Origin of the sequence: Aeromicrobium sp. CFBP 8757 (assembly GCF_014841755.1) — a bacterium.
Classification (GTDB): Bacteria; Actinomycetota; Actinomycetes; order Propionibacteriales; family Nocardioidaceae; genus Aeromicrobium.
In genome coordinates this window covers 1-52,585 of record NZ_JACYUM010000011.1, presented here as the reverse complement: position 1 = coordinate 52,585, position 52,585 = coordinate 1, and the positions used below count along the sequence as shown (strand labels likewise).

The window sequence follows — 52,585 nt, the reverse complement described above, 5'->3', positions numbered from 1 at the left end:
CCTCGGGCTTCGCCCTCACGGTCGCTGCGCTCCCTGGCGAACGGGGGCGTGGTCACGGTCGCTGCGCTCCCTGGCGAACGGGGGTGTGGTCACGGTCGCTGCGCTCCCTGCGAACGGAACAGGCGCGGAAGTGAGACCGGACACATAGGCGTCACACGAGTTCGGCAGACTAGGGGCGTGACCCCCCAGACCCGTACGACCGAGCAGATCCTCGCGTCCGACCGTCGCCAGCCCGACGCCGCCTCGTTCGGGGGCGGGCTGTCGTCCGACGCCGAGCACACGGCCCTGCGGGCGTCCGTCCGACAGCTGACGACGCTGCTCGGCGAGGCGCTCACCCGGCACGAGGGCGCCGAGCTGCTCGACCTCGTCGAGAAGGTGCGCGGCCTCGCCCGCCAGCCCGACGACGCCGAGCTGCGCGAGGTGCTCGACGGCATCGACCCGGCCACCGCGGTCGTCCTGGCCCGGGCGTTCACGGCCTACTTCCAGCTCGTCAACACCACCGAGCAGCTGCACCGCTGGCAGGAGCTGACCGCCGAGGGCGAGGGCCCCCTAGCCGGCACGATCGACCGCATCGGTGCCGCCCTCGACGACGGCAGCCTCTCGCGCGAGCTGCTCGAGCAGGTGCTGCAGCGCGTCGAGTACCGCCCCGTCTTCACGGCCCACCCCACCGAGGCCAGCCGTCGCAGCGTCCTGCGCCTGCTGCGCAAGGTCGCCGAGACCGTCCGGACGATGGAGGACCCGCGTCGTCCCGCGTCGCAGAAGCAGGCCGACGAGCGACGTCTGGCCGAGCTGGTCGACCTGCTCTGGCAGACCGACGAGCTGCGCGTCGTCCGCCCCGAGCCCAAGGACGAGGCGCGCACCGCGGTCTACTACCTGCGCTCGATCGCCGACGAGGTCGTCCCCGACCTGCTGGCCGAGCTCGACCGCCAGCTCGCCCGCGTCGACGTCACGCTGCCCGCGACGGCCCGCCCGCTGCGCTTCGGCACGTGGGCCGGCGGCGACCGCGACGGCAACCCCAACGTGACGCCCGCCGTGACGCTCGAGATCCTGCACCTGCAGCACACGTCCGGCATCTCGCAGCTGATCGACGCCGTCGACGAGGTGCTCACCGAGATGACGGCCTCGACCCGCATCGTCGACGCGACCGACGCCCTGCGCGACAGCCTCGCCGCCGACGCGGAGGCGCTGCCCATCACGTGGGAGTCGATCCGACGACTGAACGCCGACGAGCCCTACCGGCTCAAGCTCAGCTTCGTCCGCGTACGCCTGCTGCGCACGCGCGACCGGCTCGTCGACGGCACGGCGCACGAGCCGGGCCGCGACTACCTGTCGTTCGACGACCTCGTGCACGACCTGTCGCTGGTGCGCGACTCGATGCTCGCCGCGGGCGACCACCTGACGGGTGACGGCGCGATCCTGCGGCTCATCCGCACCGCCGTCACCTTCGGAGCGGGCCTGGCCACGATGGACGTCCGCGAGCACAGCGCCAAGCACCACGCGGCGCTCGCCGAGCTGTACGCGCGCATCGGCGAGACCGAATACGCCTCGCTCGAGCGTCCTGAGCGCATCGAGCGGCTGGCCCGCGAGATGGCGTCGCCGCGTCCCCTGACCGGCGCCGGGGTGACGGACGTCGGCGAGGCCGCGTCGGCGTCGCTCGGGCTGCTCGAGGTGATCCGCGAGGCGCTCGACACGTACGGTCCCGAGGTCATCGAGACCTACATCGTCTCGATGACGCACGACGTCGACGACCTCTTCGCCGTCGTGGTCCTGGCCCGCGAGGTCGGGCTGGTCGACCTGGCCGGCACGGACGTCGTGGCGCGCATCGGCTTCGCGCCGCTGTTCGAGACCGTCGCCGAGCTCGAGGCCGCCGGCCCGCTGCTCGAGGCCCTGCTGAGCGACCCCACGTACCGCAGGATCGTCGCGGCCCGCGGCGACGTGCAGGAGATCATGCTCGGCTACTCCGACTCGTCCAAGGACGCCGGCATCGCGGCTTCGCAGTGGCAGGTGCACCGGGCCCAGCGCGGCCTGCGCGACATCGCCCGCGAGCACGGCGTCGTCCTGCGGCTGTTCCACGGTCGCGGCGGCTCGACCGGACGCGGCGGCGGTCCCACGGCCGAGGCGATCATGTCGCAGCCGTACGGCAGCCTCGACGGGCCCATCAAGATCACCGAGCAGGGCGAGGTCATCTCCGACAAGTACTCGCTGCCGGGTCTCGGACGTCAGAACCTCGAGGGAGCGCTCGCCGCGGTGCTCGAGGCGTCGGTGCTGCACCGCACGTCGCTGCTGCCCGCCGACCTGCTGGGCGGCTGGAACGCCACGATGGACCTCGTCGCCGCCAAGGGCAAGGACGCCTACCGCGCCCTGGTGCGCGACGACGCGCTCGTGCCGTTCTTCGTCGCGGCCACGCCGGTCGACGAGCTCGGCAAGATGAACATCGGCTCACGGCCCGCCAAGCGCCCCGGCGGCGAGGGAGGTCTCGACGACCTCCGCGCCATCCCGTGGGTGTTCGGGTGGACGCAGTCGCGCATCATCCTGCCCGGCTGGTTCGGCGTCGGCTCGGGCCTCAAGGCGGCCTTCGACGACGGCCGCGGCGAGACGCTGCAGGAGATGTACGGCTCGTGGGCGTTCTTCCGCACGTTCGTCTCGAACGTCCAGATGACGCTGACCAAGACCGATCTCGACATCGCGGCCGAGTACGTGCAGGCCCTCGTGCCGGACGACTCGCGCGCGATCTTCGACGTCATCCGCCGCGAGCACGAGCTGACGCTCGAGCAGGTGCTGCGGGTGACGGGCGAGCAGGCGCTGCTCGAGTCGGCGCCGATCCTGCGCCGCACGCTCGCGCTGCGCGACTCCTACCTCGCGCCGCTGCACGCCCTGCAGGTGTCGCTGCTGCGCTCGGTGCGCGACGTCGCCGAGGGTGACGAGCCCGACGACGACCTGCAGCGGGCCCTGCTGCTGACGATCAACGGCATCTCCGCGGGCCTGCGCAACACCGGATAGGCGTCAGCGTGTCGGGTGCGCGTCTCGTTGCACGGACGCGCGACGCGCGGCGATGCCCGCGTCGGAGCAGAAGCCGGACGCGCTGGACTTGAGGCACAGCAGCCCCAGCAGCAGGCCGTGCTCGTCGACGACGGCTCGGCGACGCTCACCCGCCCGTGCCATCGAGTCGTGCAGGGGCCCCAGCGGTTGGTGCGGCAGGGCGAGCCGTCCGACCAGGCGAGCGTGTGTCAGGGCAGGGGCCGTGTCGTCGGCCGCGTCCGTCAGGTCGTCGCGGGCGACGGTGCCGAGCAGGCGACGACCCGACACGATCAGCAGCAGGTGGCGGTGCGGGTCGTCGAGGGCGACACGGGCCTCGGCGACGGTCAGGGACGCCGGGTGCACGACGGGGTGACGCACCACGGCCTCGGCCACCGTCGTCGGGCGATGGTTCGCGGTCATGGCTCACCCCCTGGCAGGACCTGTCGGACGTACGTCTCCCTCCACGGTAAGCGGCCGGGCCGTGAACCGCTCACGGCGGGCGTCGCTGCCTCAGACGTCGATCGTGCCGACCCAGCGCTCGCCCTCGTCGCCGCCCCACGCGTCCCAGGCGACGCGGCCGGGGGACGGGAAGCCGTCCGAGCCGTGCGTGAACCCCTCGGCGTCCTTGTCGACGGAGTGCCGCTTGAAGTAGGCCTTCATCTTCTTGACCTCCTCGTCCGACAGCGCCTCGCCGTTCGCGAGCTGGTGGGCGCGGTGGTCGCCGGTGTCGGTGAAGCCCTGACCGGCCTTGCCGTCCTCGATCCAGCGGACGGCCCGCTGGCCGACCTCCTGCACGCCCTTGGGCGGTGTGTGTCCGTTGGTCATGACTCCATCGTGGGCGCGGTGGCACGACCCTGCACGTCGGCGTCCCAGCTGGCGACCAAGGGTAGGGCGCGGGCGGTGGGGGAGTCGGGCTGCACGGTGTAGACGATCAGGTGCTGGTCGGGCAGGTTCGCCATCGTGACGAGCTCGATGTCGAACGAGAGCGGGCCGGCGACCGGGTGGTCGATCTGCTTGGGCACCGATGCGTAGTCGCGGACGCCCTGGTCGTCCCACCACCGCGCGACGTCGGGGTCGGCCTCGCGCAGCTCGGCGACGAGACGTTGCAGCTGCGCGTCGTCGGGATGCAGCCCCATCTCGCGCCTCAGCGCGCCGACCGACGCCTGGGCGAAGCTCTCCCAGTTGACGATCCGCTCGCGTGCGTCGGGGTCGAGGAACAGGTAGCGCATCAGCGAGCTGCCGGGCTCGAAGGTTCGGCCCAGCACGCAGCGGAGCAGGTGGTTGGTCGCCAGGATCGTGCCGCTGCGACCGAGCACCATCGCCGGGACGTGGTCGAGCGTCGTCATGAGCCGCAGCAGGCCGGGATCGGCCTGCTGCTGCGTGGCCGTGGGCCGCGACGTGCGACGTCGCGGCGGGGCGGCGAGGGTGTGCAGGTGCGCGCGCTCGGTGTCGTCGAGACGCAGGGCCCGCGCGAGCGCGTCCAGCACCTCGGTCGAGACGGTGGGCTGGCGGCCCTGCTCGACCCGGCTGTAGTAGTCGGGGCTGAGGCCGGCCAGCACCGCGAGCTCCTCGCGCCGCAGGCCCGGCACGCGGCGGGCACCAGGGAACGCGGTGATGCCGGCCTGCGCGGGGGTCAGCCGGTCGCGGCGGCTGCGCAGGAACGCTCCGAGGGCGCTGCGGTCGGCGGGCATCCATCCACTGTACGAGCGCGGACGCCGGCGAGCCTGGTCACGTCATGCCCAGGTTCGACGCGGTCTGGTTGATCGCCGCGGACGTCCGTAGACAGGACGCATGACCTCACACGACACGACCCAGACCATCTCCCGTCCGGCGCGGCTCACCTCGCGCACGGCCCTCGTCACCGGATCGACCAGCGGCATCGGCGCCGCGACCGCACGGCTGCTCGCCGCCGAGGGCGCGCACGTGCTCGTCAGCGGGCGCGACGCCGCGCGTGGGAAGGCGGTCGTCGACGACATCGTCCAGGCAGGCGGCCGCGCCGACTTCGTGGCCGTCGACCTGGGTGGCTCGTACGCCGACCTGCGCGCCTTCGCGGCCGAGGCGACCGACGTGCTCGGCGGACGCGTCGACGTCCTGGTGAACAACGCCGGCATCTACCCGGCGACGCCGACCGTCGACCTCGCCGATGCCGACCTCGACGCGATGCTGGCGGTCAACGTCCGCGCCCCGCACGTGCTGGTGGCCGCGCTCGCGCCGGCGATGGCCGAGCGCGGCACGGGTGCGATCGTCACGATCGGCTCGTGGATGGCGCAGACCGGCATGCCGTTCGGTGCGATGTACTCGGCCACCAAGGCCGCGGACGAGCAGCTGACCCGTTCGTGGGCCGCCGAGTTCGGCTCTCGCGGCGTGCGCGTCAACGCTCTCGCGCCCGGTGCGACCCTGACGCCCGGCACCGAGCACAGCAGCGACGTCCTCGACGCCATGACGGCCGGGACGCCCGCCGGCACGGTCGTCTCGCCCGACGACATCGCCCGCGGCGTCGTGTTCCTCGTGTCGGACGACGCGCGGATGGTGCACGGCACGACGCTGTACGTCGACGGAGGCATCTCGGCCACCCACCAGGTGGGCTGAGGGGCGGCGGTCACGCCGCGTGCACGAGGCAACCCGTAGGCTCGGCCCAAATTGTCAACAGTTTGTCGCCGAGGAGTGCTTGTGCGGATCATGACCCAGAACGTGTTCGGCGGACCGGACGTCCTCGAGATGGTCGACCGGCCCGTCCCCGAGCCGGACGACGGCGAGGTGCGCGTGGCGGTCACGGCGATCGGCGTCAATCCGCTCGACGTCGCGGTGCGCGAGGGCTGGTACCCCATGATCGGCGAGCCGCCGTTCAGCCTGGGGTGGGACGTCGCCGGGGTCGTCGACGCCGTCGGCGAGGGCGTCACCGACTTCATGGTCGGCGACCGCGTCTTCGGGATGCCGCGCCTTCCGGGGGCCGGCAACACGTACGCCGAGCAGGTAGTCGTCCCGGCCGCGGAGCTGCTGGCCATCCCCGACGCGCTCGACGACGTGCAGGCCGCGGCGCTGTCTCTCGTCGCGCTGACGGCCCACCGATCGATCGTCGAGGTCGCCGACCTGCGGCCGGGCCAGCGGGTGCTGGTGCAGGCGGCCGGCGGGGGAGTCGGTCACGTCGCGGTGCAGATGGCGAAGGCGCTAGGGGCCGAGGTCGTCGCGACGGCCAGCGCCGGCAAGGTCGACTTCGTCCGCGGGCTCGGTGCCGACCGGGTCATCGACTATCGCGAGGTCGACTTCGTCGACGAGCTCTCGGGCCTCGACCTGGTGATCGACCCGTTCGGCGGCGAGAGCGTCGCGCGCTCGCTCGCCGTCGTGCGAGACGGGGGAGTCGTGGCGTCGCTGCTCGACGTCCGCGACGAGGACGTCGTCGCTGCCCGCGAACGCGGCATCGTGCTCGACCGCATCCGCATCGTCCCGAGCCGGTCGGCGCTGCAGACCGTCGTCGACCTGATCGAGGCCGGGCACCTGACGGTGCACGTCGCCGCGACCTACCCGCTCGAGCAGGCCGCCGTCGCCCACGAGGAGCTGGGCCGGGGGGTGACGGGCAAGCTGGTCCTGATCCCCTGAGACCCGCCTGCGCGAGCACCGCGCCCGGTCGGTCAGTCGTCGGTGCCCGGGCCGGCGTCACTCGGCACCAGGACGACCCGGGCGATCTCGCCCGGCCGGGCCACCTCGTCACCGAAGACCCGCCCGTGGGCCGGGGAGAGGACCGCACGAGTCATGGCCGCGCGCGCATCGAACGACAGCGCCCCGAACCAGAAGGTCCGGGGCGCCGTGGTGGGAAGCGAAGGTCAGAGACCCAGGCGGGCCTTCAGGCCGTCGAGCTCGGTCCAGAGGACGGCCGGCAGGGTGTCGCCGAACTTCTCGAACCACTCGTTGATCTGCGGCAGCTCGGCCGCCCACTCGTCGGTGTCGACAGCGAGCGCCTTGGCCAGCTGCTCGTCGGTGACGTCGAGGCCGTCGGTGTCGATCGACGACGTCGGCGGGACGAGCCCGATCGGCGTCTCGTGGGCCTCGACCTTGCCCTCGACGCGATCGATGACGTACTTCAGGATGCGGCTGTTCTCGCCGAAGCCGGGCCACAGGAAGCCGCCGTCCTCGTCGCGACGGAACCAGTTGACGTAGAAGATCTTCGGGAACTTCGACTCGTCGTTGTTCTTGGCCATGCTGATCCAGTGGCCGAAGTAGTCACCCGCGTCGTAGCCGATGAACGGCAGCATCGCCATGGGGTCGCGGCGGACGACACCGACGGCTCCGGTGGCGGCGGCGGTCGTCTCGGACGACAGCGTCGCACCCATGAACGTGCCGTGGGTCCAGTCGCGGGCCTCGGTCACGAGGGGGATCGTCGTCTTGCGGCGGCCGCCGAACAGGATCGCGTCGAGCGGGACGCCGTTGGGGTCGTCGTACTCGTCGGCCAGCGTCGGGCACTGCTTGATCGGGGTGCAGAAGCGGCTGTTGGCGTGGCTCGAGAGCTGGTCGCTCTCCGGCGTCCAGTCGTTCCCCTTCCAGTCGGTCAGGTGGGCCGGCGCCTCGTCGGTCATGCCCTCCCACCACACGTCGCCGTCGTCGGTGAGGGCGACGTTGGTGAACACCGAGTTGCCCTGCTCGATCGTGCGCATCGCGTTGGAGTTGGTGTCCCAGCCGGTGCCCGGCGCGACGCCGAACAGGCCGAACTCGGGGTTGACGGCGTACAGGCGGCCGTCGGCACCGACGCGGATCCACGCGATGTCGTCGCCGATCGTCTCGACCTTCCAGCCCGGGATCGTCGGCTCGACCATCGCGAGGTTGGTCTTGCCGCACGCGCTCGGGAAGCCCGCGGCGACGTACTTGACGACGCCCTCGGGGTTCGTGAGCTTGAGGATCAGCATGTGCTCGGCCATCCAGCCCTCGTCGCGGCCCATGACCGAGGCGATGCGCAGCGCGTAGCACTTCTTGCCCAGCAGGGCGTTGCCGCCGTAGCTCGAGCCGTACGACCAGATCGTCCGCTCCTCGGGGAACTGCACGATGTACTTCGTGTCGTTGCACGGCCACGGGACGTCGGTCGCGCCGTCGACCAGGGGCGCGCCGAACGAGTGCAGCGCGGGGACGTAGTCGGCCTCGGTCGCCTCGATCTTGTCGAGCACCTCGCGGCCGATGCGGGCCATGACCGTCATCGACGCGACGACGTAGGCCGAGTCGGTGATCTCGACGCCGAACATCGGGTGGTCGGAGTCGAGGTGACCCATCACGAACGGGATGACGTACATCGTGCGGCCCTGCATGCAGCCGTCGTAGAGCCCCCGCATGAGCTCCTTCATCTCGTCGGGAGCCATCCAGTTGTTGGTGGGCCCGGCGTCCTTCTCGTCGACCGAGCAGATGAAGGTGCGGTCCTCGACGCGGGCGACGTCGTTGGGGTCGGACGCGCAGTAGAAGGAGTTGGGCTTCTTCTCGGCGTTGAGGCGCTTGAACGTGCCGGCCTCGACGAGCCTGTCGGTGATGCTGACCCACTCTTCGGGGGTTCCCTCGCACCAGTGGATGTCGGACGGCTGGGTGAGGGCGGCTACCTCGTCGACCCAGCTCTGGAGCTTGGCGTACGACGACCGGTAGGTGGACTGGACGGTGGTGTCTGCAGACATGTGAACTTTTCCTTCTCGCGCATCGCGGGCCAAGCGCATTGACTCGCACCTCCCGGCCCATCGGGGACCGGGACAGCTGATGTGTGACGAAAATCGTCACCGACGGGCGATGACGATTCGTGTCACGTTACGGGCCATCCGCGGGCGGTGGATATGGATGCACGGGTGGAGTTGGTCACATGAGTAGGACTATGTCAGGTGGGTATGGCGGGTCCCGGATGCGCGAGAGGGAGGCACCGTCCGGTGCCTCCCTCTCGTCGGTGCGCGTGCGGTCTAGCGGCGGAAGGTGACCCGCACCTTCAGCGAGCCGTCGACGACGCTCGTCGCCCGCACGGTGCGCTCGGACTCGAGCTTGCCGCCGCCGTTCTTGTAGGAGAACGTGCCGACCAGGTCGTCCTGACGCGGCACCGAGCCGAGCGCCTCGATCAGCTGGGTGAGGTTCTTCGGGGGCTCGGCCTCGTCGTCGAGCAGCTCCTTGAGCATGTCCTCGTCGGCGAAGAAGAGCTCCTCGAGGTCGTCGAAGCTGAACGTCTGGTGCCCGGTGAGGACGATCTTGCCCGTGCCGCGCGCGCTCTTGGAGACGCGGTACTTCACGCCGCGCGTGAACGACGGGCGGGCCGTCGAGTCGGAGTCGGCGGCGCTGAGACGTGCCCGCAGGACGATCGTCGAGCCGCGCTTGGCCTTGACGCCGTGGCGCCCGACCCAGCGCCACTTGCCCCGCGTGTACTGCTGGGCGCGAGCGGGCTTGACGGCCTTCGAGGTGGGCTGGAACGCCGACGAGACGTCGACGGCCGAGACCGTGACCTTCTCGAAGCCGTTGTCGATGAGCGACTCGACGTCGCTGGCGACGTCGTACGAGACGGTCTCGGCCAGGCTCGAGGTCGTCGCGTACCGCTGCGTCCGCTTGAACGTCTTGACACCGGCCGAGCGGGCCCGCGTGTACCTGATGGTCCACGACATCAGGGCGTCGCCGGCGGCGTTCTGGTTGAGCGTCGTGATGGCGTCGCTCGCGACCTGGCTGGCCACGGTGTAGGGCAGGGCGGCCGGGTCGCTGACCGTCGTGCGCGACGTCTTGGGGGCGGCGAGGCGGGGGGCCGTCGACGTCGTGGTGACCTGGGCGACCTGGGTCGGGGCCTGGCCGAGCGTGCCGACGACGCCCTGCAGGCGGTCCTGCGTGATGACGCCCTTGACGCGCCCGATGTTGGCGATCTTGAACGACGGGCTCATGACGCCGTCCTCCTGGATCATCACGGTCTGGGCGCCGTTGAACGTCGCGGTCGATGCGCCGGTGAAGTTGCCCGGGTGGCCGAAGGCGTAGACCTGGTCGCCGCACACCGCGGTGACGGTGCCGACGAGGCCCGTCGTGACGGTGCCCGTGCCGGCCGTCACCGCGATGCTGCCACCGGGGACGATCGGGTAGTCGACGTCGCTGCCGCCACCGCCGCCGCCGGCGCGGAAGCCACCGGCCAGGGCGGGCGACTTCTGCAGCAGGCGTGACTTCTTGGCGAGCTTGTTGGCGACCGTCGCGTTGACGCCGCTGACCTGCTTGGTGGGCTCGAGGACCCGGCCCACGCCGAGCGCACCGGGACGGTCGCTGGCGCGCTGGATCGCCGCGGCCTCCTTGGGGGACGCCTTGACGGTGGAGCGAGCGGTGGCCGAGGCCGAGTAGCCCGGCGCCGACAGGTCGTACAGGTACGTCGCGGGGGTGACGCCGGCGCGCGGTGACAGCGCGGACGTGAACCCGTACGACACGCTGCCCACGAGGTCGCCCGTCGCGTCGTCGTAGATCGGCGAGCCGGAGATGCCGGCCCAGTTGCCGGCCGCGACGCTGCCGTCGGCGTTGGTCAGGCGCGGGCCCTTGAGGTCGAAGACCAGCATGTCGAGGCCGTCGGCGATGCCGTTGTCGATCGTGCCGACGTACGTGCCGGTGAACTGGACGGGCGCTCCGCTGTCGACCGAGGTCAGGCCCGTGACGGACTGGCCGGGGGTCAGGTTCGAGACGGTGCTGCCGTTGTCGACCTTCGTCAGGGGGTAGGCGGGGGCGCACGGCGCGAAGCTGGGCGCTGCCTGGGCCGGGACGGAGGCGACGGCGAGACCGGCCCCGACCATGGCGACGGTGGACGTGAAGGTGGCCGCGATGCGCAGCCGGCGTGATGCCATGGGGGTGCTCCCGAGAGAAGTGACGAGTCGTGCCGCGTCAGCCTAGGTGAGCGCGGGCTCCCGCATGGTCGGTTACGTACAACTGGGGGCGGATTTTCACCCAGAGCCACGGCAGGCTAGGATTGCCAAGGCCCTCCGGGGTGGTTGCGCCCGTAGCTCAACGGATAGAGCATCTGACTACGGATCAGAAGGTTAGGGGTTCGAATCCCTTCGGGCGCGCACGGCAGTGACGCAAGGCCCTCGATCCCCACCGGGATCGGGGGCCTTCGTCGTGCAGCGCGTCGAGGGTCAGTGCACGTACGTCACGCGATAGGCCGGGCCGAGCTCGTCCTGGACGCGCACCGCGAGAGCTTCGCCGGTGCGACGCATGTCCTCGTACTCAGCCTCAGCCGCTCGCTCTCGCGCCGGGTGCAGCAGTCGGCCCAGCGAATACTTCGCTCTCACGAGGGTCTGCATCACCGGGACGCCATCCCATCGATCGTCGGTGACCTCCGGGTCGATCGCCGCGTCCCACCGATCGGCGAACGCCATCAGGTCGGCGCGCAGATCGTCGCTGAGGTCGAGATCGTCGACGTCGTCGTCGATGTCGTCAGGCCACAGCGGCAGTCCGCCGCCGTACTCGTTCATCACACGGATGTGGATCAGGTCGCCTGAGGGATTCGACTCGCCGTTCACGAGGCCAGTCTCCCTGCTGTGGGGGCCACGTTGCTCGTCGGCTTCATCAGTCTTCGACTCTTCTGGTCGTGGACGCACCAATCCGATGGAGGACACCGAGCAGCGAGCGGCCTTTTCTGTCGGTGGCTTCCGGAACAATCACGACGAAGCCCACCCCGCGTTGATCGGGGTGGGCTTCGCAGCGGCGCTGGTTGCTCAACGCCACACCATGTCTCCTACCCCGAGGCCCCGTGCTCAATCGTCGGACGCGATCACCAGGGGGTGATTCGAACCTCGTCGACGGGGCATGAAGGCTCCATGACCGAACCCCAGACCATCACGATCGACCACGTCCACGCCCTCCTGCAGCAGCCGTCCGACGACGCCGTCCTCGGCCTCGTCGAGGGCCGGGTCGAGGCGATCGACCCCGACCAGCTGGCCACCGACGACTACCGCGGCGCCCTCGAGGTCATCTCGCGCCGCGACCTGGCCGAGCGTCTCGGGTCCGACCCGACCGACGAGGCCCTCGCCGAGCAGGCCGGTGCCCTGACGGCGTCGGTGCAGCAGCTCGGCGGCTGACCCGTTCGGCGTCACCAGACGAACAGCTCGCCGGTCGGCGACCAGGCGCTGACGACGAGCCGCCCGTCACGGGTCAGCACGGCCTGGGTCGCGCGCCAGCGGCCCGTGGTCTCGGCCGCGCACGCGACGTCCGGCGCGAGCGGGGGGACCTCGGGCCTCACGGTCGGCGCATCGGCGTGCCGACCGAGGACGTCGAGCAGATCGGCGCAGTCGACGCCGGAGGCGTCCCAGGCCCGGGCGACGAGGTGGTACTCGATGGTCGGGGTGTACGCCCGCTCCTCGGGCGTCGCCGATCGGGCGGTCCCGTCGCCAGGGAACGCGTCGACCCACGAGCCGTGGCGTCCGTCAGCGGTCTGGGCGACGGCGAGGAGCGCACCGGCGGGGACGGTCGTCGCGAGGACGACCCCGCACAGCACCTTCGTCACGACTGGCCGACGCGGCATCAGCAGGGACGACAGCAGCGCCAGCCCGCACGCCGCCAGCGCCATCAACGAGAGGGTGGCGATCCAGCGCCCGGCCTCCTCGGACGAGCCGTACCTGACCCAGAACCCCACGGCCCCCAGGACGACGGGCACCACGACGCTCGAGAGGGCCATCGCGATCGGCGGGACGGACCGCCGCCGCGCGAGCGAGATCGCGACCGCGGCGAGCGCGGTCGACACCGCCCCGACCGCGACCGCGCCGAAGACGGCCCACGGGCCGTCCGCGCGCGTGAGCACCAGCACGGCCAGTGCCGGGACGGCGAAGGACGCCGCCAGGGCGTTCCTGCGTCGACGCGACATGGCCAGACCCTAGGACGGCCCGGGGTCACCGAGACGTCACGGAGCGCCCGGCTCGAACCGCACCGACGGCACGCCGCCGGGTCCCTCGGACGTCACGACGGCCCGGACGCGGTAGACGTCCGCGATCAATCTCGGCGTCAGGACGTCCGACGGGGTGCCGGCCGCGACCACCGCACCGTCCTTCAGGACGACGAGGCGGTCGCAGAACATCGCCGCGAGGTTGAGGTCGTGCAGCGCCACGACCGACGTCATCCGCAACCGGCGGACGAGCCCCAGCAGGTCGAGCTGGTGGTGGACGTCGAGGTGGTTGGTCGGCTCGTCGAGCAGCAGCTCCTGAGGTTGCTGGGCAAGCGCCCGCGCGATGTGGACGCGCTGGCGCTCGCCGCCCGACAGGGTGTGCCACGAGCGTCCGGCCATCGACGTCAGCTCGACCCGCTCGAGGGCCTCGGCGACGGCGGCGCGGTCGGTGTCGCTCTCGGGCGACCACGTGCTGCGGTGCGGGATGCGCCCCAGCCTCACGACGTCCGAGACCACGAGGTCGAGCTCGGTCTGCGCGTGCTGCTCGACCACCGCGACACGACGCGCGACGTCTCGGCGGCGCAGACGTGCGAGGTCGACGCCGTCGAGCAGCACCTGCCCGTCGCTGGGCGCCCGCGTGCCGGCCAGCAGGCGCAGCAGCGACGACTTGCCCGAGCCGTTCGGGCCGAGCAGGCCCACGACGGTGCCGGGCGAGACGTCGAGGGTGACGCCGTCGACGATGCGACGTCCGCCGACCGACCACGTGACGTCGCGCGTCGACAGGCTCATGCGGGACCCCTCCGGCGGTAGAGGATCACCGCGAACGCGGGTACGCCGACCAGGGCCGTGACGACGCCGACAGGCAGCTCCTGCGGGCTGAAGACCGTCCGCGCGACGGTGTCGACCCACACCAGGAAGATCGCCCCGATCAGCGCGGTCGCGGGCAGCAGCAGCCGGTGCCCCGGCCCGACGACGGCGCGGGCGGCGTGCGGCAGCACCAGCCCGACGAAGCCGATCGCGCCGGCGGCGCTCACGAGCGTCGCGGTGATGAGCGCCGTCACGACCAGGAGCACGAGGCGCACCCAGCGCACCGAGATGCCGAGCGACGACGCGGCGTCCTCGCCGAACGCGAACGCGTCGAGCGCCGGTGCGAGCGTGATGCACACGACCAGCCCGACCAGGCAGACTGCACCGCACGTCACGACGTCGACCCAGCCCGCGCCGCTCAACGAGCCGAGCAGCCAGAACAGCACGCCGCGGGTCTGCTCGGCGTCGGCCGACGACGTCACGATGAACGACGTCAGCGCCGAGAACAGCTGCGTCGCCGCCACGCCCGCCAGGACGACGCGGTCGGGGGTGCCGCCTGCGCCCGCGGCCAGCAGCAGCACCATCGCGAAGGCGACGACCGCGCCGATGAACGCGCCCGTCGACAGCGTGATGATGCCGCCGCCGACGCCGAGGATCACCACCATCACCGCACCCGTCGACGCTCCCGACGAGATGCCCAGCACGAACGGGTCGGCGAGCGGGTTGCGCAGCAGCGACTGCATGATCGCGCCGCAGATCGCCAGGCCCGCCCCACACACCGCGGCCAGGAGAGTGCGCGGCAGGCGCAGCTCCCACACGATGCCGTCGCGGATGCGCGACACACCGGCGTCGCCGAGCCCCAGGTGCTGGCCGACGACCGCGAACACGTCGTGCACCGACAGGTCGGCGGGGCCGATCGTGATCGCGACGGCGATCGACAGCACCAGCGCGACCAGGCCGGCGGCCCACAGCGCCCAGCGGGTGCCGGTGGCCGCCACGGCGGCCACCGCCCCGTCGCTCAACCCGTCAGCCCGAGGTCGACGAGCGCCTTCGCGAGCTTCTCGGTGCCGTCGACCGTCCGGATCGACGGGTTCATGTCGGCGCCGTTCAGCACGACGTAGCGCTTCTCGCGGACGGCGGTGAGCTGCTTCGTGACGGGGTTGGTCTCGAGGAACCGGATCTTGTCCTCGAGCTTGTCGCCGGTCTCCTGGTCGCGCGCCAGGTCGCCCAGGGCGATGACGTCGGGGTCGCGGTCGAGCACGCTCTCCCAGCTGATCTGCGGCCACTCGACGTCGGTGTCGGCGAAGACGTTGTCGACGCCGACCGTGCGGGACATGACGCCGGGGGAGCCGTTGGCGCCGGCCATGTAGGGCAGCTCGGTGTTGGCGAACCAGTAGGCGATCGAGACGTCCCTGCCGGGCGCCGACTCGGCGGCGTCCGCCATGCGCTGCTTCAGCTCGGCGACCAGGGCCTCGCCGCGCGACGGGACGTCGAAGATCTCCGCGAGCTGCGTGATCTCCTCGTAGATCACGTCCATCTCGAGCGGGTGGTCGCGCGGGCCGTCGCCGCTCGCATCGGTGCGGCCGTCGCAGTGGGACGGCGCGAGGTACGTCGGGACGCCGAGCCTCGCGTACTGCGCGCGTCGGTCGGGGTCGTCGCCGTCGAGGGCGTAGGCGAACGAGGCGGTGACGAGGTCGGGCTCCTCCTTCAGCACACGCTCGTACGAGACGGCGTCGTCGCCGAGCCGCGGCACCTCCGCGTTGGCCGCGGCGAGGTTCGGCCGGACCGCGTCGGTCCACGTCGCGGTGCCGACCATGCGGTCCTGCAGGCCCAGCGACAGCAGGATCTCGGTCGAGCCCTGGTTGACCGACACGGCTCTCTCGGGGGCCTTCTCGATCGTGACGTCGACGCCGCAGTTGTCCGTGATCGTCAGCGGGTAGTCGGTCCGGCCCTCGGTGCCGGCGAGGGTCGCCTCGGAGGCGGTTCCCGTCATCGAGCCCGACCCGCAGGCGGCGAGGAGGGAGGCGGTCAGCGCGACCACGGTGAGCAGGGGGGTACGACGGTGCACAGGGGTGTCCTCTGATCTGAGGCTCGAGCGCGGAGCCTGGTGGGTGATCCGGCCGACGTCGTGTCGACCGCGAACCAGCAGGTCTTCGGACTCGGGTTCATGCGGACGGTGACGCCTTCCCGGATCTCGCGATCCAGTGGCCGATGCCACCTCCGTCCCCCTCACCGCTGCGCGTCAGCTCCGGATTCTCACCGGATTCCCTGACCCAAACGAATGGGTACGACTGGTTCGCCCGCAGCCTAACTGACCAGCTGTCGCGGACGTCCGCGAGTGGTGCGTTTCGGACGTTCTGGGACGGCGTGTCTGTCCACACCGCAGCACTCGGGACCCGGAACGCACCACTCGCGCTGCGGGGGGCGCTACTTCACCTCGGCTCGCATCAGGACCCGGATGCCGACGGCGAGGGGGAGCACCAGCCACACGGCGGTCGTCACGGCGAGGTGGGCCCACTGCGCCGAGGTCAGGTTGCCGTCGAACAGTGCCGCCTGTGCGTAGTTGACGTCGACCCAGGGCCTCAGGTCGCCGAACCAGTCCTGCGACTGGGCCAGCAGCTCGGTGAGGCCCGACAGCACGAAGGAGTAGACGAAGTAGGCCACGATTGCGCCGGCCGAGTTCCGGATGACGGCGGCCAGCATGAAGCCGATCAGCATCCCGAGGGTCTGTGCCAGACCGATGCTCGCGATGTCGCCGGGCGTCATGTCCCAGACCTGGTCGACGCCGGCGATCGCCGAGCCGATCACCGTCCCGACCGCGCCGATCGCGAAGGCCAGCACGGTCGAGGCGACGGCGATGCCGATCGTGACGGCGGCCTTGGCCCCAATGACGCGGGCGCGGTGCGGCACGAGCGTGAACGTCGTCAGGCCGCTGCGCTGGCTCCACTCGCCCGTCACCAGCAGGATCGCGATCATCGGCAGCAGCACCGTCATCGGGAAGCCGACTGCCCCGGAGAACGTCGAGTACGTCAGCTGGGAGTCGGGGGACCACAGCAGCACCGCGACCGTGGCGAGCAGGCCGACGATGCCGACCGAGGCCAGGAGCCAGAATCCGGCCCGGGTGTCGACGCTCTTGCGGAGCTCGACCGACACCAGCCGGCCGAACGGGATGGGGGCGGGGACGGGGCGGGGCTCCCGGTCGGCTGCTGCGGGGGACGGGACGGGGGTGGCGATCGTGCTCATGCTGCGGCTCCTTCTCGGACGGTGGTCTCGCGCTGGTCGTCGGCGGTCAGCTCGAGGAACATCTCCTCGAGCCCGGCGCCCTCGGCCGGACGCAGCTCGAGCAGCGGGACGCGCGCCTCGAGGGCGATCGAGCCGACCAGAGCGGGCTCGGCCTCGACCCGCAGGGCGTCCGCCCCGCCGACCGCGGCGCTGGGGGCGCAGGTGACGCCGGACGCCGTCAGGGCCGTGGCGAGCGCGGCGACGTCCGGGGTGCGCACCAGCGTCCCGGCCGACGCCAACAGCTCGGCCTTCGTGCCCTGCGCGACGATGCGGCCGTTGCCGATCACGACCAGGTCGTCGGCGACGACCTCGATCTCGTGCAACAGGTGCGAAGACAGCAGCACGGTGGCGCCGAGGTCGGCGTAGCCGCGCAGCAGGTCGCGCATCCAGCGGATGCCGGCCGGGTCGAGGCCGTTGGCCGGCTCGTCGAGGATGAGGACCTCGGGCTCGCCGAGCAGGGCGGTCGCGATGCCGAGCCGCTGGCGCATGCCGAGCGAGTAGTGGCGCACGCGGCGGTCGGCCTCGGCCGGTGTCAGGCTGACCTGCTCGATGAGCTCGGCGACGCGCTCCTTCGGCAGGCCCATCGTGCGCTGGGCGATCGTCAGGATCTCCCGACCGGTCCGCCCGGCGTGCTGGGCCGAGGCGTCGAGCAGCACGCCGACCTCGCGCCCAGGGTTGGGCAGGTCGCCGAAGCGGCGTCCGCAGACCGTGACGTGCCCGGACGTCGGCGGCGTGAGGCCGACCATGACGCGCATCGAGGTCGACTTGCCGGCGCCGTTGGGCCCCAGGAAGCCGGTGACCCGACCGGGTCGAGCAGTGAAGGAGACGTCGTCGACGGCCCGGAAGCCGCCGTACGTCTTGGTGAGGTTGTCGACGGTGATCATGAGGACGACTGTGGCGTCCGGGGGCGTCCGGCCACATCGGGGACGTCACCGATCTCGACCCTGCGGAGCACCCTGACGTCGTCGCCGGGTTCGGCGGTCGTCAGTCGGGGTCGAGGCAGCGGACCAGGTCGTAGGCGACGTCGGACTTGTCGATGCCGTCGGCCCAGGCGGTCCATCCCGGGTCGGACGGCGGCTGGATGTCGAAGAACGGCTGGGAGTACGTGCCCAGCGGGCCGAGGGGCTGGCCGTCCGCGTCGAGCGCGACGTACACGGGGCCCTGGATGCCCTGCAGGTCCGACGGGACGTCGGGGTCCTGGACGTAGACGGAGACGAGCAGCACCATGAGCTCGGCCGCCCCGTACTTGCGCTTCGACTCGGGGATGGGGCCCGTCGCCGCCTTCACGAGCTCGAAGTGGTCGGTGATGCTGTCACCGTCCTGGAAGTTCGTGCGGGCCGTGTCCATGATGTCGCCGACCACGGCCTCGTCGGCGGTCTCGCACGTGCCGCTGCCGCCCGTGGCGCGTGGCCCGTCCGACGACGACCCGCAGGCCGACAGCAGGAGGGCGCTCGCGACGGCGGAGGCGACGAGGAGGCGTGGTCTGGAGGTCATGTCTCGTCCCAGGTCAGGTCGCCGGCGGCGAGGTCGAAGTCCTCGAGCTCGATCGGCTCGAAGGTGTGGTCGAAGGCGACGCACCGGACGACGAGGATCCGGCCGGTGTCGGGGTGGCTCACACCATAGGTCACGACGTCCTGGCTCGCCCCCGTGCCGGTGCGCCGGTCACGCACCGTGGCGTAGCCGCGCTCGTGGGCGATCGACTGGCCCTCGACCCCCAGCCGGGCACGGAGCCCCTCGAGCGAGGGGTCGCCGCTCGACTCGCGGGGGGGCCAGATGAACGCGATCGCCGCGGCGCTCCTCGACTGGACGCGCAGCAGCAGCGTCGAGGCGCCGGCCGCCCGCAGGGACTCGAGCCAGGCCTCGCTGCCCGGATGGTCGTCGGGCAGCAGGTCGCGCAGGGTCGAGACGGCCTCGGGGTCGTCGAGCTCGGCCTTGACCCAGCGCCCCGGCAGCGCGAACCGGACGGAGGGGACCGTGGTCACTTGACGCCCACCTCGTCGAAGTCGAACGAGTCGAGCGCGTGCGAGTCGACCGCGGAGGTCGACGTGCTGCCGACCGTCAGCTGTGCGCCCGAGGCGGGCTGCACGTCGAACTGGTCCTGGGCCGTCGTCAGGATGTCGATGTCGGTGTGGAAGTTCACGATCTGCTCCTCGGACGACCCGGCGCCGCCGGCATCGATGGCCTGGTCGTAGTTGCCCGCGCCCACGCCGGCCGCGTTGAACGTCGTGGCAGGGTTGCCGGTCGCGATGCTCGCGGTGCTTGCCAGCGATCCGCCGAGGGAGTGACCCGTGTAGCTGACGTCGTACCCCGCGAGGCGCGGGTCGTCAGCGATCTGCCGGGCCAGCTCGATCGCCTGACGGCCCTGCGAGTTGGGCAGGTTCGCGGCGTTGAGGGCGTCCTCGCGGATGTCGTCGATCTCCTCGGGGTTGGTGCCGCGGTACGAGATCACGACCTCGTGGGTCTCGGGATTGCGGAAGACCGTGGCGGAGAACCCGTCGGTGCCGGGGTACTCGTCGACGACCTCCCAGCCGTCGGGGATGTCCTTCGACCCGACGCCGTAGGCCAGATCGGCCAGGTCGCGCCGGTCCAGCACGTACTGCCGGTAGTCGGGATCCCTGCGCCACCGGCGGAACGCGGCACTGTCGAGCGCCACGTCGTCCTCGACGCGACGCTCGGCCGGGTCGCCGTACTTGTGGCGCGCCAGGATCAGGAGGATCCCGAGCGCCGTGACCCCGACGTCCACCAGGAAGTCGATGATCTCCGCGACCGTCCTGCCCACCGAGATCAGGAAGTCGACCGTGGCGTCGAATGCGGTCGCGACGGCGTCGAAGACGATGCGGGCCGCGTCGGTGACGAGGCTCGCGACGGACGTCGCGATGTCGCGGCCGAGGTCGAGCAGGGCATCGACGGCGTCGCCGGCGATGCGCAGGGCGTCCGAGATGGCGTCGGCCAGTGTCTCGCCGACCGCCTTGAGGGCGTCGACGGCCCACTGGATCGCGCCGCCGACGAAGTCGACGACGGCATCGATGCCGTCGAGGAGCCGGTCGACGCCCCACTCCGCGGCGTTGCCGATCGCGCTGGCGACGCTGGCCGCGCTGTCGATCACGACGTCGTCGTCGAGGACCGGCTTGTAGACCGGGGTCGGGGTGGAGGGGTTCCAGTCGAGCAGCCGCTCGATGAGCTCCTCGGCCATCCAGCCGAGACCGTCCGTGGCGGCGCCCGTGACGGTGCTGAGCGCTCCGCCGATGACCGGTATGTCGTCGACCGAGTCGTCGAGCCGCTCGATCGCCGAGCGGATCTCCGACGCCAGGGTCTGCGCCCGCGACGTGCCGTCTCGCACGTAGGCGCCGAACGCGTCGTCGATCGACTGGTGGGCGCGGCGGGACGCCTGCTCGGCGGTCGACCACTCGGCGCAGTAGCTGCCGATCAGTCGTGCCGCCTCGCGGTGGGTGTCGGAGACGCAGTCGATGGCCACCCGCGCGGCCCCGACGCGCACCGCGAAGCTGTCGGCGGTGAGCCCGACCCAGTCGGCGGAGACCTGCTGCGCGATGCGGTCGAGCTCGATGCCGTCGGCGCGGACCGAGGTGGCGCGCAGGTCGAGGTCGCGCTCGGCCGCGCGCATCGTCGCGAGGTCGCCACCCGGGGTCGGGACCTCCGGCCACTCGCTCACGGCGACTCCGGGGCAGCGCCGGCGAGCTCGACGTCGGTCTGGTCGATCGCGTCAGCGGCGATCCGCACCTCGTCGGCGAACGTCGACAGACCCGTGACGACCCGCGGGTGCGCGCCCTGCAGCGTCGTGAGGAGGTCGCGCAGGGCCGACGCGAGCGCGGGCTGGCCGGCGTCGTCCGCCGCCGAGCGCAGGGACGCCTCGGCAGAGCTCATCGTGGAGCCGAGACGGTCGGCCATGGTCTGCACCTGCTTGCCGCCCCCGCGTACCACGTCAGTATCGACGCGCAGATTCATGCCTGGAGGCTAGCACCGTCCGGACCGTCGCGGTGGGTAAAGGTGAGAGCCTGCACCGATCCCTCTCGGGGCGGTGCAGGCTCTCGTGGTGCGGAGTCGGATCAGGCGTCGGCCTCGAGATCGGCCTTGACCCGGCGGTGGGCCTCCCAGATCTCCTCGGGCAGGTCGGTGAACGCCGTCAGGTGCACCTCGCGGTTGGCGATCTCCTGCTGCCACCGCTCGTTGTCGATCGTCAGGATCGTGTCGAGGTCCTCGGGCACGATCTCGAGGCCCTCGAGGTTCAGCTCGTCCTTGGTCGGGATGACGCCGACCGGCGTCTGGCGACCCGTGACCTCGCCGGCCTTGAGCTGCATGAGCCACAGCAGCGGACGCAGGTTGTCGCGGTAGCCGGGCCACAGGAAGTGCCCGTCCTCGCCCCGCTGGAACCAGTTGACGTGCGCGAACAGCGGCGCCTCGGTGGCCTGGCCGATGATCTTCAGCCAGTGCGCCGCATAGGCGCCCTCGGGGTACGACATGAACGGACGCATCGACATGGGGTCGTAGCGCAGCTGGCCGTCGACGCCCTCGGCCGCGAACGTGGCCTCGGCACCCAGCGTCAGGCCGTCGTAGACGCCCTCGGCCAGGTCGGTGATCGCACGGATCAGCGGCTCGCGGTCACGCGTGCGTCCGCCGAAGATGATCGCGTCGATCGGCACGCCGGCCGGCGAGTTGAAGTCGGGCGCCACGTTGGGGACGTTCGACAGCGTCGTGGTGAAGCGGCTGTTGGGGTGCGCCCACGGCGAGTCGTCGCCCTCGGCGCGCTCGGAGATCTTGTCGCCCTTCCAGTCCTCCCAGCCCGTGACGTCTTCCGGCGGGTTCTTGGTCTTGCCCTCCCACCAGACCTCCTGGGTGTCGGGGTTGTAGGCGATGTTGGTGAAGATCGCGCCGGAGCCCGCGTCGATCGAGTGCAGCGCGCCCGGGTTGGTCGCCTCGTTGGTGTCCTTGGCGACGCCGAACACGCCGAACTCGGGGTTCATGCCGTAGAGCTTGCCGTCGTTCTCGTCGACCCAGAGCCACGCGATGTCGTCGCCGTAGAAGTCGACGTAGTAGCGGTCGCCCAGGGCGTCCGGCGCCAGCGTCATCGCGAGGTTGGTCTTGCCCGAGGCGCTCGGGAAGCCGCCGCAGATGTGGTACTTCTTGCCGGTCTGCTTGTCGGTGATGCCCAGCAGCATGAACTGCTCGGACAGGAACTTGCCCGACGCCCAGCCGTCGTACGCCGCCTGGCGCAGGCCGTGGGCGATCTTGCCGAGCAGCGCGTTGCCGCCGTACGACGAGCCGAAGTGCAGGATCGTGCGCTCGTCGGCGACCGTCACGAAGTAGCGGGCGTCGTCGGGCGTGCCGTGACCCAGGTTCTCGAGGTCGCCCGTCACGTGGACGGCGCGCACGAAGCTGTTGGGATCGGCGAGCTCGTTGATGTAGTCGATGCCGACCCGCGCCATGCGGATCATGTGCATCACGACGGTGCGCGAGTCGGTCAGCTCGACGCCGGCGGCGAACGCCTCGAGCGGCGAGCCGGGGGGCGCCATCAGGTAGGGGACGACGTACATCGTCTTGCCGGCCGACGCTCCCCGCATCTTGCCCTCGAGCAGCGGCTTCATCTCCGACGACGGGCGCCAGTTGTTGTAGACGCCGGCGTCGGACGGGTTGCTCGTCGCGACGATCGTCCGCTCCTCCGAGCGGGCCGTGTCCTTGTGGTAGCTGCGGGAGTAGTAGAGCCCCTCGCCCGCGGGGAGCAGCTCGCCCGCGGCGAGTGCCTCCTCGGCCAGGCGGGCGTCGTCGGACGCGCTGACGACCTCGACCCGCTCGGCTCCCGTCAGGTCGGCCCAGTACTGCACGTACTCGCGCACGTGGGGGTTGGTCAGTCCTGCCTGGTCCAGTGCTGCCTCAACGTCTGCCATCGCCTGCATGCCTCTCGTCCGGTGAACGCGCCCACGTGCAGCGCATTTCACCAGAGAGTAGCCGTGGTCGGCGGGGCGCCGCGCGCGCACCATTTGTGCTCCGCGGACAACAAATTGCTTCGCCCGAATGGCGGGGCCGGCCGGTGGGTCAGGTGGTCTGGATGCGGCTCTCGGCGTTCGAGCGCAGCGTGTCGGCGAAGTCGGTGTCGTGCTCGACGAGCGTCGCGATGGCGTCCTCGCCCAGGCGCAGCACCCGGATCGGCGTGGCCGCGACCGCCGACGCGTTGCGCAGGCTGTGGTTGACGAGGGCGATCTCGCCGAAGACGTCGCCGGGCCCGAGCTCGGCGATGGTCTGGTTCGCCTTGCGGATCTCGACCGAGCCGGCCAGGACGATGTACGCCGAGTCGGCGGGCGTCGTCTCCATGATGACCGACCAGCCCTGCGGGATGTTCACGGCGTTGCCGACCGTCGCGAGCTGCTTGACGAGCCCCTTGGAGAAGGACGTGTGCTCGGTCAGGGCCGTGACGACCTCGGGGTCGGCCTTCTGCTTGGGTGCCATGACATCTTCTTTCGGGAGTGGGGCGAGCGGTGGTCGGTGCGAGCCGCGGGCCCGTGACGTCGGACGGTCGGGTGTCGTTGGTCACACCGTAGCGGCTGGCGTCACTATATTGGCTGCGGCGGGGAACGTGGGCCCTCCACGACGAGAGACGGAGTCACCGTGGCGCGAGCTCACCGACGGGGCAGCGACTGGCTGCTGGGCTCGCCCGACCAGCCGAGCGGACGGCTGCGGATCCGCATCCAGGTGCTGCTCACGACTCTGCTGGTCGGCACCAACGTCATCGGTGCCGTCATCGTCGTGGCGATCGCCTTCCTCGTGACGCCCGGCGGCGGACCCAATGCCGGCTACCTCAGGGCCATGGCGATCGCGGTCCCCGTCTACGTCGGCGTCGCGGTCGTCATCGGAGCCAGCGCCGTCACGGTCAGCGCCCTGCGGGCCCTGCGGTGGTCGATCGAGGACCAGGAGCCGACGGTCGACGAGCGCCGGACGGCCCTGCGGCTGCCCTGGCGCATGACCCTGATCCAGCTCGCGCTGTGGATGGGCGGGGTCGCGACGTTCACGATCCTCGCGATCATCCTGCAGCCGGAGGCCGTGCTCGGCGTCGTGTTCGCGGTCGGCATCGCAGGGCTCGTGGTGTGCGCGATCGCCTACCTGTTCACCGAGTTCGCCCTGCGCCCGATCGCCGCGCGGGCCCTGCAGGGGCGCGCGTCGGTCGACGAGCTGGGCTTCGGGGTGCAGCGTCGCATGCTGGTGTTCTGGGGCCTCGGCACGGCGGCGCCCGTGCTGGGCCTGGTCGTCGCGGCGATCGCGGCGATCTCGCGCGACGACACGAGCGTCGTCCGGCTCGCGTCGACCGCCTTGGGCCTGGCAGCGGTCGTGCTGCTGTTCGGCCTGCTCGTCACGGTGCTGACGGCGCGGGCCGTGGTGTCGCCGATCAGCGACGTGCAGGAGGCCCTCGAACGGGTCAAGGAGGGCGATCTCGACGTCGAGGTGCGGGTCGACGACGGCACCGAGCTGGGCCTGCTGCAGTCGGGGTTCAACGAGATGGTCGTGGGGCTGCGCGAGCGCGAGCAGATCCGCGACCTGTTCGGCCGGCACGTCGGTCGGGCCGTCGCGAAGGCGGCGACCGACGGCAACGTCGAGCTGGGCGGCGAGACGCGCACCGTCTCGGTGCTGATGATCGACCTGATCGGCTCGACGACGTACGCCGCGACGCGGTCGCCGGCCGAGGTCGTCGAGATGCTCAACCGGTTCTTCGCCGTGATCGTCGAGGAGGTCGACGGGCACGGGGGCCTGGTCAACAAGTTCATGGGCGACGCGGTCCTCGCGATCTTCGGGGCGCCCGCCGACCTCGACGACCACGCCGGGGCGGCGCTGGCGACGTCGCGGCGCATCGCCGAGCGGCTGGCCGACGAGGTCCCCGAGATCGGCGCCGGCATCGGCGTCTCGACGGGGCAGGCCGTGGCGGGCAACGTGGGGCACCGCTCGCGGTTCGAGTACACCGTGATCGGCGACGCGGTCAACGCCGCGGCGCGCCTCACGGAGCTGGCCAAGGACGTCAACGGCCGCATCCTGGTGGCGACGGCGAGCGTCGCGGCGTCGTCGGCCGACGAGCAGGCGTGCTGGACGCCGCACGGCTCGCCCGTCCTGCGGGGCCGCACCGATCCCACGCCCACCTCGCAGCTGGCCCGCCTCAGCTGAGGGGTGCGACGGCGCCCATCGCCTCGTCGAGCAGCGCCGCCAGCGACGTCCCGGCGTCCTCGGCCCACGCGACCTGCGCCGTCTCGAGGCACGCGACGGCGCTGGCCGCGACCGCGGCGGCCCGCACGTCGCGGGTGGCGCCGGCGTCGCCCGGCAGACGCACGGCCACGAGCGGGGCGAGGCGCTCGACCCACAGGCGGCGCCGCGTCTCGGCCGTGGCACGCAGGGCCGGCTCGGCCCGGAGCATGAGCTGCAGGGGGCGTGACTTCCGGTGGTGCTCCTCCTGCAGCGCGACGGACGCCGAGAACGCGGCTCGCAGCGCCGGCCACGCGCCCTCGTCGGCCGGACGCTGCTCGAGCGCCGTCGCGATCGCGTTGCCCGACTCGACGAGCCGCTCGAGCACGAGCTCGTCCTTGCCCGCGAAGTAGCGGAAGAACGTGCGGCGCGACATGCCCGCGGCATCGGCGATCTGGTCGACCGTCGTGGCCTCGTAGCCGTGCGCCGCGAACAGTGTCCAGGCGTGCTTCGCGACCTCGTCGCGGATCGCCTCGCGGGCGTGGTCGCGCAGCGTCATCTCGGGGCCCATGCCGGCATCCTACCGAAGTGTGTCACCAGGAGGCGAGGTTGGCACTCGGTGACACGTGCGGTTAGGGTCATCGTTGCACCGCCCAACCATGACCCCCGGAAGAGCCATCATGACCGATCACGACGTCACGTCCCCGCCCGTCGCCGGGCACACCTCGCCCGCCCGCGCGACCCTCGAGCTGCTCGTCGTCGGGCTCGGCGCCCTCGTCGTGGCGCTGGCCCAGTCGGTGCTGATCCCGGTGCTGTCGATCCTGCCGGCCGATCTCGACACCTCCGCCAGCAACGTCAACTGGCTGCTGACCTCGACGCTGCTCGTGGCGGCCGTGTCGGTGCCGATCCTCGGACGCCTCGGCGACATGTTCGGCAAGCGCCGCATGCTGCTGGTCGCGATCGGCGCGCTGGTGGTCGGATCGCTCGTCACGTCGTTCACCGACCACATCGGCCTGCTGATCGCGGGCCGCGCGATCCAGGGCGCGTCGGCCGCGGCGATCCCGTTGGGCATCAGCCTGCTCGCGACCGTCATGCCGCGCGAACGGGTCGGCTCGAGCATCGCCCTGATCAGCGCGATGCTGGGCGTCGGCGGATCGCTGGGCCTGCCGCTGGCCGGCTTCGTCGCCGAGCACGCCGACTTCCACGTGCTGTTCTGGATCACCGGTCTCGCGGGCGTCGTGGCGTTCGTGGGCATCCTGCTGATCGTCCCCGAGGCCCCCGGCCGCAGCGGCGGACGCGTCGACGTCGTCGGCTCGGTCCTGCTCGCCGCAGGCCTGGTCTGCCTCCTGCTGCCGCTCGCGCAGAGCTCGACGTGGGGCTGGGACGACGCGCGCATCTGGACGCTGCTCGCCGCGGCCGTCGTCCTCATCGCGGTGTTCGGCTGGAAGCAGGTGCGCACGGCCGACCCCCTCGTCGACCTCAAGGCCCTGCGTCGCCCGCCGATCGTGCTGACGAACGCGGCCTCGATCCTGTTCGGCTTCGCGCTGTTCGCCTCGTTCATCGGCACGGCGTCGTACATCGAGGCGCCCGAGTCGAGCGGCTACGGATTCGGCTCCAGCCTGCTCGTCGGGGGCCTCGCGATGCTGCCGGGCGGTCTCATGATGCTGCTGCTCGCGCCCGTCGCCGCCACGCTGATCGCCCGGCGCGGGGCGCCGCAGACCCTGGCGCTCGGTGCCCTGGTCGTCGCGGTCGGCTTCGTGGCGCGCATCGTCGTGCACGACTCGCTGTGGCAGGTCGTCGTCGGCTCGACGATCATCGGCGCGGGGACCGGCATCGGCTACGCCGCGATGCCGTCGCTGATCAACGCCCACACCCCGCCCGACGAGACGGGCGCGGCCAACGGGCTCAACACGCTGTTCCGGAGCCTGGGCAGCTCGCTGGCCAGCGCGATCGGCGGCAGCATCCTGGCCGGGTCGACCGTCATCGTGGGCGACTTCGCGGTGCCGTCGCTCGACGCGTACCAGCTGATCTTCGCCCTGTGCGGCGGAGCGGCCGTGCTGGCGGCCGTCCTGGTCATGCTGATCCCGCACCGACCGGCGCCGGTCACCGGCTGAAGGGACCGTCCAGCACTGCCCACTGCAGCAGCATGATCGTCTTCGCGTCGGTGATGGCGGAGCCGATGCCCGCCACGGCCTCGTCGACGCCGATCTCGACGAGCTCGATGTCCTCACCCTCGTCCTCGACGCCGTGGTGGGTGCCGTCGAGGTCGTCACGGCGGTACGGCGCGGCGTAGAAGTGGATCTTCTCGGTCACCGAGCCGGGGCTCATGTAGACGTCGAAGACGTGCTCGACCTCGCCGACCCGGACCCCGGTCTCCTCGGCGGCCTCGCGGCGGATCGCGGTCTCGGGATCGTCCTCGTCGAGCAGCCCCGCGGGCGTCTCGAGCAGCATCCCGTCGGGGTGGCCGTTGACGTAGACGGGGTAGCGGAACTGGCGCGTCAGCAGCACCGTCCGGCGCTCGACGTCGTGCAGCAGGATCGTCGCGCCGTTGCCCCGGTCGTACGTCTCACGTCGCTCGGTGCGCCACGTGCCGTCGGAGCCCCGGATGTCGAGCGTCGTCGCCCGCACGACGTACCAGTCGCTGGCGAGGAGCTCGACGTCCTTGACGACGACGTCGGGGTTGCGGTCGAGCCCGAGGCCCGTCAGGTGCAGGCCCGTGCGGCCGCGGCGGTCGGGTTCGTCCACTCCGGCAGTCATGCGTCCACCCTGTCACGCGCCCGACACGACGGGCGCGCCTCCTCGGGCCGTGCGAGTGTGGAGGCCGAACCGCCGAGGGGATCCACCATGACGACGCCGTCCGAGTCCGCCGACCGACACCCGCTGTGGGCCATCCACCGACACCTGGCCGACCGGCACGTGTGGACCGACCTGACCCACGCCTTCCACCCGGGCCAGCCGCACTTCCCGGCCTTCCCGGACGAGGAGCGCAGCCAGGTCTTCGACGTCGGGCAGGACGGCTTCACGGTGCACCGGCACACGATCGTCGGTCAGTGGGGGACGCACGTCGACCCGCCGTCGCACTTCGTCGAGGGAGCGCGGACGCTCGACGAGGTCCCGGTCGAGCAGATGATCCTGCCGCTCGTCGTGCTCGACATCTCGCACCGCGTCGCGCGCGACCCCGACGCCGTGCCGACACTCGACGACGTCGCGGCCTGGGAGCAGCGCAACGGCCCGGTCCCCGCCGGCTCGTTCGTCGCGCTGCGCACCGACTGGTGGAAGCGCTGGCCCGATGCCGCCGCGATGGAGAACCGCGACGCCGACGGCGTCAGCCACGCGCCGGGCTGGTCGCGCGAGGTCGTCGAGCACCTGGTCGCGGCGGGTGTGACGGCGCTCGGTCACGAGCAGACCGACACCGATGCTGGACGCTCGACGTCCGCCGGCGACTACGGCCTCGAGCTGCTGTGGCTGCAGAACGACCGGTGGCAGATCGAGCTCATGGCACGGCTCGACGAGGTGCCCGAGGTGGGCGCGCTGATCCTCGCGTCGTGGCCCAAGCCCTTGGGCGGCTCCGGCTTCCCGGCGCGGGTCGTCGCGATCCACCCCGCCGAGCCCGAGCCCGCCGACCCGCCCCGCTGGGCCTGAGCCCCCCGACCGTCAGTCGGTCGTCGCGGTGGCGTCCTCGACGGTCGGGTAGAGCGCGAAGACGTCCTCCAGGCCCGTGATCGACAGGACGCGTCGGACGATCGGATTGGCGCCGGCGATGCGGAACCGTCCGGCGTCACGGGTCAGCTGCCAGCCGCTCACGAGCGCACCGAGACCCGACGAGTCCATGAACGCGACGTCGGAGAGGTCGATGACCAGCCGCACGGGCGACTCGTCGAACCGGTCGACGATGTGGGCGCGCAGCGTGCGGGCCGTCTCGACGTCGATGTCGCCCGACAGCTCGACGACGTGGAAGTCGCCGCTGACGCGGTCGACGATGGACAGGCTCATGCGGGACCTCCCGGTCGTGCGGTGGAGCGCCGGAGCGCGACGACCGTCAGGTCGTCGTCGAGGGTGCCCGGCACGGCCGTGAGCAGGTCCTCGATCCACGTGTCGAGGGTGTCGGAGTGGTCGGACCCGGAGGCCGCCGACGCCAGGTGCGCGATCGAGTCGTCGATCTCGACGCCGCGCCGCTCGACCAGGCCGTCGGTGTACGCCAGCAGGATGTCGCCCTCGCCGAGCATGATGCGGTCGGTGCGGGCCGCGCCGGTCGCGACGCCGAGCAGCGGTCGCCCGGCCTGCTCGAGCGGACGGCACGTGTGGCCCGACAGCACGAGCGGCGGCGGGTGGCCGGCGTTGGCGAGCTCGACGACGCCCGTGACGGGGTCGAGCACGACGACGACCGCGGTCGCGGTCTGGCCCGGCAGCAGCGACTGGACGAGGACGTCGAGCCGGTCGAGGCACGCGGCGGGCGAGTGGCCGTCGAACATGTAGGCCCGCAGCGCCGTGCGCACCTGCGCCATCGCGGTCGCCGCCGTGACGCCGTGACCGGCGACGTCGCCGACGCTCACGACGAAGCGTCCGTCGGGCAGGTGGAACGCGTCCCACCAGTCGCCGCCCAGCTGGCTGCCCTTGGCGGGACGGTAGCGCGCCAGGACGTCGTGGCCCTCGACGGTCGGGGCCTCCTCGAGCACGACGGTGCGCTGCAGCGACTCGGCGATCGCGGTGTGCTCGTGGCTGCGGCGCAGCAGCTCGCCCGACAGGTGCTCGCGCAGGCTCTGCGCGACGCCGACCTGCCAGCCCTGCCACGGCAGGCTGCGGCCGCGCACGACCTGGCGCCACTTCGCGAACGACCTGCGCGGGCTGAGGCGGACGTTGGGGTTCTCGGCCAGCGCGAGCGCCTTGTTGGTGGGGTCGCCGCCCCAGTCGACGGTCCGCTCGATCTCGGGGCGCACCCACATGAGCCAGCGGTCGGGGCCGTTGCCGATGCGCAGCGCTCCCGCGGCCACGTCGGAGACGCGCGCCAGGTCGGGGTCGAGCGCCGTCAGGTGGTGGCTCGCGACGGGTCGTCCGCCGGGGACGTCGAGCTGGCGCGAGATGAAGTGCAGGTCGGCGTCCGGCGGCACGACGCCCCGCGTCATCATGCGTCCGTCGACGAACAGGGCCACGCCCTGCGCGTCGACCAGCTCGAGCAGGCGGGGGTCGTCGAGGAGCGCGTCGTAGACCGGTCGCGAGTCGGCCGCGAGGGCCGCGGTGATGCGCGCGAGCGTCACGCTGGCCTTGAGCTCGTCGGTGTGGTTGTCGGCCTGCTCACGGTCGTCGATGAGCTGCGACGCGGTCTGGCCGAGGAACTCGGCCGCCGAGCGCGCGTCGTACGGGACGCGGTGCGGTCCGGAGTAGTGGTGGCAGGCGACGAGGCCCCACAGCAGGCCGTCCTTGACCAGCGAGACCGACATCGACGCCGACACGCCCATGTTGGACAGGTACTCGATGTGGATCGGCGAGACGCTGCGCAGCACCGAGTGCGACAGGTCGAGCGGCGACCCGGTCGAGGGGTCGATGACGGGCTCGAGCGCGACGGGTGCGTAGTGGATGTCGGCGATGAGGCGCGTCCAGTTCACGGTGTACAGCCGCCTGGCCTGGGCGGGGATGTCGGTCGACGGGTAGTGCAGCCCGAGGAACGGGTTGAGGTCGTCGCGACGGTCCTCGGCGACGACCTCGCCGTTCCACTCCTCGTCGAAGCGGTAGACCATGACGCGGTCGAAGCCGGTCAGCGAGCGGATCTCCGACGCGAGCTGCGCGCACAGCTCGGCCGTGGTGGCCGACTGCGTCAGACGGGTGACGGCCGCGCGGGCCGAGCGGTACGAGACCGCCTGGCTCGGCAGGGGAACCGACACGGGCTCGAGCTCGACGACGACGCGTCCGCCCGACCGGTGCACGATGATGTCGACGTCGACGTCGGCGAGGTCTCCCGGGCCGGCCGGCATGCGGGTGCGGATCGGGGTGCTCATGTCGTCGGCCGCCACGGCCTGCGCGACGGATGCCGAGGGCTCGTCGCCGATGGCCTCGCGGACGTCGAGGCCGATCAGGTCGAGGGCTGGGCGTCCGAGGAGCTGGGCGCAGTTGCGCGAGGCCGTGACGACACGGTGCTCGGCGTCGAGCGCGAGCAGCAGGCCGTGCGGCTGGATGGCGCCCGGGATGTGGATGGGCTCGCGCTCGCAGTTGGTGAGGTCGGGCGCCGAGTACGCGGGGGTGTGGTCGACGGCATCGCTCAGGTCATGGGTCACTAGGCGTCTCTCGTAGAACGTACCGCCTGGTGGCTCAACCGGTCCGCCTGCAGTTTAGCGCCCGCGAGACCCGCAGGGTGACTCAGGCCACGCAGCCCACGCACAGCGTCGCCCGCGGGAAGGCCTCGAGGCGGGCGCGGGCGATCGTGCCCGAGCAGGCCTCGCACACGCCGTAGAGGCCGCTGTCGAGACGATCGATGACGTGCTGGACCTGCACGAGGATCGCGGCGGCGTTCTCGGCGCGGACGGCGTCGGCCAGCAGCTCGGAGCGCTGCGACGCGACGTCGAGCTCGTCGTGGAGGATCTCGCCGGTCGGGCCGGACACGCCGAGGGCGGTCCCGCCGCCGAACTCGGCGAGCTCGGCCTCGAGCCGGGTCACGGAGTCCTCGAGGAGCTCGCGGACGGCCGCCAGCTCGGCGGGCGTCCAGGTCGGGTCACTGGTGGGGTCGAGCTCGATCGTCATGGGAACCTCGGCGGGCGGGAGATGGGGTGGTGAACCCCTTTACCCGCCCGCCGCGGTTCTCAATCGCGTGACATCAGGGCTTGTCGGTCGGTGCCTGCGTCGTCGTGGTGGGCTCGCCGACCGCGTCGCCCGGGGCGGGGCGCGGCGTCGTCGACGCCGGCGGCGGGACGGGCGCGACGTACGGCGCGGGAGCGTCGCCCTTGCGCTTGAGGATCGCGAACGCGGCGGCACCGGCACCGGTCAGGATGCCGACGGCAGCGACGCGACGCAGGCGCTTGCGCTGCGGCTTGACCTTCTCGGGCAGGCGGTCCTGGACGTTCTCGGGCAGGCGGTCGAACAGGTCGTCCCGCAGGTCGAGCAGCTGGCCCTTGTCCGGCAGGTGCGACACGATCTGGTCGCGCACGGCGGGCGCGCGGTCGGCGACCTGCTTGCGCAGCTCGTCGGTCTGCCCCGAGATCTGGTCGGCGATCTGGTCGCGCACGGCGGGCGCGCGGTCAGCGACCTGCTTGCGCAGCTCGTCGGTCTGCGCGGCCAGGTCGTGGAGCTGCGCCTCCAGCTTGTCGCGGAGGGTCTTGTTCTTGAACGGCCTCGTCATGTCGTGCTCCCTTGTCATTTCTGGTGTCGGCTGGTGGTGGTCTGGGTGGTTCGTGGTCGCGCCGGTCAGGACGACGGTGCTGGGTCGAGACTTTCACTTCTCGGCCCGCGGCGCGCGGTGGTCCCGGATGATGGCGCGTCGGGGTCGTCCCGGAGTCCGGTCTCGTGCCCGAGATGGGCGAGCGGGTCGGCGCGCCGCTTCATGCGGGCCAGCACCTCGTCGAGCGTCAGGTGGCGCAGGCCGGGGCCCAGCTCGCGCCACGTGCGCGGCACCGCGACCCGGGGCTCGAGCGTGCCGCGCAGCGAGTAGGGGGCGACGGTCGTCTTGTTGCCGTTGTTCTGGCTCCAGTCGACCAGCACCCTGTCCTGGCGCTCGCTGCGGCGCATCGAGCTGACCACGAGGTCGGGCATCTGGGACTCCAGGGTCTTGGCGACCTCGTGCGCGAACGCGTTGACGTAGTCGGAGTCGTGCGTGCCGTCGAGGGCCGCGTACAGGTGGATGCCCTTGCTCCCGCTCGTGACGGGCATCGCCTCGAGCCCGACGTCCTTCAGCAGCCCACGGGCGGTCCGGGCGACGTCGACGCACTCGGGCAGCCCCGTGCCGGGCCCGGGGTCGAGGTCGAGGACGAGCCGGTCGGGGCTGAGCGGGAGGCCGTCGTCGTCGAGCCGCCACTGCGGCACGTGCAGCTCGAGGGCACCGACCTGGCCGGCCCACGCCAGCGCGGCGTCGTCCTCGAAGACGGGGTAGGTGGTCGTGTGCTCGCGGTGGTCGACGACGACGCTGCGGATCCACGACGGCGCGGAGTCGGGCAGGTTCTTCTCGAAGAACACGTCGCCCGGCTGCTCGGCCGTGCCGACGCCGTCGACCCAGCGCTTGCGGGTGAGGATGCGGCCGGCGACGTGCGGCAGCAAGTGGGGGGCGATCGCGACGTAGTAGGCGATGACGTCGGCCTTGGTCGTGCCGCTCGCGGGGTACACGACCTTGTCGGGGTGCGTCAGGCGCAGTCGGCGTCCCGAGACGACGACGTTCTCGGTGCTCGTCGCCATCTGGTCTCCTCTCACCGGCCGCTCGGGGTCGCGATCGGTCGATTCTGTCGCGATTGCGGGAAAAACTTATGTACCCGGTCCCCGGTCACCGAAACCCCTGCGGCTCCGGTGAGTTCGTGGACGAATAGTTCATTCGAACCAGGCTGTCTAGCTCGAATTGGCTGAACAAGTCTTGCGCAAGGTTGCTCCGAGGTGCGATGGTGATCCCGCTGGTTGAGCAGAAGCCCGCAACGGATCGAGACCCAGGAGGGTCATCGTGAATTCTGCTCCCGCACGCGCATCAGAGATCGACACCGACGACGTCACGTCGTTGCTGCAGGCCGCCGCCGCGGCCGAGCCCGCCGAGCGCGCGCGTCTGGAGGACGAGGTCGTCCGCCGCCACCTGGGTCTGGCGCGCCACCTCGCGGGACGTTACGCGGGTCGTGGCGTCGACCGCGACGACCTCGTGCAGGTCGCCAACTTCGCGCTCGTCAAGGCCATCCGCGGCTTCCACCACGACCGCGGCGAGTTCGTCCCGTTCGCGACCGTGACGATCCTCGGCGAGATCAAGAAGCACTTCCGCGACCACTGCTGGAGCGTCCGCCCGCCCCGTCGCATCCAGCAGATGCAGGCCGACATCACCGCCGCGTCCGAGCGTCGGCTGCAGACCGACTCGCGCACGCCGCTGGTCGCCGACATCGCCCGTGACATCGACGCCTCGGAGTCGGACGTCCGCGAGGCGATGGCCGCGCGCGGCTGCTTCTCGCCGACGTCGCTCGACCAGCCCATGCGCGACGGCGGACAGCCGCTCGGCGAGACCCTGAAGTGGGAGGAGTCGGCGTACTCCTTCATCGACGACTGGGTCACGGTCGGCCCCCTGTGCCAGGAGCTCGGCGACGACGAGCGCGAGCTGCTGCGCTTGCGGTTCGTCGAGGACCGCACGCAGCAGGAGATCGCCGACATCGTCGGCGTCAGCCAGATGCAGGTGTCGCGCCGCCTCACCAAGCTGCTCGAGCAGCTGCGGTCGCGTGCCGCGATGATCGACGCCGCGTAGCGCACGGCACCCCTGGCGCCCGCACTCGCGGTGCCGCCGCGGGCGTTCGTTGGTACGGTTTTCCGGCCGGTTCAGCAGCAGCCGTCTGCTTCAGCGAACCGGAAAGAGCGCCCGTTGACACGCATCACCTTGGTGTTCACCCTCAGTGACCCCCGAGCGCAGGTCGATCTCCTGCACGAGTTCACCCTCCACGACGGAGTGGTCGCCACGGCCGCCGACATCGACGGCTCGCCGGCCATCCGGGTCGAGACGCACGACTCGGTCAGCACCGTGTGGGACGTCCGCGCGACCGTCGGAATGTTCGACGACCGTGCCCGCGAGCAGCAGGATCAGGGATGACCGCGGTGACGACCGGGCTCGAACGTCTTGCTGGAGTACGAGGGAGCCGAGGTCCAGGCCTCCTGCAGGCCGATCTCGTCGGCGATCGTGGTCGCGAGGTCGGACGCCCGCAGGATCGCGCCGTCCAGCCCCTCGGTCGGCAGGCCGAACGGCGAGTGCCAGATGACCGAGACGTCGTGCTGGTCGCCGCACTGGCGGCACAGCTCGTCGAGCCGCGCGACGAGCCCCTCGTCGTCGGACGTCGCGCACACCGCCACGACGTGGGTCGCCGGCATCCGCTGGGACGTCAGGTCGGCCATCGCCCGGTCGCCGCTGACGGTGTCGAGACGGATCACGGCGTTCGTGACGGAGCTCAGCCAGCCCATCGGCGTGGTGACGACGTGCGTGGCGCAGCCGCGTCGGCCAAGCTCGTCGCTGAGGGCGGCGTCGAGTGCATCGCGGGTCCCGAACATCGTGACGGTGGGGCCGGAGAGGTGAAGGTCTGTGGTCATGTGGCCCGTCCCTTCATGGAGAGTCGTGCGAGGAGAGCCGGGAAGGCTGATGCCCTCCGCCCCTCGAGCCCCATATGCTGGGGAGGAAGGTACTCGATGGTGCAAGTACCCTTGGCCTGCCCGGTCAAACTGCACGCTCCGACCGTCCGGCGCCCTCTCGACACGATGTGGTCGTCCCGATGAGGCGCCTCGATCTCAGAAGGGGTTCCTCGATGGACAGCTCGACCTTCTTCTCGCAGATGGCCCTCGACCTGCACGACGCGCCGACGTCCGAGAGCACCCTCGAGCGCATCGCGGAGTACGCCAAGCTCGCCACCGAGTGCGACGAGGCCGGCATCATGCTGGTGCACGCGCGCAACCAGATCGAGACCGCGGCCGCGACGTCCCGCCGCGTCGGCGAGTCGCACAACCTGCAGATCGTCCACGACGAGGGGCCGTGCCTCGACGCGATCGAGGGCGCCGACCACTACATGTCCGACGACATCAGGGTCGACCCTCGGTGGGAGAAGTGGGGCCCGGCGGTCGCCGCCCTCGGCATGCGCAGCGTGCTGAGCCTGCGCCTCGAGACGCGGTCGCGACGCTACGGCTCGCTCAACCTGTACGCCGATCGCGTCGGCGCGTTCGACGACGACGACCTGGCCGTCGCGACGATCTTCGTGCGCCACGCCTCGATCGCGATCGCCAACGCCCACAACGAGGAGGGCCTGCAGGTCGCGATCGACGCCCGCAAGCTGATCGGCCAGGCGCAGGGCATCCTGATGGAGCGCTTCAGCATCGACGCAGACCGTGCGTTCGAGTTCCTGCGTCGTCAGTCGCAGTCGCACAACGTCAAGCTGCGCTACGTCGCCGAGTGGGTCGTCGACCACCGCAACTCGCCGAACGCGACGTTCTCGGTGCCCGACGACGACAGCGCCTCGGTCAGCTAGCCTTCGGCCGCGACGCCTTCTTCTTCGTCGCGGCCTTCTTGGCGGGCGCCTTCCTGGCCGCCGTCTTCTTCGCGGCCGTCGCCTTCTTGGCGGGGGCGGTCTTCGCGGCGGGTGCCTTCTTGGCCGTCGAGGCCGGGGCCTTCTTGCGGTCGATGCTGCGCTTGAGCGCCTCCATCAGGTCGACGACGTCGGCATCGTCGTCATCGCCGTCCGGCGCGCCGAACGTCGCGTCGGTGTCGAGCGCGGCGCCCTGCTCGAGCTTGGCCTCGACGAGCGTGCGCAGCTGCTCCTGGTACTCGTCGGTGAAGGCCGCGCTGTCGAAGTCGCCCGCCAGCGAGTCGACCAGCTGAGCGGCCATGTCGCGCTCCTTCTGGCTGATGCGCGGGCTCTCCTTCAGCACGTCGAACGTGGGCGATCGCACCTCGTCGTCCCACAGGAGGGTCTGCAGCAGCAGCACGTCGCCGCGCACGCGCAGGGCCGCGAGCCGGGTCTTCTGACGCAGGGCGAAGCGGACGATCGCGGTGCGGTCGGAGTCCTCGAGCGCACGGCGCAGCAGCGTGTACTGCTTGAGCGTCGAGCTCTCGGGCTCGAGGTAGTAGCTCTTGTCGAGCCGCAGCAGGTCGACCTGCTCGGCGGGCACGAACTCGACGACCTCGATCTCGTGGTTGCGCTCGGCCGGCAGCGACTTGAGGTCCTGGTCGGTCAGGACGACGGTCCGGTTGCCGTCGTCGTACGCCTTGTCGATGTCGCCGTAGTCGACGACGTGATCGCAGACCTCGCACCGACGCTGGTACCGGATGCGTCCGCCGTCGGCCGCGTGCACCTGGTGCAGCGAGATGTCGTGGTTCTCGGTCGCGCTGTAGACCTTGACCGGCACGCTGACCAGGCCGAAGCTGATCGCGCCCTTCCAGATGGATCGCATCCTCCAGTCAAGCGCGACCGGCCTGCCGTCGCAAGGTGGGGGAGCGGGTCAGCGGCGCGGCAGCGAGAACCGCCGGCGCGGCTCCTGCGGCTTCGGGATCTCGACGAACCCGGGATCGTACGGCTCGAGCCCCCGCTCGAGGCGCGGACGCAGCGCCGTCACGGCCGCGGCCGGGTCGTCGAACGGGATGCCGGCGAGCTGGTTGGGGGAGTGACGCCACCACTGCAGCGCGACGAGCTCGTCGCGCACGTCGTCGGGCAGGCGCTTCTTGATGACCTTGGCCGGCAGGCCGCCGCAGATCGTGTAGGGCGGGAGGTCCTTGGTGACGACGGCGTTGGCGGCCACGATGCACCCGTCGCCGATCGTGACGCCCCGCAGGACGACGACGCCGGCACCCAGCCACACGTCGTTGCCGATCCACGCCCGGTCGGGGCCGACGCTGCGGAACGACTGACGTCCGCCGGCCTCGGGGTCGATGACCTGCGACTCGGCGGCCGACGGGTGCCAGCCCCACGTGGCGTGCTTGTACTGGAACGCCGAGACGCCCATCCACGTCAGCGGGTGGCCGGTCGCGCCGATCGTGGAGTTGTTGCCGATCTCGCTGTACCGGCCGATGTCGGCGGCCTGCACCTCGACGTGCTGGCCGAACTCGGTGAAGCAGCCGACCCGCGTGTCGGACCGCAGCAGCAGGTCGCCCAGCACCCGCACGGGCGGCTCGACGAGCAGGCGTGACGCCCCGACGCGCCGGACGTGGTGGTCTCCGCGGATGTGCTCGCTCACCCACGGAGACTATCGTCAGGGTCGTGACCCGACTCTGGCACGGACTCGTCGCGGTGCTCGCGGCCGTCGCGCTCGTGGGCCAGGCGGTCATCACGATCGACCAGGACCGGTCGTTCGCGAACTTCGCCAGCTACTTCACTATCGAGTCGAACCTGCTGGTGCTCGTGACGTGCGTGCTGCTGGTGCTGCGGCCCGACCGCGGCGGCACGGCCTTCGGGGTCCTGCGCCTGGCGAGCCTGACCGCGATCACCGTGACCGGCCTGGTCTACGCGACGATCCTGGCCGGCAACGGCGACTTCGACGGTGCCGAGTGGTGGTTCGACAAGATCTTCCACTACGTCGTCCCGGTGATGTCGGTCATCGGCTTCGTGGCGTTCCGGCCGCGCACGCGGCTCGCGTGGACGGCGATGTGGTCGCTGGCCTTCCCCGTCGCCTGGCTGGTGTACACGCTGGTGCGGGCCGAGCTGGCCGAGCCGGTGTTCGTCCTGACGCCCACCACGACCGCTGCCGTCCCCTACGGCTTCCTCGACGTCGCCGAGCTCGGGGCGCTCACGGTTTCGACGATCTGCCTGGTCATGACCGCGGGATTCGTCGTCATCGCCTCGATCTACGTCCGGATCAGTCGCACATCGGACGTCCGCCTGTAACGTCGGGACCACGACGACCACGAGAAGGAGCACCCCCATGACCAGCCCCACGTACCAGGTGACCGATCCCTCGACCGGTGAGGTCCTCGAGTCGTTCGACCACGCGACCGACGAGCAGGTCCAGGCGGCGCTGACGGCGTCCCACGCGGCCTACGCGACGTGGAAGGACGTGCCGATCGAGGAGCGCGCGGTCGTCGTCAAGCGCGTCGCGGCGTTGTTCGCCGAGCGGGCCGACGAGCTCGCCGCGATCGCGACGCAGGAGATGGGCAAGCCCGTCTCGGAGGGGGTCGAGGAGGCCGAGTTCTGCCAGGCGATCTTCGACTACTTCGCCGACGAGGGACCGGGCCTGACTGCCGACCAGGAGATCAAGAGCATCTCGGGCGGCCGTGCCGTCATCCAGCGGCTGCCCGTCGGGCCGCTGCTGGGCGTCATGCCGTGGAACTTCCCGTTCTACCAGATCGCCCGTTTCGCGGCCCCGAACCTGATGCTGGGCAACACCATCATCCTCAAGCACGCCGAGAGCGTGCCGCGGTCGGCGCTGGCCGTCGAGCAGATCATGAAGGACGCCGGGCTGCCCGAGGGCGCGTACGTCAACGTGTTCGCGACGTTCGACCAGGTCGAGACGATCATCGCCGACCCCCGTGTCGCGGGCGTCTCCCTCACGGGATCGGAGCGCGCCGGTGCCGTCGTGGCCGCGCTGGCCGGCAAGAACCTCAAGAAGTGCGTCCTCGAGCTGGGCGGCTCCGACCCGATGGTCGTCCTCGACACCGACGACCTCGACTCCGTCGTCGGCGACGCGTGGGACTACCGCACCTACAACACGGGCCAGGCCTGCAACTCCAACAAGCGCATGATCGTGATGGACGACCTGTTCGACGACTTCGTCGCCAAGATCACCGAGAAGGCCCTCGCGGTCGAGTCGTTCTCGCCGCTGTCGTCGCGCAAGGCCGCCGAGACGCTCCACGAGCAGGTGCAGGACGCCGTCAGCAAGGGTGCGACGCTGCACGCCGGCGGCGTGCTGAGCGACGGACCCGACGCGCACTACTCGCCGGCCGTGCTGACGGGCATCACGAAGGACATGCGGGCGTACTCCGAGGAGCTGTTCGGCCCCGTCGCGGTCGTCTACAAGGTCGGCTCGGACGACGAGGCACTCGAGCTCGCCAACGACACGACGTACGGGCTCGGCGGCTCGGTGTTCAGCGCCGACCCCGAGCGGGCGCGGTCGCTGGCACAGCGCCTCGAGGTCGGCATGGCCAACGTCAACACGACGGCCGGCGAGGGCGCCGACATCCCGTTCGGCGGCGTCAAGCGCTCCGGCTTCGGCCGCGAGCTCGGCCCGCTCGGCATGGACGAGTTCGTCAACAAGCGCATGTTCTACATCGCCGACTGAGGCGCGCGGCTCGTTCCTCGCCGCTCCAGCCGCTCGTTCCTCGCGCCTGCCAGGCTTCGCCTGGGCGCCTGCCTTCGCTCGCTGCGCTCGCTCGGCCCATGGTCACCTCATGGGCCGAGCGAGCGGCGATTCAGTCCGGCCAGGCGATGCTGAGGTACTGGGTCTCCTGGAACTCCTCCAGACCCATGCGGGCGCCCTCACGGCCGATGCCGCTCTGCTTCATGCCGCCGAACGGCGCCGCGGGGTCCGACACGAGCCCGCGGTTGACGCCGACCATCCCGGCCTCGATCGCCTCGCCGAGTCGGATGCCGCGCTGCAGGTCGCCCGTGAAGACGTAGGCCGCCAGGCCCATCTCGGTGTCGTTGGCGTAGCCGATGACCTCCTCGTCGGTCGTCCAGGAGACGATCGGCGCGATGGGCCCGAAGATCTCCTCGTGGACGATCTCGGCGTCGGCGGGCACGTCGACCAGCACGGTCGGCGCGAACCAGAAGCCGTCCGCGTGGTCGGACGGCACGGACGCCTCGTGCGTCACGCGCGCGCCCGCCTCGAGGGCGCCGGCGAGCAGCTTCGAGGTCTTGTCGACCGCCTTGGCGTTGATGAGCGGACCGATGTCGGAACCGTCCGCCGCGGGCCCGACCTTCAGCGAGGCGACCTTCGCGCCGAGCTTGGCCGCGAACTCCTCGACGACGTCGGCGTGGACGTACAGGCGGTTGGCCGCCGTGCACGCCTGGCCGCCACCGCGGAACTTCGCGATCATGGTGCCCTCGACCGCCGCGTCCAGGTCGGCGTCGTCGGTGACGATCAGGGGTGCGTTGCCGCCGAGCTCCATCGAGGAGTTGACGATGCGGTCGGCGGCCTGCTTGAGCAGCACCGATCCGATGCCCGTCGAGCCGGTGAACGAGATCTTGCGGACTCGCGGGTCCTCCATCCACCGCGTCACGACCTTGGACGCCGAGCTCGCCGGGACGATGTTGACGACGCCCTCGGGCAGACCCGCCTCGACCATGAGCCGGGCGATCGCGAAGGCCGTCAGGGGCGTCTCGGCGGCGGGCTTGAGCACGACGGTGCATCCGGCGGCGAGCGCGGGGGCGATCTTGCGGGTCGCCATCGCGGCCGGGAAGTTCCACGGCGTGACGAGTGCTGCGACGCCCACGGGGTGGTGCGTCACCAGCGTGCGGGTGCCGCCCGCGGGGGCGACGCCGTAGTCGCCGCCCATGCGCACGCCCTCCTCGGCGTACCAGCGGAAGAACTCGGCCGAGTACGTGACCTCGCCCTTGGCGTCGGTCAGCGACTTGCCGTTTTCGGCGGCGATCAGCTCACCGAGCTCGTCGCGGTCGCGGATCATGAGCTCGAACGTGCGGCGCAGGATCTCGCCGCGCTCGCGGGGTGCGACCCGGCGCCACGTGGTCAGCGCGGCGGCGGCAGCGTCGACCGCGGCGACCGCATCGGCCTCGCTGCCGTCGGACACGGGCCGGATGGTCCGGCCGGTGGCGGGGTCGACGACGTCGAACGTCCCGTCGCCGCCGGCGCGCCACTCGTTGTCGATGAACAGGTCGGTAGCGGTCATGCGTTCGTCTCCTCGAAGGCGTGGGTGAGGATCTGGAGCCCCTCGGTGAGGAGCTCGTCGCTGATGGACAGCGGGGGCAGGAAGCGCAAGACGTTGCCGAACGTCCCGCACGTCAAGACAATCACGCCGGCCCGGTGGGCGCTGGTCGCGACGGCCTTCGCGAGGTCGGCGTCGGGCTCGTCGGTGCCCGGGCGGACGAGCTCGACCGCGATCATCGCGCCGCGTCCACGGACGTCGCCGATGCGGTCGTCGTCGGCCTGCAGCTTCTGCAGGGCCGGGACCATGAGGCGCTCGATCTCGCCGGCGCGCGCCACGAGGCCGTCCTGCTCGATCGTCTCGATCGTCGCGAGGGCCGCGGCGCACGCCAGGGGGTTGCCGCCGTAGGTGCCGCCGAGGCCGCTGACGTGCGAGGCGTCCATGACGTCGGCACGACCCGTGACCGCCGAGAGGGGCAGACCGCCCGCGATGCCCTTGGCCGTGACGATCAGGTCGGGCACGACACCCTCGTGGTCGCACGCGAACATCGCGCCGGTGCGGGCGAAGCCCGTCTGCACCTCGTCGGCGACGAACACGACGCCGTTGTCGGTGCACCACTGCGAGATCGCGGGCAGGAAGCCGTCGGCCGGGACGATGAAGCCGCCCTCGCCCTGGATCGGCTCGATCACGACGGCGGCGAGGTTCGCGGCGCCGACCTGCTTCTCGATGATCGTGATGGCGTCGCGCGCGGCCTCGGCGCCCGAGACCGCGTGGTCGCGGTAGGGGTACGACATCGGCGCGCGGTAGACCTCGGGGGCGAACGGGCCGAACCCGCTCTTGTAGGGCATCGACTTGGCCGTCATGGCCATCGTCAGGTTGGTGCGCCCGTGGTACGCGTGGTCGAACACCACGACGGCCTGGCGCTTGGTGTGCGCGCGGGCGATCTTGATGGCGTTCTCGACGGCCTCGGCGCCCGAGTTGAACAGCGCGGAGCGCTTCTCGTGGTCGCCGGGCGTCAACCGGTTGAGCGCCTCGGCGACGGCGACGTAGCCCTCGTAGGGCGTCACCATGAAGCACGTGTGGGTGAACGACTCGACCTGCCGCTGCACCGCCTCGACGACGCGGGGCGCGCTGTTGCCGACGGTCGTGACGGCGATGCCGGAGCCGAGGTCGATGAACGTGTTGCCGTCGACGTCCTTGACGACGCCGCCGCCGGCCTCGACCGCAAAGACCGGCATGGTGGTGCCGATGCCCTGCGCGACGGCGGCGTCCTTGCGGGCCATCAGCTCGATCGAACGGGGTCCCGGGACGGCGGTCACGAGCTCGCGGCGTTGCTGGAGATGAGCAGTCATGCGTTCATTCTCGACCTCGCGACCCATGCCGTCCAATACTCAGGTGCGATCGCGCCTATGCTCTGCAGGCATGGAACTGCGCACCCTCGGGTACTTCGTCGCCGTCGCCGACTCGGGTTCGGTCAGCGCCGCCGCCGACGTCGTCCACGTGACGCAGCCGGCGATCTCGCGACAGCTGCGCCAGCTCGAGCACGACCTCGGCGTCGACCTGTTCGTGCGCAGCGCGGGTCGGCTCCGCCTGAGCGCCGCGGGGCGCGAGCTGCTGCCCTACGCGCGCGACGTGCTGCGGCGGGCCGACGGCGCACGAGCGGTCGCTCGGTCGTACGCGGCCGGGCGCCTCGAACGGGTGACGATCATGTCGCCGACCACGACGCTCACCGACGTCATCGCGCCGTTCCTCGCCACGTTCGAGCCCGACGACCCCATGCCGACGGTGCTGGAGTCGGGGCCGCGGGACGCCCATGCGGCCCTGCGCGGGGGTGCCGACCTCGCGATCGTCACGGAGCGACCGCCCTCCTCGTTGGCCGGCGCACCCATCGCGGTGCTGCCGGTGTGGGCCTACGTCCGCGACGGTCACCCGTGGACGGGGTCGACCGTCCGACTGGACGACCTCATCGACGAGACGCTGCTCGTGCTGGGGTCGGGGCTCAAGCCCCGGCAGATCCTCGACCACGCGCTCGACCGCGCCGACCTCGTGGCGCGTGACGTCGTCGAGTGCAGCCACCCGCAGGTCGCGCAGGCGCTGGCAGCCGCCGGTCGAGGGGTCGCGATCGTGACGGACGACCCGCGCTTCGACCTGCGCGGCAGCGAGATCGAGGGTCGCGACGGCCCCCTGCGCATCGAGCTGTTCGCTGCCTGGGAGCCCGAGCACCACGCCGCCGCGACGCTCGCGGGCCTCGCCGAGCGGCTCACGGCGTTCTGCGTCGAGCGCTACGGCGCCGAGGTGGCTCCGGTCCCAGGACGGTCCTGACTTCGGGGCGAACCGCGCCGGGGGCGGGACCAGGACCCCGGCGAGGTCTGGACGCGCCGCAACGGCGGGCGTAACTTGCGCCGTAGAGACGACGAAGTGGGGGGCCGCCCAGTCATCAGCTCGGAAGGAATCTCATGAAGCGGCCATCACGTACGTTCATCATCGCGGCGACGTTGCTCGCCACCGCCACCGTCACGGCGTCCCCCGCCCTCGCAGGAGGGCACGGGCACGACCCGGGGTCGTCGATCGGCAGACCCCACACCATCGCCGAGGGGCTGCTGACGCCGTTGAGCCTCGCGGTCGACGGCCGCGGTCGGGCCCTCGTCTCGCAGAACTTCCGCGGCGAGCTGGTCAGGTTCACCCGCGGCGGACAGTCGTCGACGATCGCGACGTCGCCGGGCGACGAGCTCGGCGCCGTCTCGACGTCCGGCAGCACGATCTACTGGGCGTCGACGGGGCAGGATCCGACGGCTCCGTCGGCCACGCTCTACTCCCAGGGTCGTCACGGAACCCCGCGGGTCATCGCCGACCTGCGGGCGTACGAGGCGTCGGCCAATCCCGACCAGGACACGACGTACGGGTTCAGGGGCCTTCCCGAGTCGTGTGCAGCCCAGTTCCCGGCCGACAACCCGGCGGTGTACCGCGGCGCCGTCGACAGCCACCCGTACGCGACGTCCGCGAGCCGCGGACAGGTCTTCGTCGCGGACGCAGGGGCCAACGCGATCCTCGCGGTCCGCACGGGCCGCTCGCACAGTCGTGTGAGGACGGTCGCCGTGCTGCCGCCGGTCACGGCACAGGTGTCGGCGACCGCGCTGCAGGCGCAGGGCCTGCCGACCTGCGCCGCGGGGCGCACGTACTACTTCGAGTCCGTCCCCACCGATGTCGAGCGGGGCCGCGACGGATGGTTGTACGTCAGCCTCCTGCCCGGCGGTCCCGAGGACGCGAGCCTCGGCGCCCGTGGCGCGGTCGTCAAGGTCGACCCCTCGACGGGTGACGTGCGAGCAGTGGCCGGCGGATTCGTCGGTGCGGTGGATCTCGCCCTCGGTCCCGACGGGACGATCGCCGTCGCCGAGCTGTTCGGCGGCGCCAACGGGGCGGGCCAGGTCACGCTGGTCTCACCGCGGTCGTCCCACCGCCGCTCGCTCCCGCTGACGTCACCCGGCGCGGTGGAGTGGGTCGGGTCGAAGCGGCACAGCACGCTGTACGTCACGACCGACGCGTTCGGGGGAGGCGCTGAGGGTCCTCAGCCCGTCGGCCGGTTGCAGACCGTGCGGATCAGCTCGCACCACCACTGACGAGCGGGTCGCCGGCCACGGCGCAGGGCATGGACGGGCGTCCCCGCAGCAGCGCGGGGCGGGGACGCCCGGCGGGGCGGTCAGGCAGAAGCGGCCGCTGGTGCCCGCAGCCTGCCGCTGCGGTCGGCCCACGTCTCGAACCAGACCGTGAAGAACGGCGGGATGCTGGCGGCGAGCGCCAGCACGAGGGTCTTGAGGTCCCAGCGGAAGACGAACTTCGACACGACGGCCATGGCGACGTACAGCACGAACACGCCACCGTGGATCGGTCCGGCCACGGGGACGCCACCCTCGTGGAGCCCCAGCGGCTCGGCGTCGAGGACCCACTTGAAGAACATCGCGACGAGCAGCAGGGCCCACGAGACGGCCTCGGCGATGGCGACGGTGCGGAAGACGGTGCGGACGACGGCAGGATTCACGCCACCACGCTACCCGCGTAACCGCAACGAAATGCCGACCGGTGAGAATGGTCATATGGCCTTCCTGCTGCGTGTCGAGCTGCCTGACGTGCCCGGCTCGCTGGGTGCGCTCGCCACGGCGCTCGGTTCCGCGGGCGCCGACATCGAGGCGATCGAGATCGTCGAGCGGCGGACCGGTGGCCTGGTCGTCGACGACGTCCTGCTCGAGCTGCCTCCGCAAGTCATGCCCGATGCGCTGATCACGGCCTGCCACGAGCTCGAGGGCGTCACGGTCGAGTGGATCTCGCGCTACGCCGCGGGAGCGAACCTGAGCATGGACCTCGAGGCCGTCGAGCGGTTCACGGAGGACCCGGCCCGGGCGATCGCCCGACTGGTCGAGGTCGTCCCCGAGACGTTCCGCACCGACTGGGCCGTGGCGCTCGACCGGGTCGACGGGGTGACGCACGTGATGGCCGAGTCGCCGACCGCGCCGAAGCTCGTGCCCGAGGCCGACGACTGGCTGGGCCTGCGGCGGGCCAAGGTGCTGCGCGCGGTGCCCGCGTGGGAGTCGACCGTGCTGGCCGCCGCCCCCGCCCGCGACCGCAAGGGCCACCAGCTCGTCGTCGTGGTCGGCCGCCACGGCGGACCCGAGTTCCTCGACTCCGAGGTGGCCCGCCTGGGCCACATGGCCTCGCTCGCCGCATCGGTGCAGGTCGTCTAGACCGTCCCGCACGCAGCGGTCCGCAGATTCCCAGGTGGACCTGGAAATCTCCCCGGCGGTCCTGTCGACACGCGGATTCCTGGGTGAACGCTGCTGTCCGGAGCCTGACCCCTGTTGCTCCCGGGGTCAGGCGCAGGACTCCCAGGTTGACCCCGGAAGCTTCCGGGGTTCACCTGGGAAACTGCGCGGGGCCGGGGCGGGGTTACTCCGCGGCCTTGCTCTCAGGCACGTGCGCGTGGTGGAAGCGGCCGAGCGCCTCGACCTCGCGCTCCATGCCGGGGACCGCCCTGCCCGCCATGCGCTTGAGCACGGGCCACGCGACGGGAGAGTTCACGAACGACTTGGTCCAGTTCGACACCACGACGTTCTTCGGGACGTAGACCCGTCCCTTGCGCTTCGCGAAGCCCTGCAGGATCAGGTCGACGCACTCCTCGACGCTCGTCGTGCCGTTGGCGGGCCACGGCAGCTTCTGGCGGATGTCGCGGAACGTCGGCAGATCCTTCTCGGCGTTGCGCACGATGTCGGTGTCGATCCACGACGGATGACACACGCCGACGTCGATGCCGAGGTGGGCGACCTCTTGCTTGTAGGCCATCGCGAGCGACTCGGCGCCGGCCTTGCTCGCGTTGTACGACGCGAGGCCGGCCAACGGCGTGAAGGACGCCTGCGACGCGACGACCAGCGCGTAGCCCCGGGACGCCACGAGGTGCGGGGTCGTGTGCTTGAGGGTGCGGAAGACGCCGTTGACGTTGATGTCGACGACGCGCGCGAAGGCCTCGTCGTCGATCTGGCGCACCGTGCCGTACGACGCGATGCCGGCGTTGGCGAGCACGACGTCGAGGCGTCCGAAGTGGTCGGCGGCGGCGTCGACGGCCGCCTTGACGGCGGCGCCGTCGCGGACGTCGGCCTCCCACCAGGCGGCGGCGTCACCGAGCTCGTCCGAGAGGGCCTCGAGCAGCTCGGGCTCGAGCCCCACGAGCGCGACGCGTCCGCCTCCTCGCACGAACCCGCGGGCGACGCCCGCTCCGATGCCACGTGCGGCACCCGTGACGAGTGCGACCTTGCCGGTGAATGTCTGAGCCATGCCGGTCAAGATACCGTCGGTATCTGAACTGCGCCAGAGGGCGTGCGCGCTGCTCGCGTCACATCGGCGGAGTGGGGCGCCGCCGGTCGAGCCGGGCCTGGAAGTCGTCGAACGTCGGGCAGAACCACAGGGACTGCCCCCGGTTGGACGCGTCGACCCACTCCGCGAGGCGGTCGCTGCCGGCGACGCGCTGGGCGATGTCGCCGACGACGGCGAGCCGCATGCGGTACGTCCCGAACTTCTGCGCGAAGACGTCGGCGGTGCCGGTGCCGAGGTCGAAGAAGTCGTCGGTCAGGCGCTCGGTCGGGACGACGACGATCTCGGCGCGCTGCCCGATCGCCTCGCCGACGAGCTCGGTCGCGGCCCCGTCGGTGTCGAGCGGCAGCCCGTCGGGTGCGCAGACCATCACGGGCGTGCCGTACACGGTGACCACGTGCTCGTCTGTCATGCGCCGACCATAGCGACATGCGGGGGGTGCGCGCCCGGTAACGTCGCCGCCATGAGCGCCCTCGAACACGTGTCCGACACCTTCGACCCCTCGGCCTGGCATGAGATCCCCGGCTTCGAGGGCCTCACCGACCTGACGTACCACCGGGCCGTCGACCACGGGACCGTCCGCATCGCCTTCGACCGTCCCGACATCCTCAACGCGTTCCGGCCGCACACGGTCGACGAGCTGCTCACGACGCTCGAGCACGCGCGGACGTCGGCCGACGTGGGATGCGTCCTGCTCACCGGCAACGGCCCGAGCCCCAAGAACGGCAAGCACTCCTTCTGCACGGGTGGCGACCAGCGCATCCGCGGCAAGGCGGGCTACCAGTACGAGGAGGCGGGGCACGATGACGAGGGCGCGCCGCCCAACCCGATCGACAAGGCGCGGCTGGGTCGTCTGCACATCCTCGAGGTGCAGCGCCTGATCCGGTTCATGCCGAAGGTCGTCATCTCGGTCGTGCCCGGCTGGGCGGCCGGCGGCGGCCACAGCCTGCACGTCGTCTCCGACCTGACGCTCGCCAGCGCCGAGCACGCCCGCTTCAAGCAGACCGACGCCGACGTGGGCTCGTTCGACGGCGGATTCGGCTCGGCCTACCTCGCCCGCCAGGTGGGCCAGAAGTTCGCCCGCGAGATCTTCTTCCTCGCCCAGGAGTACTCGGCCGAGGACGGCGTCCGCATGGGCACCGTCAACAAGGCCGTCCCGCACGCCGAGCTCGAGACCGTGGCGCTGGAGTGGGGGCGGCTCATCAACGCCAAGAGCCCGACCGCCCAGCGCATGCTCAAGTACTCGTTCAACGCGATCGACGACGGCCTGGTCGGCCAGCAGGTGCTGATGGGCGAGACGACGCGCCTGGCCTACATGACCGACGAGGCGCAGGAGGGGCGCGACCAGTTCCTCGAGAAGCGCGAGCCCGACTTCAGCCCCTACCCCTGGTACTACTGACCGGCGGCGGTCTCAGCAGACGCCGGTGACCTGGCGGGCTGCGGCGTCGTACTCGGCCTGGGCCTGCGCGACGACCGTCTCGTCGACGCTGCTGCCGTCGGCGACCGCGCGCGCCTCGTCGCGCAGGGAGTCGAGCGCCTCGACGGCCTGACCGACCTGGGTCCGGACGTCGTCGCTGAGCCCCTGCTCCGCGGCGGCGAGCGCCTCGCGCGTCGCCGTGAGCTTCGCGCGCGCGGCCGTGGGATCGGCGCCGAGGTCGGTCGCGATGTCGCCGACGAGCGTGCGGCCCTCGTCGACGACGCGTGCGGCCACGGCGCAGCCGGCCCGGTTGCCGGCGTCGGAGGCGGCGTCGGACGCGGCCTCCTGCACGTCCGAGCACGCGCCGAGGGCGAGGACGGGGAGGAGGGCGGCGGTGGCCAGGAGTCGGTTCACACCGTCGATCCTGACAGCCGGCGACAACATCCCTCGGCGATCGGGCGTGGCCCATCAAGTGAGACGCGTGTCTCACCCAGTGGTCGGGATCATGTCGAACGGATAACGTTCGCCGGATGAGCGTTGTGGGAGTTGTCACAGAGACCGTGGCGGGCGAGACCCGCGTAGCGGCCACCCCCGAGACCGTCGGCAAGCTGATCGGACTCGGATACGAGGTCGTCGTCGAGTCGGGCGCGGGCGAGAAGGCGTCGTTCACCGACGAGGCCTACGCCGAGGCCGGCGCCGCGATCCGCGGGACGGCCGAGACGTGGGGCAGCGACGTCGTGCTCAAGGTCAACGCGCCGTCCGCGGGCGAGATCGGCCAGCTGGCCGACGGCGCGACGCTGGTCAGCATCATCAGCCCCGCGCTCAACCCCGAGCTCGTCGAGCAGCTGTCGGCGCGTCCCATCACGGTCCTGGCGATGGACGCCGTCCCGCGCATCTCGCGGGCCCAGTCGATGGACGTCCTGAGCTCGATGGCCAACATCGCGGGCTACCGCGCCGTCGTCGAGGCCGCGAACGTGTTCGGCCGCTTCTTCACCGGGCAGATCACCGCGGCCGGCAAGGTGCCGCCCGCCAAGGTGCTCGTGGCGGGTGTCGGCGTGGCCGGCCTCGCGGCGATCGGCACCGCGAACAGCCTCGGCGCGATCGTGCGGGCCACCGACCCCCGCGCCGAGGTCGCCGACCAGGTCAAGTCGCTGGGCGGCGAGTACCTGCAGGTCGAGGTCGAGACCGAGCAGTCGACCGACGGCTACGCCAAGGCCACGACCGACGCCTACAACGCGCGTGCCGCCGAGATCTACTCCGAGCAGGCCGCCGACGTCGACATCATCATCACGACCGCGCTGATCCCGGGACGCGCCGCGCCCGTGCTGATCACCGAGGCCGACGTCGCCTCGATGAAGGCCGGCAGCGTCATCGTCGACATGGCCGCGGCCAACGGCGGCAACGTCGTCGGCTCGGTGCCGGGCGAGGCGGTCGTGACGGCCAACGGCGTCACGATCATCGGCTACACCGACCTCGCGGGACGCCTTCCCACGCAGGCCTCGCAGCTGTACGGCACGAACCTCGTCAACCTGCTGAAGCTGCTGACGCCGGCCAAGGACGGGCAGCTCGTCCTCGACTTCGACGACGTCGTGCAGCGCACCATCACGGTCGTCCGCGACGGCGAGACCACGTGGCCGCCGCCGCCCGTGCAGGTGTCGGCCGCGCCGGCCGCTGCTCCGGCAGCCGCGGCGCCGGAGCCCAAGGCGCCCAAGGCGGTCATGACGCAGCGCGCCAAGCTCGGCCTGGTGGGTCTCGGCATCCTCGCGCTGTTCCTGGTCAACGCCTACGCGCCGCCGCCGCTGCCCGAGCACTTCACGGTGCTGGTGCTGGCGATCGTGATCGGCTACTACGTCATCGGCAAGGTGCACCACGCGCTGCACACGCCGCTCATGAGCGTCACCAACGCGATCAGCGGCATCATCGTGGTCGGCGCGATGCTGCAGATCGGGGTCGACGGCTCCGAGAACGACACCGTCATCCGCGTCCTCGCGTTCGTCGCGATCTTGCTCGCGTCCATCAACGTCTTCGGCGGATTCGCCGTGACCCGCCGCATGCTCAGCATGTTCTCGAAGTAAGGGCTGATCATGGACTCCTTCAGCATCGCCACCGCGGCGTACATCGTCGCCTCGCTCCTGTTCATCCTGTCGCTCGCCGGCCTGTCGAAGCACGAGACCGCCTCGCAGGGCGTCCTGTTCGGCATCTCGGGCATGGCGATCGCGCTCGTCGCGACGTTCATCGTGGTCGCCGACGTCGCCGACACGACCTCGGTCGTCCTGCTGCTGATCGCCGTGGCCATCGGCGCCGCGATCGGCCTGTGGCGCGCCCGGGTGGTCGAGATGACCGGCATGCCCGAGCTCATCGCGCTGCTGCACTCGTTCGTCGGCCTGGCCGCCGTGCTGGTGGGCTGGAACGGCTACCTCGAGCACGGCTACTTCGAGCTGCAGTCGCTCGAGGACATCCACAACGCCGAGGTGTTCGTCGGCGTGTTCATCGGCGCCGTGACGTTCACGGGCTCGATCGTCGCGTTCCTCAAGCTGTCGGCCCGCATCAAGAGCACCCCGCTGATGCTGCCGGGCAAGAACTACATCAACCTCGGCGCCCTCGCGCTGTTCGTCATCTTGACGATCTGGTTCGTCATCAGCCCCGCGCTGTGGCTGCTGGTCCTCGTCACGATCGTCGCCCTGGCGCTCGGCTGGCACCTCGTGGCGTCGATCGGCGGTGGCGACATGCCCGTCGTGGTGTCGATGCTCAACTCTTACTCGGGCTGGGCCGCGGCGGCATCGGGCTTCCTGCTCGACAACGACGCCTTGATCGTCACCGGTGCGCTGGTCGGCTCGTCGGGTGCGTACCTGTCGTACATCATGTGCCAGGCGATGAACCGCTCGTTCATCTCCGTCATCGCCGGCGGCTTCGGCATCGAGGCCGGGCCCGCCGACGACAAGGACTACGGCGAGCACCGCGAGATCACCGCCGAGGACACCGCCGAGCTGCTGAAGAACGCGTCCAGCGTCATCATCACGCCCGGCTACGGCATGGCCGTCGCGCAGGCGCAGTACCCCGTCGCCGACCTGGTGCGCAGGCTGCGCGAGCGGGGGGTCGAGGTGCGCTTCGGCATCCACCCCGTCGCCGGCAGGCTGCCGGGGCACATGAACGTCCTGCTGGCCGAGGCCAAGGTGCCGTACGACATCGTGCTCGAGATGGACGAGATCAACGACGACTTCAAGGACACCTCGGTCGTCCTGGTCATCGGCGCCAACGACACCGTCAACCCCGCCGCGACCGAGGACCCGTCCTCGCCGATCGCCGGCATGCCGGTGCTGACGGTGTGGGAGGCGGCGGACGTCGTGATCTTCAAGCGGTCGATGGCCACGGGCTACGCCGGCGTCCAGAACCCGCTGTTCTTCCGCGACAACTCGCAGATGCTGTTCGGCGACGCCAAGGAGCGGGTCGAGGACATCCTGAAGGCGCTGTAGGTCACACGTCGAGGAGGCGTCGCGGGGTCAGGTCCTGACATACCCTCGGTATGGAGGGAGTTCGCCCCACGATTCAGGAGCACTCCATGGACAAGACCCAGTACGACCGACCCGACGACACCAAGGGAAGCCGAGGACTCATCTTCCTCGGCATGGCGATCGTGGTGATCGGCGTCTTCTACTTCGGCTACTACCGCTGAGGCGACGTGACGTAGGTCTGATCGCTGTGGTTCGCCTCGGGCTTCGCCCTCACGGTCGCTTCGCTCCCTGGCGAA

At 71.2% G+C, this 52,585-nt stretch carries 53 protein-coding genes, 1 tRNA gene and 1 riboswitch; of the genes, 19 read left to right on the top strand and 35 right to left on the bottom strand.

The annotated features are described in order from the left end of the window. The first annotated feature begins 177 nt into the window (after positions 1-177). Positions 178-3,000, top strand: a complete 2,823-nt coding sequence (gene ppc / locus IFT73_RS17915; RefSeq protein ID WP_192168800.1) for a phosphoenolpyruvate carboxylase — start codon at positions 178-180, stop codon at positions 2,998-3,000. Between the two features lie 3 nt (positions 3,001-3,003). Here the strand turns inward: ppc and IFT73_RS17910 are convergent, their stop codons facing one another. The 3 genes from IFT73_RS17910 to IFT73_RS17900 all read right to left on the bottom strand — a co-directional run bounded on the left by IFT73_RS17910 (position 3,004) and on the right by IFT73_RS17900 (position 4,709). Next, positions 3,004-3,438 carry a hypothetical protein gene (locus tag IFT73_RS17910; RefSeq protein ID WP_192168799.1) on the bottom strand — a complete coding sequence of 145 codons (435 nt, stop codon included), beginning with the start codon at positions 3,436-3,438 and terminating at the stop codon, positions 3,004-3,006. Positions 3,439-3,528: 90 nt separating this feature from the next. Continuing rightward, a complete protein-coding gene (locus IFT73_RS17905) occupies positions 3,529-3,843 on the bottom strand; it encodes a hypothetical protein (protein ID WP_192168798.1) in 315 nt (104 codons plus the stop codon). Next, complete coding sequence (locus tag IFT73_RS17900) at positions 3,840-4,709, bottom strand: helix-turn-helix transcriptional regulator (protein ID WP_192168797.1); 870 nt, start codon at positions 4,707-4,709, stop codon at positions 3,840-3,842. The genes IFT73_RS17905 and IFT73_RS17900 overlap by 4 nt, the downstream gene beginning before the upstream one ends. A 100-nt stretch (positions 4,710-4,809) precedes the next feature. Between IFT73_RS17900 and IFT73_RS17895 the strand changes: the two genes are divergently transcribed. Both IFT73_RS17895 and IFT73_RS17890 read left to right on the top strand, forming a co-directional pair. Further along, positions 4,810-5,607, top strand: coding sequence for an SDR family NAD(P)-dependent oxidoreductase (locus IFT73_RS17895; protein WP_192168796.1), 798 nt, complete (start codon positions 4,810-4,812; stop codon positions 5,605-5,607). Positions 5,608-5,697: 90 nt separating this feature from the next. After that, positions 5,698-6,615: an NADP-dependent oxidoreductase gene (locus IFT73_RS17890; protein ID WP_197984364.1), complete on the top strand. Its 918-nt coding sequence runs from the start codon at positions 5,698-5,700 to the stop codon at positions 6,613-6,615. A gap of 32 nt (positions 6,616-6,647) precedes the next feature. Here the strand turns inward: IFT73_RS17890 and IFT73_RS19370 are convergent, their stop codons facing one another. The 3 genes from IFT73_RS19370 to IFT73_RS17880 form a co-directional block, all read right to left on the bottom strand. After that, complete coding sequence (locus IFT73_RS19370) at positions 6,648-6,770, bottom strand: hypothetical protein (protein WP_256435563.1); 123 nt, start codon at positions 6,768-6,770, stop codon at positions 6,648-6,650. 69 nt (positions 6,771-6,839) lie between these two features. Continuing rightward, positions 6,840-8,663, bottom strand: coding sequence for a phosphoenolpyruvate carboxykinase (GTP) (locus IFT73_RS17885; RefSeq protein WP_192168794.1), 1,824 nt, complete (start codon positions 8,661-8,663; stop codon positions 6,840-6,842). Between the two features lie 273 nt (positions 8,664-8,936). Next, the gene (locus IFT73_RS17880; protein ID WP_192168793.1) at positions 8,937-10,823 is read right to left on the bottom strand and encodes a hypothetical protein; all 1,887 of its coding nucleotides are present in this window, start codon (positions 10,821-10,823) and stop codon (positions 8,937-8,939) included. Positions 10,824-10,969: 146 nt separating this feature from the next. Between IFT73_RS17880 and IFT73_RS17875 the strand changes: the two genes are divergently transcribed. After that, positions 10,970-11,042, top strand: a tRNA-Arg gene (locus tag IFT73_RS17875). 69 nt (positions 11,043-11,111) lie between these two features. Here IFT73_RS17875 and IFT73_RS17870 read toward each other — a convergent pair. Beyond that, a complete protein-coding gene (locus IFT73_RS17870) occupies positions 11,112-11,498 on the bottom strand; it encodes a hypothetical protein (RefSeq protein ID WP_192168792.1) in 387 nt (128 codons plus the stop codon). 297 nt (positions 11,499-11,795) lie between these two features. Here IFT73_RS17870 and IFT73_RS17865 point away from each other — a divergent pair, with 297 nt between their 5' ends. Then, entirely contained in the window at positions 11,796-12,056 is a 261-nt protein-coding gene (locus IFT73_RS17865) for a hypothetical protein (protein ID WP_192168791.1), read from the top strand. An 11-nt stretch (positions 12,057-12,067) separates the two neighbouring features. Here the strand turns inward: IFT73_RS17865 and IFT73_RS17860 are convergent, their stop codons facing one another. The 12 genes from IFT73_RS17860 to IFT73_RS17805 form a co-directional block, all read right to left on the bottom strand. Next, the gene (locus IFT73_RS17860) at positions 12,068-12,838 is read right to left on the bottom strand and encodes a hypothetical protein (protein WP_192168790.1); all 771 of its coding nucleotides are present in this window, start codon (positions 12,836-12,838) and stop codon (positions 12,068-12,070) included. A gap of 36 nt (positions 12,839-12,874) precedes the next feature. Beyond that, the gene (locus tag IFT73_RS17855) at positions 12,875-13,645 is read right to left on the bottom strand and encodes an ABC transporter ATP-binding protein (protein WP_192168789.1); all 771 of its coding nucleotides are present in this window, start codon (positions 13,643-13,645) and stop codon (positions 12,875-12,877) included. Further along, positions 13,642-14,685 carry an iron ABC transporter permease gene (locus IFT73_RS17850; RefSeq protein WP_197984363.1) on the bottom strand — a complete coding sequence of 348 codons (1,044 nt, stop codon included), beginning with the start codon at positions 14,683-14,685 and terminating at the stop codon, positions 13,642-13,644. Before IFT73_RS17850 ends, IFT73_RS17855 begins: the two co-directional genes overlap by 4 nt. Then, a complete protein-coding gene (locus IFT73_RS17845; protein ID WP_213014521.1) occupies positions 14,682-15,731 on the bottom strand; it encodes an ABC transporter substrate-binding protein in 1,050 nt (349 codons plus the stop codon). Before IFT73_RS17845 ends, IFT73_RS17850 begins: the two co-directional genes overlap by 4 nt. A gap of 58 nt (positions 15,732-15,789) precedes the next feature. Beyond that, positions 15,790-15,974: riboswitch (cobalamin riboswitch) on the bottom strand. Between the two features lie 116 nt (positions 15,975-16,090). Then, positions 16,091-16,906, bottom strand: coding sequence for an ABC transporter permease (locus IFT73_RS17840; RefSeq protein WP_192168788.1), 816 nt, complete (start codon positions 16,904-16,906; stop codon positions 16,091-16,093). After that, a complete protein-coding gene (locus IFT73_RS17835) occupies positions 16,903-17,829 on the bottom strand; it encodes an ABC transporter ATP-binding protein (protein WP_192168787.1) in 927 nt (308 codons plus the stop codon). The genes IFT73_RS17840 and IFT73_RS17835 overlap by 4 nt, the downstream gene beginning before the upstream one ends. Before the next feature lie 100 nt (positions 17,830-17,929). Beyond that, the gene (locus tag IFT73_RS17830) at positions 17,930-18,439 is read right to left on the bottom strand and encodes a fimbrillin family protein (RefSeq protein WP_192168786.1); all 510 of its coding nucleotides are present in this window, start codon (positions 18,437-18,439) and stop codon (positions 17,930-17,932) included. Next, a complete protein-coding gene (locus IFT73_RS17825; RefSeq protein WP_192168785.1) occupies positions 18,436-18,927 on the bottom strand; it encodes a hypothetical protein in 492 nt (163 codons plus the stop codon). Before IFT73_RS17825 ends, IFT73_RS17830 begins: the two co-directional genes overlap by 4 nt. After that, on the bottom strand, positions 18,924-20,615 hold the full coding sequence (locus tag IFT73_RS17820; RefSeq protein WP_192168784.1) for an Mbeg1-like protein: 1,692 nt from the start codon (positions 20,613-20,615) through the stop codon (positions 18,924-18,926). The genes IFT73_RS17825 and IFT73_RS17820 overlap by 4 nt, the downstream gene beginning before the upstream one ends. Beyond that, positions 20,612-20,908, bottom strand: a complete 297-nt coding sequence (locus IFT73_RS17815) for a type VII secretion target (RefSeq protein WP_192168783.1) — start codon at positions 20,906-20,908, stop codon at positions 20,612-20,614. The genes IFT73_RS17820 and IFT73_RS17815 overlap by 4 nt, the downstream gene beginning before the upstream one ends. A gap of 101 nt (positions 20,909-21,009) precedes the next feature. After that, a complete protein-coding gene (locus IFT73_RS17810) occupies positions 21,010-22,845 on the bottom strand; it encodes a phosphoenolpyruvate carboxykinase (GTP) (protein WP_192168782.1) in 1,836 nt (611 codons plus the stop codon). A 148-nt stretch (positions 22,846-22,993) separates the two neighbouring features. Further along, on the bottom strand, positions 22,994-23,404 hold the full coding sequence (locus IFT73_RS17805) for a cyclic nucleotide-binding domain-containing protein (RefSeq protein ID WP_056604687.1): 411 nt from the start codon (positions 23,402-23,404) through the stop codon (positions 22,994-22,996). Positions 23,405-23,563: 159 nt separating this feature from the next. On the opposite strand from IFT73_RS17805, the gene IFT73_RS17800 reads away from it, so the two are divergent. Continuing rightward, positions 23,564-25,105, top strand: a complete 1,542-nt coding sequence (locus IFT73_RS17800; RefSeq protein WP_192168781.1) for an adenylate/guanylate cyclase domain-containing protein — start codon at positions 23,564-23,566, stop codon at positions 25,103-25,105. Here the strand turns inward: IFT73_RS17800 and IFT73_RS17795 are convergent. Next, positions 25,098-25,691 carry a TetR family transcriptional regulator gene (locus tag IFT73_RS17795; protein ID WP_197984362.1) on the bottom strand — a complete coding sequence of 198 codons (594 nt, stop codon included), beginning with the start codon at positions 25,689-25,691 and terminating at the stop codon, positions 25,098-25,100. The genes IFT73_RS17800 and IFT73_RS17795 overlap by 8 nt on opposite strands. Before the next feature lie 109 nt (positions 25,692-25,800). Between IFT73_RS17795 and IFT73_RS17790 the strand changes: the two genes are divergently transcribed. After that, positions 25,801-27,234, top strand: a complete 1,434-nt coding sequence (locus tag IFT73_RS17790; RefSeq protein ID WP_197984361.1) for an MFS transporter — start codon at positions 25,801-25,803, stop codon at positions 27,232-27,234. Here the strand turns inward: IFT73_RS17790 and IFT73_RS17785 are convergent. Beyond that, positions 27,224-27,877: an NUDIX domain-containing protein gene (locus tag IFT73_RS17785; protein ID WP_192168779.1), complete on the bottom strand. Its 654-nt coding sequence runs from the start codon at positions 27,875-27,877 to the stop codon at positions 27,224-27,226. The genes IFT73_RS17790 and IFT73_RS17785 overlap by 11 nt on opposite strands. An 87-nt stretch (positions 27,878-27,964) precedes the next feature. Here IFT73_RS17785 and IFT73_RS17780 point away from each other — a divergent pair, with 87 nt between their 5' ends. Next, positions 27,965-28,762, top strand: coding sequence for a cyclase family protein (locus IFT73_RS17780; RefSeq protein ID WP_192168778.1), 798 nt, complete (start codon positions 27,965-27,967; stop codon positions 28,760-28,762). 12 nt (positions 28,763-28,774) lie between these two features. Here IFT73_RS17780 and IFT73_RS17775 read toward each other — a convergent pair whose 3' ends face one another. The 5 genes from IFT73_RS17775 to ligD form a co-directional block, all read right to left on the bottom strand. Continuing rightward, complete coding sequence (locus IFT73_RS17775; protein WP_192168777.1) at positions 28,775-29,113, bottom strand: STAS domain-containing protein; 339 nt, start codon at positions 29,111-29,113, stop codon at positions 28,775-28,777. Beyond that, the gene (locus IFT73_RS17770) at positions 29,110-31,389 is read right to left on the bottom strand and encodes a SpoIIE family protein phosphatase (protein WP_192168776.1); all 2,280 of its coding nucleotides are present in this window, start codon (positions 31,387-31,389) and stop codon (positions 29,110-29,112) included. The genes IFT73_RS17775 and IFT73_RS17770 overlap by 4 nt, the downstream gene beginning before the upstream one ends. Before the next feature lie 82 nt (positions 31,390-31,471). Then, a complete protein-coding gene (locus IFT73_RS17765) occupies positions 31,472-31,852 on the bottom strand; it encodes a TraR/DksA C4-type zinc finger protein (protein ID WP_192168775.1) in 381 nt (126 codons plus the stop codon). A 73-nt stretch (positions 31,853-31,925) separates the two neighbouring features. Further along, entirely contained in the window at positions 31,926-32,447 is a 522-nt protein-coding gene (locus tag IFT73_RS17760; RefSeq protein WP_192168774.1) for a hypothetical protein, read from the bottom strand. A gap of 65 nt (positions 32,448-32,512) precedes the next feature. Next, positions 32,513-33,493 carry a non-homologous end-joining DNA ligase gene (gene ligD / locus IFT73_RS17755; protein ID WP_192168773.1) on the bottom strand — a complete coding sequence of 327 codons (981 nt, stop codon included), beginning with the start codon at positions 33,491-33,493 and terminating at the stop codon, positions 32,513-32,515. Positions 33,494-33,749: 256 nt separating this feature from the next. Between ligD and IFT73_RS17750 the strand changes: the two genes are divergently transcribed. Together IFT73_RS17750 and IFT73_RS17745 are read left to right on the top strand one after the other, a co-directional pair. After that, positions 33,750-34,526 carry a sigma-70 family RNA polymerase sigma factor gene (locus IFT73_RS17750; RefSeq protein WP_162248821.1) on the top strand — a complete coding sequence of 259 codons (777 nt, stop codon included), beginning with the start codon at positions 33,750-33,752 and terminating at the stop codon, positions 34,524-34,526. 114 nt (positions 34,527-34,640) lie between these two features. Next, complete coding sequence (locus IFT73_RS17745) at positions 34,641-34,865, top strand: hypothetical protein (protein WP_192168772.1); 225 nt, start codon at positions 34,641-34,643, stop codon at positions 34,863-34,865. On the opposite strand, the gene IFT73_RS17740 is transcribed toward IFT73_RS17745, so the two are convergent. Then, complete coding sequence (locus IFT73_RS17740; protein ID WP_192168771.1) at positions 34,856-35,356, bottom strand: hypothetical protein; 501 nt, start codon at positions 35,354-35,356, stop codon at positions 34,856-34,858. The genes IFT73_RS17745 and IFT73_RS17740 overlap by 10 nt on opposite strands. Positions 35,357-35,568: 212 nt before the next feature. Between IFT73_RS17740 and IFT73_RS17735 the strand changes: the two genes are divergently transcribed. Further along, a complete protein-coding gene (locus IFT73_RS17735) occupies positions 35,569-36,282 on the top strand; it encodes a GAF and ANTAR domain-containing protein (RefSeq protein WP_192168770.1) in 714 nt (237 codons plus the stop codon). Here IFT73_RS17735 and IFT73_RS17730 read toward each other — a convergent pair. Next, complete coding sequence (locus IFT73_RS17730) at positions 36,275-37,204, bottom strand: Ku protein (RefSeq protein WP_192168769.1); 930 nt, start codon at positions 37,202-37,204, stop codon at positions 36,275-36,277. The genes IFT73_RS17735 and IFT73_RS17730 overlap by 8 nt on opposite strands. A 48-nt stretch (positions 37,205-37,252) precedes the next feature. After that, positions 37,253-37,984, bottom strand: a complete 732-nt coding sequence (locus IFT73_RS17725; RefSeq protein ID WP_192168768.1) for a CatB-related O-acetyltransferase — start codon at positions 37,982-37,984, stop codon at positions 37,253-37,255. 23 nt (positions 37,985-38,007) lie between these two features. Here IFT73_RS17725 and IFT73_RS17720 point away from each other — a divergent pair, with 23 nt between their 5' ends. Further along, complete coding sequence (locus IFT73_RS17720) at positions 38,008-38,631, top strand: Pr6Pr family membrane protein (protein ID WP_192168767.1); 624 nt, start codon at positions 38,008-38,010, stop codon at positions 38,629-38,631. Between the two features lie 37 nt (positions 38,632-38,668). Further along, positions 38,669-40,021: an NAD-dependent succinate-semialdehyde dehydrogenase gene (locus tag IFT73_RS17715; protein ID WP_192168766.1), complete on the top strand. Its 1,353-nt coding sequence runs from the start codon at positions 38,669-38,671 to the stop codon at positions 40,019-40,021. Between the two features lie 130 nt (positions 40,022-40,151). On the opposite strand, the gene IFT73_RS17710 is transcribed toward IFT73_RS17715, so the two are convergent. Both IFT73_RS17710 and gabT read right to left on the bottom strand, forming a co-directional pair. Further along, entirely contained in the window at positions 40,152-41,588 is a 1,437-nt protein-coding gene (locus tag IFT73_RS17710; protein ID WP_192168765.1) for an NAD-dependent succinate-semialdehyde dehydrogenase, read from the bottom strand. Beyond that, positions 41,585-42,916, bottom strand: a complete 1,332-nt coding sequence (gene gabT / locus IFT73_RS17705) for a 4-aminobutyrate--2-oxoglutarate transaminase (protein WP_192168764.1) — start codon at positions 42,914-42,916, stop codon at positions 41,585-41,587. Before gabT ends, IFT73_RS17710 begins: the two co-directional genes overlap by 4 nt. Before the next feature lie 70 nt (positions 42,917-42,986). On the opposite strand from gabT, the gene IFT73_RS17700 reads away from it, so the two are divergent. Both IFT73_RS17700 and IFT73_RS17695 read left to right on the top strand, forming a co-directional pair. Then, positions 42,987-43,886 (top strand): LysR family transcriptional regulator, encoded by a 900-nt coding sequence (locus tag IFT73_RS17700; RefSeq protein ID WP_192168763.1) that lies wholly within the window; start codon positions 42,987-42,989, stop codon positions 43,884-43,886. 134 nt (positions 43,887-44,020) lie between these two features. Then, on the top strand, positions 44,021-45,181 hold the full coding sequence (locus IFT73_RS17695) for a ScyD/ScyE family protein (protein ID WP_192168762.1): 1,161 nt from the start codon (positions 44,021-44,023) through the stop codon (positions 45,179-45,181). Between the two features lie 80 nt (positions 45,182-45,261). Here the strand turns inward: IFT73_RS17695 and IFT73_RS17690 are convergent, their stop codons facing one another. Continuing rightward, positions 45,262-45,600, bottom strand: coding sequence for a DUF3817 domain-containing protein (locus IFT73_RS17690; protein WP_192168761.1), 339 nt, complete (start codon positions 45,598-45,600; stop codon positions 45,262-45,264). A gap of 55 nt (positions 45,601-45,655) precedes the next feature. Between IFT73_RS17690 and IFT73_RS17685 the strand changes: the two genes are divergently transcribed. Then, on the top strand, positions 45,656-46,300 hold the full coding sequence (locus tag IFT73_RS17685) for an ACT domain-containing protein (protein ID WP_192168760.1): 645 nt from the start codon (positions 45,656-45,658) through the stop codon (positions 46,298-46,300). A gap of 202 nt (positions 46,301-46,502) precedes the next feature. Here IFT73_RS17685 and IFT73_RS17680 read toward each other — a convergent pair whose 3' ends face one another. Together IFT73_RS17680 and IFT73_RS17675 are read right to left on the bottom strand one after the other, a co-directional pair. Next, the gene (locus IFT73_RS17680) at positions 46,503-47,384 is read right to left on the bottom strand and encodes an SDR family oxidoreductase (RefSeq protein WP_192168759.1); all 882 of its coding nucleotides are present in this window, start codon (positions 47,382-47,384) and stop codon (positions 46,503-46,505) included. A 58-nt stretch (positions 47,385-47,442) separates the two neighbouring features. Then, on the bottom strand, positions 47,443-47,832 hold the full coding sequence (locus tag IFT73_RS17675) for a DUF4180 domain-containing protein (protein WP_056604764.1): 390 nt from the start codon (positions 47,830-47,832) through the stop codon (positions 47,443-47,445). Positions 47,833-47,883: 51 nt separating this feature from the next. On the opposite strand from IFT73_RS17675, the gene IFT73_RS17670 reads away from it, so the two are divergent. Further along, positions 47,884-48,819, top strand: a complete 936-nt coding sequence (locus IFT73_RS17670) for a 1,4-dihydroxy-2-naphthoyl-CoA synthase (protein ID WP_192168758.1) — start codon at positions 47,884-47,886, stop codon at positions 48,817-48,819. Positions 48,820-48,831: 12 nt separating this feature from the next. On the opposite strand, the gene IFT73_RS17665 is transcribed toward IFT73_RS17670, so the two are convergent. Further along, positions 48,832-49,251 carry a hypothetical protein gene (locus tag IFT73_RS17665; protein WP_192168757.1) on the bottom strand — a complete coding sequence of 140 codons (420 nt, stop codon included), beginning with the start codon at positions 49,249-49,251 and terminating at the stop codon, positions 48,832-48,834. Between the two features lie 116 nt (positions 49,252-49,367). Between IFT73_RS17665 and IFT73_RS17660 the strand changes: the two genes are divergently transcribed. Further along, positions 49,368-50,912 (top strand): Re/Si-specific NAD(P)(+) transhydrogenase subunit alpha, encoded by a 1,545-nt coding sequence (locus IFT73_RS17660; RefSeq protein WP_192168756.1) that lies wholly within the window; start codon positions 49,368-49,370, stop codon positions 50,910-50,912. A 9-nt stretch (positions 50,913-50,921) separates the two neighbouring features. Continuing rightward, on the top strand, positions 50,922-52,310 hold the full coding sequence (gene pntB, locus IFT73_RS17655; protein WP_192168755.1) for a Re/Si-specific NAD(P)(+) transhydrogenase subunit beta: 1,389 nt from the start codon (positions 50,922-50,924) through the stop codon (positions 52,308-52,310). The last annotated feature ends 275 nt before the right edge of the window (positions 52,311-52,585 follow it).

Bases quoted from the DNA above. Each gene is read 5' to 3' on its own strand.
- IFT73_RS17685 (WP_192168760.1), top strand. From the start codon at position 45,656: ATGGCCTTCCTGCTGCGTGTCGAGCTGCCTGACGTGCCCGGCTCGCTG.
- IFT73_RS17695 (WP_192168762.1), top strand. From the start codon at position 44,021: ATGAAGCGGCCATCACGTACGTTCATCATCGCGGCGACGTTGCTCGCC.
- pntB (WP_192168755.1), top strand. From the start codon at position 50,922: ATGGACTCCTTCAGCATCGCCACCGCGGCGTACATCGTCGCCTCGCTC.
- IFT73_RS17730 (WP_192168769.1), bottom strand. From the start codon at position 37,204: ATGCGATCCATCTGGAAGGGCGCGATCAGCTTCGGCCTGGTCAGCGTG.
- IFT73_RS17760 (WP_192168774.1), bottom strand. From the start codon at position 32,447: ATGACGAGGCCGTTCAAGAACAAGACCCTCCGCGACAAGCTGGAGGCG.
- ligD (WP_192168773.1), bottom strand. From the start codon at position 33,493: ATGGCGACGAGCACCGAGAACGTCGTCGTCTCGGGACGCCGACTGCGC.
- IFT73_RS17815 (WP_192168783.1), bottom strand. From the start codon at position 20,908: ATGAATCTGCGCGTCGATACTGACGTGGTACGCGGGGGCGGCAAGCAG.
- IFT73_RS17895 (WP_192168796.1), top strand. From the start codon at position 4,810: ATGACCTCACACGACACGACCCAGACCATCTCCCGTCCGGCGCGGCTC.
- IFT73_RS17700 (WP_192168763.1), top strand. From the start codon at position 42,987: ATGGAACTGCGCACCCTCGGGTACTTCGTCGCCGTCGCCGACTCGGGT.
- IFT73_RS17765 (WP_192168775.1), bottom strand. From the start codon at position 31,852: ATGACGATCGAGCTCGACCCCACCAGTGACCCGACCTGGACGCCCGCC.
- IFT73_RS17675 (WP_056604764.1), bottom strand. From the start codon at position 47,832: ATGACAGACGAGCACGTGGTCACCGTGTACGGCACGCCCGTGATGGTC.
- IFT73_RS17905 (WP_192168798.1), bottom strand. From the start codon at position 3,843: ATGACCAACGGACACACACCGCCCAAGGGCGTGCAGGAGGTCGGCCAG.
- IFT73_RS17865 (WP_192168791.1), top strand. From the start codon at position 11,796: ATGACCGAACCCCAGACCATCACGATCGACCACGTCCACGCCCTCCTG.
- IFT73_RS17710 (WP_192168765.1), bottom strand. From the start codon at position 41,588: ATGACCGCTACCGACCTGTTCATCGACAACGAGTGGCGCGCCGGCGGC.
- IFT73_RS17795 (WP_197984362.1), bottom strand. From the start codon at position 25,691: ATGGGCCCCGAGATGACGCTGCGCGACCACGCCCGCGAGGCGATCCGC.
- IFT73_RS17790 (WP_197984361.1), top strand. From the start codon at position 25,801: ATGACCGATCACGACGTCACGTCCCCGCCCGTCGCCGGGCACACCTCG.
- IFT73_RS17890 (WP_197984364.1), top strand. From the start codon at position 5,698: ATGACCCAGAACGTGTTCGGCGGACCGGACGTCCTCGAGATGGTCGAC.
- IFT73_RS17855 (WP_192168789.1), bottom strand. From the start codon at position 13,645: ATGAGCCTGTCGACGCGCGACGTCACGTGGTCGGTCGGCGGACGTCGC.
- IFT73_RS17715 (WP_192168766.1), top strand. From the start codon at position 38,669: ATGACCAGCCCCACGTACCAGGTGACCGATCCCTCGACCGGTGAGGTC.
- IFT73_RS17810 (WP_192168782.1), bottom strand. From the start codon at position 22,845: ATGGCAGACGTTGAGGCAGCACTGGACCAGGCAGGACTGACCAACCCC.
- IFT73_RS17880 (WP_192168793.1), bottom strand. From the start codon at position 10,823: ATGGCATCACGCCGGCTGCGCATCGCGGCCACCTTCACGTCCACCGTC.
- IFT73_RS17780 (WP_192168778.1), top strand. From the start codon at position 27,965: ATGACGACGCCGTCCGAGTCCGCCGACCGACACCCGCTGTGGGCCATC.
- IFT73_RS17910 (WP_192168799.1), bottom strand. From the start codon at position 3,438: ATGACCGCGAACCATCGCCCGACGACGGTGGCCGAGGCCGTGGTGCGT.
- gabT (WP_192168764.1), bottom strand. From the start codon at position 42,916: ATGACTGCTCATCTCCAGCAACGCCGCGAGCTCGTGACCGCCGTCCCG.
- IFT73_RS17900 (WP_192168797.1), bottom strand. From the start codon at position 4,709: ATGCCCGCCGACCGCAGCGCCCTCGGAGCGTTCCTGCGCAGCCGCCGC.
- IFT73_RS17670 (WP_192168758.1), top strand. From the start codon at position 47,884: ATGAGCGCCCTCGAACACGTGTCCGACACCTTCGACCCCTCGGCCTGG.
- IFT73_RS17835 (WP_192168787.1), bottom strand. From the start codon at position 17,829: ATGATCACCGTCGACAACCTCACCAAGACGTACGGCGGCTTCCGGGCC.
- IFT73_RS17860 (WP_192168790.1), bottom strand. From the start codon at position 12,838: ATGTCGCGTCGACGCAGGAACGCCCTGGCGGCGTCCTTCGCCGTCCCG.
- IFT73_RS17775 (WP_192168777.1), bottom strand. From the start codon at position 29,113: ATGAGCCTGTCCATCGTCGACCGCGTCAGCGGCGACTTCCACGTCGTC.
- IFT73_RS17885 (WP_192168794.1), bottom strand. From the start codon at position 8,663: ATGTCTGCAGACACCACCGTCCAGTCCACCTACCGGTCGTCGTACGCC.
- IFT73_RS17660 (WP_192168756.1), top strand. From the start codon at position 49,368: ATGAGCGTTGTGGGAGTTGTCACAGAGACCGTGGCGGGCGAGACCCGC.
- IFT73_RS17805 (WP_056604687.1), bottom strand. From the start codon at position 23,404: ATGGCACCCAAGCAGAAGGCCGACCCCGAGGTCGTCACGGCCCTGACC.
- IFT73_RS17840 (WP_192168788.1), bottom strand. From the start codon at position 16,906: ATGAGCACGATCGCCACCCCCGTCCCGTCCCCCGCAGCAGCCGACCGG.
- IFT73_RS19370 (WP_256435563.1), bottom strand. From the start codon at position 6,770: ATGACTCGTGCGGTCCTCTCCCCGGCCCACGGGCGGGTCTTCGGTGAC.
- IFT73_RS17680 (WP_192168759.1), bottom strand. From the start codon at position 47,384: ATGGCTCAGACATTCACCGGCAAGGTCGCACTCGTCACGGGTGCCGCA.
- IFT73_RS17830 (WP_192168786.1), bottom strand. From the start codon at position 18,439: ATGACCTCCAGACCACGCCTCCTCGTCGCCTCCGCCGTCGCGAGCGCC.
- IFT73_RS17740 (WP_192168771.1), bottom strand. From the start codon at position 35,356: ATGACCACAGACCTTCACCTCTCCGGCCCCACCGTCACGATGTTCGGG.
- IFT73_RS17785 (WP_192168779.1), bottom strand. From the start codon at position 27,877: ATGACTGCCGGAGTGGACGAACCCGACCGCCGCGGCCGCACGGGCCTG.
- IFT73_RS17735 (WP_192168770.1), top strand. From the start codon at position 35,569: ATGGACAGCTCGACCTTCTTCTCGCAGATGGCCCTCGACCTGCACGAC.